The following is a 56701-nucleotide window of genomic DNA, read 5'->3' as shown; positions in this document are numbered from 1 at the left end:
CCCGGGGTGTGCACATGTCGGCGGGCCACCTCAGCCGGGAGTTCCGCCTCGCCTACGGCGAGTCGCCCTACGGCTACCTCATGACCCGCCGCATCGAACGCGCCATGGCGCTGCTGCGCCGCGGCGACCTCAGCGTCACCGAGGTGTGCTTCGCGGTCGGCTGCCAGTCGCTCGGCACCTTCAGCACCCGCTTCACCGAGCTCGTGGGTATGCCGCCGAGCGCCTATCGCCGTGAGGCCACCCAGGCGACCGCCGGACTGCCTGCCTGCGTCGCGAAGAAGGTGACGCGACCGGTCAGGAATCGAGAAGCGAAGCCGGTCCAGCCGCAGCTAGCGTGACGGCCATGGAACTCAGCATCCACTCCTCATTCCTCCCGCACACCGACCCGGACGCCTCGCTCGCCTTCTACCGCGACGCGCTCGGCTTCGAGGTCCGCGGCGACGTGGGCCGCGGCACCATGCGGTGGATCACCGTCGGGCCCGCCGGCCAACCGCAGACCTCGATCGTCCTGCACCCGCCGGGCGCCGACCCGGGCATCACCGAGGACGAGCGCCGCACCATCGCCGAGATGATGGCCAAGGGCACCTACGCCACCGTCATCCTGGCCACTCCCGACATCGACGCCACCTTCGACCGGATCCAGGCCACGGGTGCCGAGGTGGTGCAGGAGCCGACCGACCAGCCCTACGGCGTCCGCGACTGCGCCTTCCGCGACCCCGCCGGGAACCACGTCCGCATCAACGAGCGCCGGTGAGCCGGCGGCATACCCGCACCGCACCACAGCCCTGACGCAAGCCCCAGCACTGGACCAGGCTGAGCCTGGCCACCCGACGAGAGGGAGACCGCCCACCATGGCCACGACGACGAGGACGTCGCCGACAGCCCCGCACGTGGCCGACAGCCACGACCTCATCCGCGTGCACGGCGCCCGCGTCAACAACCTCAAGGACGTCGCGGTCGAGATCCCGAAACGCCGGCTGACCGTGTTCACGGGCGTCTCGGGGTCGGGCAAGAGCTCTCTGGTCTTCGGGACGATCGCCGCCGAGTCCCAGCGCCTCATCAACGAGACCTACAGCGCCTTCGTGCAGGGCTTCATGCCCTCCCTGGCCCGGCCCGACGTCGACCTGCTCGACGGGCTGACCACCGCGATCATCGTCGACCAGGAACGCATGGGGGCCAACCCCCGGTCCACCGTCGGCACCGCCACGGACGCCAACGCGATGCTGCGAATCCTGTTCAGCCGCTTGGGCAAGCCGCAAATCGGCTCCCCCAACGCCTACTCGTTCAACATGCCCTCGGTCAGTGCGAGCGGCGCGATCACGGTCGAGCGCGGCGCAGGCAGGACCCGCGCCGAGAAGGTCACCTTCACCCGGCTCGGCGGCATGTGCCCCCGGTGCGAGGGCAAGGGCAACGTGACCGACTTCGACCTCTCCGCGCTGTACGACGAGAACCTCTCGCTCAACGAGGGCGCCCTGACGGTCCCCGGCTACAGCATGGAGGGCTGGTACGGCCGGATCTACCGCGGCTGCGGCTTCTTCGACCCCGACAAGCCGATCCGCAAGTTCACCAAGCGCGAGCTGCACGACCTGCTCTGGAAGGCGCCCACCAAGATCAAGGTCGACGGCATCAACCTCACCTACGAGGGCCTGATCCCCAAGATCCAGAAGTCGTTCCTCTCCAAGGACGTCGACGCGATGCAGCCGCACATCCGCGCCTTCGTGGAGCGGGCCGTCACTTTCACCACCTGTCCCGAGTGCGGCGGCACCCGCCTCACCCAGGAGGCCCTGTCGTCGAAGATCAAGGGCAAGAACATCGCCGACCTCTGCTCCATGCAGATCAGCGACCTCGCCGACTGGGTCCGCGACCTCGAGGAGCCTTCGGTGGCACCGCTGCTCGCCGGTCTGCAGCACCTGCTCGACTCCTTCGCGCAGGTCGGCCTCGGCTACCTGTCACTCGACCGGCCGGCCGGCACCCTCTCCGGCGGCGAGGCGCAGCGCACGAAGATGATCCGCCACCTCGGGTCGTCGCTGACCGACGTGACCTATGTCTTCGACGAACCCACCATCGGGCTGCACCCGCACGACATCGCGCGGATGAACGACCTGCTGCTGCAGCTGCGCGACAAGGGCAACACCGTGCTCGTGGTCGAGCACAAGCCGGAGGCGATCGCGATCGCCGACCACGTCATCGACCTCGGCCCCGGCGCCGGCGGCAACGGCGGCACCGTCTGTTTCGAGGGCAGCGTCGAGGAGCTCCGCGGCAGCGCCACCACGACCGGGCGGCACCTCGACGACCGGGCGCGGCTCAAGCCGTCGGTGCGCGAGGCGACGGGCACCCTGGAGGTCCGCGGCGCTGCGACGAACAACCTGCGCGACGTCGACGTCGACATCCCGCTCGGGGTGCTGTGCGTGCTCACCGGCGTCGCGGGCTCGGGCAAGAGCTCCCTCGTCCAGGGATCGGTCGCCGGCCGTGACGGCGTCGTGGTCATCGACCAGGCCGGGATCCGTGGTTCGCGCCGGAGCAACCCGGCCACCTACACCGGCCTGCTCGACCCCATCCGCAAGGCGTTCGCGAAAGCCAACGACGTCAAGCCGGCGCTCTTCAGCGCCAACTCCGAAGGGGCCTGCCCCACCTGCAACGGCGCAGGCGTCATCTACACCGACCTCGGCGTCATGGCCACCGTCGAGTCCACCTGCGAGGAGTGCGACGGCAAGCGGTTCCAGGCGGCGGTCCTCGACTACACGCTGGCCGGGCGGAACATCGCCGAGGTGCTCGAGATGTCGGTGACGCAGGCCCTGTCGTTCTTCGGCGACGGCGAGGCCCGCATCCCGGCCGCCCACACGGTGCTCGACCGCCTGGCCGACGTCGGGCTGGGCTACCTCACCCTGGGCCAGCCGCTGACGACACTCTCGGGTGGAGAGCGCCAGCGGCTCAAGCTCGCCGCCCAGATGGCCGAGAAGGCGGCGGTCTACGTGCTCGACGAGCCGACGACCGGCCTGCACCTCGCCGACGTCGCGCAGCTGCTCGGCCTGCTCGACCGCCTCGTCGAGTCGGGCACGTCGGTCATCGTCATCGAGCACCACCAGGCGGTCATGGCACACGCCGACTGGGTCATCGACCTCGGCCCGGGCGCCGGCCACGACGGTGGCCGGGTGGTCTTCGAAGGACCTCCCGCCGACCTCGTCGCGGCCCGCTCCACCCTCACCGGCCAGCACCTCGCGGCCTACGTCGGCGCCTGACCTCGCGGACCACCTCGGCGAGCGACGGTTCGACCTCTCACGCCCGGCGGACGATGTGGCGGTCCCGCTCCCTCCCCATGCTGGTCGGGTAGGCCCGACGGCACCGGGAGGCGCTCGGCATGTCCGACTGGTACCAGCACTACCTGGTCGAGACCGGCAGGGCAGCCAGCCTGTGGCTGCTCGTCGGCTTCGTGACGACGTATGCCGTGACCCGCTGGATCACGCTGCGGATACGTTTCCGGAGCACGGCGGACGCGGGGGACGCGGGGGCGACGGGGACCACCGTGAAGGACCTCTACATCGGCGGTGTCCACATCCACCACCAGGTCTGGGGCATCCTGCTGGTGCTGGTGACCGGCCTCCTCGAGTTCCGGTTCACCCCGCCGAGTCCCTGGCAGGAGCTGCTGGCGGTCCTGTTCGGTGCCGGCGCGGCGCTGGCGCTCGACGAGTTCGCCCTGTGGCTGCACCTCCAGGACGTCTACTGGACCGAGGAGGGCCGCAAGTCGATCGACGCGGTCATGGTCGCGGGCGTCGTCGGTCTGGCGCTGCTGGCCAGTACCTCACCCTTCGGGGTGGACCCGAGCTCGGTGGCGGCCCAGGGTCTGGTCGCCACCTCTGTCGCGGTCGTGGTCCACATCGGCTACACGATCGTGTGCCTGCTGAAGGGCAAGATCGCCACCGGGCTGATCGGTCTGCCCATCCCGTTCGTCGCGCTCGTGGGGGCGATCCGCCTCGGCACCCCGACGTCGTTCTGGGCCCGACGCTTCTACTCCGACCAGAAGCTGCACAGGTCCGCCGAACGCTTCGGACCGGCATACCGGGCTCGTCGTGAACGGCTGCGAGACCTCGTCTCCGGCGGCCACCGGTGAAGCGGGGCCGCGTCAGCGGCGACAGCCCGGCCAGCGCCCGCACGGTGGCGAGCGCTGGACAGGCCACCCCTACCGGCGGTGAGACATCGGCGTGGTCGCGGTGGCGTAGAACTGCGTGAAGTCGGCCTGGTTGTTCACGGCCACCCACGCGCCGGTGGCACCGTCGAGCACCGTCTCGTGCACGAGGACGTGGCCGTTGCCCAGGGGGTCCGTCGTCAGGGTGGCGTCCACGGTGGAGCAGTCGGCGTCACCCGGCACCAGCTGGATCACCCTGACGGAGTATGTCGTGTTGGGTCGAGCCCCCTTGAGCACGACGTTCGCCACGACGTGGCGCTCGCCCGTCGCGATCATGTTGACGAACCCGAACCGGGCCTGCTGGGTCTGCCCGATCTGGGCGCCGTCGCACCCCCGGTTGGTCTGCGTCAGCGAGAGCTTGTGTGCCCCACCACCACCCGACGCGTTGGCGCTCGGCAGCCCACCCAGGCCCAGCACCAGCGCGCCCGCTGCTGCTGCAGGAACGACCCCCCGTCGCACCCATCGACTCACACCGATTCGACCCCTGTTTCCCATCGTGGCTCCCCCTGGTCTGGTTGGTTCCTTGCGACCCCAGTGAAACCATGGGCGCCGCCGACTGGCACCTCGTAGAGGGAGGTCGGTCCGTTCGGACCACCCTGGGGTCGCGGAGCACGCAGATAGGACTACGACGTCGGCGTGAGACCCGCTCAGCGCGGGCGCACCGTCAGCATCTGGGCCATCGTGCCGATGGGCCCGCCGACGTCGTGGATCACGCTGCTCGTCAGGCCCAGGCCCGCGGCGCCGAACGACACGGTGGTGTCGAAACCGATCCACTCCCCTTCCGGTGGGGAGAACAGGTGCGCCGTGAGGTCGACGTTGGGGAAGGCGACGTGTCGGGGGTCGGCCCGCACCGTCATGCCGTTGGCGATGTCGAAGAGTCCTGCGGCGCCTGCCAGGGCACTGACGGGCTCACCCTCCACCAGCGGCAGCGGGGTGCGCACCCAGAACGACGCGCGCCCCGGCTCGACCTCGGCACGCCGCACTTCGGCGGTCTCGATGAACCCGCCGGGCCACACCGTCGAGGGGTCCCAGGACGGCATGTCCTCCGGAGGAGCGATGCGCGGCAGAGAGGTCGCCCGCAGGTGACCGGTCTCCCCCGGCTTCATGAGCCAGGCCCGCAGGCACACCGCGTCGCGGCCGCCGTGCCCCATCCTCGCCTCGACCAGCTCGATGGTGCGTCCGGGCCTGAGCACCCGGACGGAGGTGCTCACCACGTCGACGGGAACGGTGCCCAGGATGTCCCACGAGAGCCGGCAGACCACGAGGCCGTCGTCCCGTCGGGCGTCACGGTCCAGCTCGACGACGTGGGCGAGCAGGCCGAGCGCGGGCGCGATGTGCTGCTCCTCGGTGTCCCACGCACCTCCGACGTGCTCGGTCGCCCGGAAGGCCGACTCCCCCACGCGCTCGAAGTACGCCATCGACCCCGCTCCTCTCGTCCGGTTGCGTGCCTACCGTCGCACGGCGCGCGGGAGGCGTCGCGACAGGGCTTGCCTCGACCGGGCTCCCCCGATGGCGTTCCCTTCGACGGGCCTCCGCTCGACCGGGCTCCCTCGACCGGGCTCCCCTCGACCTGAGGGCGCCCGGGCCCGCACCTCAGTCGCGGGCCTCCCTGGCGGGCAGGTCGACCGTGAAGCAGCTGCCGCGGGTGAGTGGCTGCACGACGACGCTGCCGCCGTGGTTGTCGACGACGTCGCGGACCAGCGCCAGGCCGAGCCCGAAGCCGCGACCGTCGTGGGCGCCGCGGTAGAACCGGTCGAAGAGGTGCTGGGCCTGCTCGGCGGGGATCCCGGGCCCGTCGTCCGAGACACGTACCCGCACCGTCTGCGAGCCCTCCGGTTCCACCACCACGGCCACCTCGTGCTCCGCGTGGCGCAGGGCGTTGTCGACGAGGGCCCCGACGGCGCGTCGCAACGCTCCCTCCACGCCCCAGACCGCCGGCACGGCGAGCGCCCGGAGGGTCAGTCGCACACCGCGGTCGGCCGCGCGGACCTGTTCCAGCTCGACCACCGCGCGCGCGACGTCGCCGATGTCCACCAGCTCCCCCACGTCCGGACGCGCGTCCAGGCTTGCTGCGTACAGGAGGTCGTCGACGAGGTCACCCATCACCGTCGCCTCGTCGCTCAGCAACCGCGCGTCGTCGACGAGGGCCTCCCTCGGGGTCCCGGCGCGCAAACCGTCACCAAGCAACCGGGCGCGAAGGGCCAGGCGGGACAACGGCGTCCGCAGCTCGTGGCTCGCGTCGGAGACGAACCGCTCCTGGCGGGCCAGCGCCTCGTCCCAGGAACCCACCGCCCGCCGCGCAAGCCTGGATCCGAGGAGGGCCGCGACGGCCCCGGCCAGCACCGTCGCGCCGAGGAACCCTGCAAGGAGGCGGTTCCGTTCGTCCTCCTGGGCCGACACGTCCACGCCCGCCACGACGAGCGTGCCGTCCCGGAGGACGGCCCGGGTCAGGTACTCGCGCTCACCGGCATACGCCTCGCCCGACCCGCCACCGGACCCCGCCCCGGTCGCCTTCGCCCGCTGGCGTGCCAGGTTCACGCTGGCCGGCACCTCGCCGGACGTCTCCCGGCGACCGTCCGGCCCCTCCACGACGACCCAGCTCCCCGGAGGCGCGCCCGAGGTGCTGCGCGTGGCGACCACGGTGGCGACCTGCCGACCGGCCTCCTGACGCTGTGCCCACAGGACGACCACCACGGTGGTGAGCCCGGCGACCACGACTCCACCCAGCACGCCGACCAGGGCCTGGACGGCGATCAGCCGTCGGGCGCGGAGCAGCTCCCCGCGCGACGACGGGACCGTCACCGAACCTCCCCGGCGCGGTAGCCGACGCCCCGGACCGTGCGCACGACGGGCCGGCCCAGCTTCTGGCGCACCGCGTAGACGTAGGTGTCGACGAGGGACTCGCTGTGCGTGTCCGGCGACAGCGCCGCGCGCAGCTCGTCCCTGCTGAACACCCGGTTGGGGCGCCGGGCCAGCAGCTCCAGGAGCGCCGCCTCGCCCTTCGAGAGCTCGACGCGGCTGCCGTCGGGCCTGACGACGCACACGCCGTCGACGTCGATCGCTCCCTCCCCCAGCGGCAGCCACGCGCTGTCCGCCTGCGGCCGCCGCATGACGGCGCGGAGCCGGGCCAGGAGCTCGTCGGGCTCGAAGGGCTTGACCAGGTAGTCGTCGGCGCCCTGGTCCAGGCCGGCCACCCGGTCGGCCACGGAACCCTGCGCCGTCAGCACCACCGTGGGCAGGACCACTCCCCTGGCGCGGAGCCGGCCCAGCACCTCCAGGCCGTCACCGTCGGGCAGCCGTCGGTCGAGCACCATCGCGTCGACGTCAGAGGTGAGCGCGATGTGCACGCAGGCGTGGACGCTGCCCGCGACCACGACGGAGTAGCCCGCGCCCGTCAGGAGCCGCTCGACCAGGGAGGCGAGAACCGTGTCGTCCTCGACGAGGAGGACGCACGGTCCCCTGTCCAGCGTGCCGGGCATGGGCCCAGCATCGCAGGTCAGTGGTCGTCGCCCTGCTTCTCCCCGCCCTGGCTCCCGGAGGCGACCTGCTTGCTCCAGACCGCCTTGGCCCCGCTGTGGCCGATGCGCACGACCTGGACCCCGGTCCCGAGACCCGCGACCACGGCCAGGACCGTCACCGCGACCGCCAGACCCCGGCTGGCACCCGAGCCTGCATCCGCGCGCCTGACGTCGGCGCCACGGGGGTCCCCCGTGGCCTGCGAACGCTCGCGCCGGTCCAGCCACACGAGGGCGAAGGCCAGGACCGCCATGCCGATGGCCCACGGCAGCAGTTGGTCGGCCAGCTCGGCATGGGCCTCGATGAGCGCGTTCCCGCCCACCCGGCCCTCGAGGTTCTCACCCGTGCTCGTCGAGAGCGGCACCAGCACCAGGGCGAGGGTGGCGACCGCCGGAGTCAGCCAACCCGCCCAGCGGCGCACGCGCCCGGACACAGCCGACGCCACGAGGAGGAGGGCGGCCAGCGGCACGATGACCACGGTGGCGTGCACCACCAGGGGGTGGAGCGGCAGACCGAAGATGGTGGCAGGCACGACGGATCTCCTCGAGGTAAGGGACGATTCGGGCCGAGCCTCGCAGCCCAATCTCAAGCGAGTCTCAAAACGGACACCATGGGACAGATCCCCTGCAGCAGGGGCGCTTGGGCCCTTGACGCCCTGACCGTCAGGGAGCGTGATGAAGACATGGACCTGAGGCGGTTTCCACGAGAGCACCGCGGCGCCACTGCGCTGGCGGCGGCCGTGGTGCCCCTGGTGGTCGCGTGGGTGCTGTCACTGTTCCGCAGCGACCTGACGGCAGCGACGGACGTGCTGGTCCTCGTCGCCTTCGTCGTGCTCTTCAGCGCGACCGGGATCCGCGCCGCAGGTCTCGTCGCGTCGTTGTCCGCGGCGGCGTCGTTCGACTTCTTCCTGACCGAGCCGTTCGGCTCGTTCGCCATCGACAAGCCGAACGACCTCGAGGCCGCCGTCCTGCTGCTCGTCATCGGCGGCGTGGTGACCGAGACGGCGCTGTGGGGGCTGCGGCAGGAGGCGGCGCTCAGCCGCCAGACCGGCTACGTCGACGGGGTGTTGGCGACCGCCGAGGCCGTGAGCACCCGCCGGCAGAGTCCCGAGCAGCTCACGACGGCCGTGGCCGGGCGGATCCGCGAGGTGCTCGGCCTCGACTCCTGCACGTTCATGGCAGGGGGCGCCCCTGACGCGTCAGCGGCCACCCTGCACCACGACGGGACGCTGACCTACGACGACACGACGGTCGACGCGCGGCGCGACGGCCTCCCCGTCGACTCCACCGTGGTCCTTCCCGTCACCATCGGTGGTGAGCTGCGCGGTCGCTTCCTCCTGACGGCGACGTCGCACGTGGCACGTCCGACACCCGAGCAGTGCCGGGTGGCGGTCCTGCTCGCCGACCAGGTGGCGGGGGCTCTGCCCGCGTCGGGCGCCGCCGCCCCGGAACAGCCGCCCCCGCGGTCACTCGACTGAGCCCCGGTTCCCTCGATTGAGCCCCCGCTCCCCTCGACTGATGGAGAGCGCGCTTGCCGGTTGAGCACAGCCGCCGGGTGGCTCGGGTGGGTGCTCGCTCACGCACGGCGCAGCCGCGACACCAGGCGTGACCGGTGGATCGAGACGCGCGACCACACCGCCTGCTGGAGGGCGAGTGTGGCCCAACCGGCCACCGCCATACCTGCCAGGTTCACCCCGAGCTGCAGCAGGCTGCCGCGCACCTCGCCCCAGGCGCCGAAGGCCATGGCAAGCCCGATGTTGCCGGCTGCTGGGACCGTCGTCACGGAGATGAACACCCCCGAGAGGCCACCCACGCGCGCCGAGGTCAAGGACAGCACTCCTGCGGCCGCAGCGACCACGGCCACGATGAACGACCACTTGTCGGGCGTGAAGACGAAGCCGGTCTGCGGGCGCGGTCCCGTGACGTCGTGCAGGGTCACCCAGCCGAGCGCACCGGCGGCGAGGCTGGCCAGGGTGGTCAGGAGGATGGCGATGACGAAGCCGAGCACGAGCGTGCGAGCGGCGAGGGCGAACAGCGACCCGCGTCTGCGCACGAGCGCGACGCCGAGGGCGGCGATGGCCCCGAACTCCGGACCCAGCACCATCGCCCCGATGATGAGCACCTGCGTGTCGAGCACGATGGCGATGGCGGCGATCACGGTCGCCAGCGTCATGAACGAGATGTAGGTCCAGTTCAGCTCGGAGTCCTCGTAGGCCTGCTGGGTGACGTCGGCCCACACCACCGAGTCGGCGCTGCTGCCTGGGGCCTTGAGGTCGGCGTCCAGGCCGCGCTGCGACAGCCAGGCCCGCACCGGCTCGATGTGGACACTCCCCTCGCGGTGGACCCCCAGCTCCCGCAACCGGTCGACGACGTGGTTGGCCGCCTCCCTGGCGATGTCGGCCACCACCACGTCGCCCGGGGGCTTCAGGGACGCCCCTCGCAGTGCGGACAGGCTGCTCACCGCAGGGTCCTCGGAGAGGACGGCGAGGACGTCGTCCGTGAGTGCGGCGGGTGCGGCGATGCGCAGCGTCAACATGCGCACAGTGTGCCGGTGACGCCCACCGCTGCCGTGAACGACGCGGGTATGCCGTCACTCGGCTCGACCGCCCACGGCACCCCATCGCCGCGCGGCCGGTACGCCTATCGGACTAGACGGAATGCGGGACGCCCCGCCACCCACCCCGCGGGCACCATGAGGACACGGTGGTCACCGTCTTCGGGAGCTCCGCTGCTCCCCGGTGCACGCCGACAACGTGACAGCAAGGTCGGTTCCGATGTCTGAACGTCCCCTCGAGTTCGACGCCGCGGATACGGCGACGAGCTACCAGCACGCGCTGCTCAGCCTGCACGCCCACGCCGGCACCTACGGTGACAAGAAGCCTGCGGACGTCCCGGGGTTCACTCCCCGCCCACCGCAGGACGAGCTCGCCCTGCTGGCCGGGGCCAGCACCGAGGAGGTGAGCGTCTCGTCTCGGCTGGACCTCCTCTACCGCCTGGCGGAGCAGGGTGCTGCCGACGACCCGGCCACGCGGCAGGGATACGAGCAGCTGGCGGCGTCGGTGCTCCCAGGGCGGGACCTGGAGCTGGGGCAGCTCCTGGCCGACCTGCGGACGTCCGCCCAGGAGAGGTCCTCGTTCGCCCAGACCCTGAGCGGCACGCACTTCAAGCACCACGAGACCGCCTTCATCGGCCAGCAGGTCTGCACCGTGCAGACCGTCCGCGTCAACGGCATACCGTCGACGTGGATCTACGCCGAGTTCGAGACGGACGCCGACTTCCGAGACCTGGCCAGCTGGGTGGACCCGCACAAGTGGTCGAGCTGGGGGCCGAGCTTCTTCAAGAAGATGGACTTCGTCGGGGAACCCGACCCCGCGGCCCTGGCGACCCCTCCCGGTGACGACCACTGGCACGGGGTGTTCCACGAGCAGGTGCAGCTGCTCCGCCGCCTCAACACCCTGCTGCGCTGCGCCTACTGGCGACAGGCCGACCGGGCGGTGGGCATGACCTACGACCTCGACCTCAGCCTCGACGGCGAGATCGACGTCGACCGCGGCTACCTCCTGGTGACGGCCCTCGACGGTCACATGAAGCGCGTCAAGGCGCTGAAGGTCGTGGGCTTCACCAGGCCGGAGTGGGACGCCCTGGCGCAGTTCGTCTGCCCTGTGTGGACCGACCTGGTGCGCCAGGCGGTGGCAGGGGCCACCACGAGCACGGTGACGTCGCCGACGCAGGCGCCTCCCTCCTCCTCACCGCTGGTCGACACGTTCGAGGCGTGGGTCGACTTCCTCGGCGCCTCCGCGAGCACCTACCTGAGGCTGTTCGAGGGGACGAGCGAGAAGGTGCGCGCCCGGGGCTACTCGAGCGCCGACCTCCTGGACGACGGACGGCGCTACTGGTCGCAGCTGGCCAAGGACTGGGCCAAGGCCTGGACCCACGGCATGGACACCGTGAACGAGGTCGCCGAGCACGGGGTGGACGCCGGGTTCACCCCGCCGGGGGTGCCGCACGAGGTGGGACGAGGTGCAGTCAGCGCGCTGACGAGCCCCACGACGGCCGAGCCGCCGCCGACCCCGCCCCCCGCGGCGGCGCCGGCCGGTGCCGCCGGAGCCATGGCAGGAGGCACTGCGGGAGCGCCTGCGGGGGCCGGCCCGACGGGCCCGTCCCCGGGCGCGGCCATGGGCCAGGAGCGGTCGTTCGTCCCTGTCCCGACGCTCACCCCGTCCGACGCACCCACTGTCTCGGACCTGGTGTCGATCGAGGCCGGGGGCGCCGTCCTCGCCGCCACCGAGGTCACCGTCACCGTGCACACCGAGGCTGGCGGCACACCGTCGGTGCGCCTCCGCACCACGAACACCACGGCGCCCCCGGGACTCTACGTGGGAAGCCTCCTGGGCCCAGCCGGGGTCGCGGGCATCTCGGTGCAGCTGTACGTCTCCCGCGCCACCGGGGCCTGACGCCGTGTCCGGGTCCGGGTCAGCCGAGACGACGCTCGCACGGCTGCTCGGTCGGTTGTTGACGGCGGCCGAGGCCTCGCTCGCCGCAGGCGACGTCGAGTCCGCGCGAGCCACCGCCGAGGAGGTGCGGGCGGTCGACCCGGACAACGAGCGGGCGGCGCTCATCCTGCGGCGGGTCGCGGGTCGCCGGCTGAGCCCGTTCGGCGAGCGGGCGCTGATGACCCTGCTGTTCTCCGACCTCGTCGGCTCGACGATGCTGTCCGAGCAGGTCGAGCCGGAACAGCTGCGCGACCTGTTCTCCTTCTACCGGGAAGCCGCGAAGGACGCCGTGGAGCGCTACAACGGCTACGTCATGCAGTACTCGGGGGACGGCATCCTCGCGGGGTTCGGCTACCCCGAGCCGCACGAGGACGACGCACGCCGCGCCGTGCTCGCCGGCCTCGACCTGGTCGTGGCGCTGGGCGACGCCCGGTCCGAGCTGGAACGCCGGGTCGGGGTTGCCGCGGAGGTGCGGGTCGGGATCCACACCGGGCGGGTCGTCGTGACCGACCTCAGCGACGACCGGTCGGTCCCGGAGCGCGACTCGATCGTGGGCGTCGTGCCCAACCTGGCCGCCCGGATCCAGCAGGCGGCCGAACCGGGGATGGTGGTGATCAGCGACGTCACCCAGCAGCTGGTCGACGCCGACTTCTACGTCCACTCCCTCGGGGAGCAGGTCCTGAAGGGCATCAGCCGGCCCGTGGAGGTGTATGCCGTCGAGCGGCCCCGCTACGCCGGGGCCCGGTTCGAGGCGGAGCGGTACCGCAAGGCGGGACTCGTCGGCCGGGACGAGCCACGCGACCGGCTGTTCTCGGCGTGGGACGAGGCCCGGGAAGGAACACGGACCGCGCAGGAACCAGCGTTCCTCGTGGTCGGCGAGGCGGGCATCGGCAAGTCCAGGCTGGTGGCGGAGGTCGTCGACCGGGTGGAGTCGAGCGGCGGACGCGTGCTCGGCGCCGGGTGCCTTCCCTACTACACCAACGTCTCCCTGTGGCCGATCGCCCGGCTGCTCGAGCGGACCCTCGACCTCGTCGGCAACGACCACGACCGGGTGGCCCGGCTCGTGGAGCACCTCGACTCACTCGCCCTCGACCCTGCCCCGTCGGTGCCCTTCCTGGCCTCCCTCCTGGGGGTCGCCGACGCAGACGGCTACCCCACGCCCGAGCTGGACCCGCGCGCCGTCCTGGAGGAGACCCTCGCCGTCGTCGTCGAGTGGCTGATCGCCCTGTCCGCACGGACGCCGCACCTGTTCGTGGTGGAGGACCTGCACTGGGCCGACCCCTCGACGCTGGAGCTGCTGGGGCGTGTGGTGCGAGCCCGGCCGCCCGCCCTGCTCACGCTCCTCACCACCCGCGAGGGCTCCGCCGTCGGCTGGCGGGACGAGGTCCGGACGGTCGAGCTGGGGCGCCTGGACCTGCCCGCCGCCAACCGGCTCGTCGACAACCTCGCGTTCGGCAGGGAGCTCCAGGCGGAGAAGCGCGACTCCATCGTCAGGCAGGCCGAGGGCATTCCGCTGTTCATCGAGGAACTGACGCGGTCCTGCCTCGACAACCACGGTGAGGAACCGCTGCCGCTGCGCCTCCAGGAGCTGTTCACCTGGCGGCTCAAGGCCCCGGCCGTCGACCTGCGCGTGGCCCAGGTCGCCGCCACGGTGGGGCCGACCTTCGACGTGGAGACCCTCGCGGCCGTGGTGGGCGACGGCGACACCGTGGGCGCGCAGCTGGTCGTGCTGACCGAGGAGGGAGTCATCGAACCCGGTGACCCCGCCGCCCAGACCTACCGCTTCCGTCACGCGCTGATGCGCGACGCCGCCTACGAGACCCAGGTGCTCGACGTCAGGAGACACACCCACGCACGGGTCGCAGAGGTCCTCTCCCAGCGTGGCGCCGAACCGGCCCTCGTGGCCGAGCACCTCGACCGCGCAGGGGAACCCGCGAAGGCGGCGACGCTCTACCTCGTTGCGGCACAGGCGGAACAGCGTCACGGCGCCCACACCGAGGCCACCCGGCTGCTCTCCCAGGCGCTGCACCTCCTGGGCACGCTTCCGGAGTCGGAGGAGCGCGACGTCGGCGAGCTGACCGCCACCATGCTCCGCGCCCTGAGCGTGAGCTCGATGCAGGGGTACGCGGCTCCCGAGGTGCAGGCCGACCACCGGCGGGCCGAGCTCCTGGCGACGCGGCTGGGCACGCGTCCCGAGGTCCTCCCGTCGCTCATCGCCATCTGGTCCTACTGGCTGGTGCACGGTGACCTCGGCACGGCGCGCGGCCTGATCGACCGCCTCAGCGCGATGGTCCGCGACCCCGCCTTCTCGTGGTTCGAGCCCGAGGTGGAGGCGTGCGCCGGCTGGCAGGAGCTGTATGCCGGCCACCTCGAGTCCGCGCGGGTCCTCATCGAGCGCGGGCTGGCCGGCTTCGCCGCGCGTCCCGCGGACCAGACGGTCTCCCCCTTCTGGCCGCTGCCCAACGACCCCGTCGCGGTGTCCCAGACCGCCATGGGGTGCATCAGCGCCCTGTGCGGTGACCTCTCCGAGGCGGAGCGGTGGGAGGGCGAGGCCGTCCGTCGCTCCGAGGCCATCGGCTTCCCCCAGGGTCCGTTCAGCCTCGCCTTCGTCAAGACGTTCGCCGCGTGGGTGCGGCGGTTCGCGGGTGACCAGGAGGCTGCCTGGCGGCTGGGATCGGAGGTCGTCGCCATCGGCCGGGAGCACGGGTACACGTTCTGGGCGACGATCGGCTCGGCCTACGCCGCCACCGACCCGCCCGGAGGAGAGGCGCACCGGGCCTTCCTCGAACAGGTCATCGCCACGTTGCGCCTCATGGGCCAGGAGTCGTTCGCCGCCGCGCACCTCGGCTACCTCGCGCAGCTGCACGCGGAGGCCGGTGACCCCGACCGGGCGGTTCAGCTGGTGGACGAGGCAATCGAGTCGGTGCACAAGACCGGCGAGTACCTCCACCTGCCGGAGCTGCTGCGCCAACGGGCCCGCTACAGCCTTGGCCGGGGCCGGCCCGACAGCCTCGACGCGGTGGCCGACCTGATGGAGGCGGAGGTGGTGGCCGCCCAGCAGGGTGCTGCGGTCGCCCGGCTGCGCGCTGCCGTCGACCTCGCCGCGCTGCCGCCCTCGTCACGTCCGCAAGGTTGGAAGGCGGTGCTGACCGAGGCGAGAACCGCTGTGCCACCTGCGTTCTCGAGCGCCGACACCGCTGCGGCCGACGACCTGCTGGCCGGCAGCCGTGGCTAGACGCCGCGTCGCCATCCTCGGGGGCGGCATGGCGGGGCTGACCACGGCCTGGGAGCTCAGCTCGGGTGACTGCAGGGAGCAGCTCGACTCGATCACCGTCTACCAGCGGGGGTGGCGGCTGGGCGGCAAGGGCGCCAGCAGCCGGGGCCCGCACGGTCGGGTCGAGGAGCACGGCCTGCACGTGCTGCTGGGGTGCTACGACGCCACGTTCCGGGTGCTGCGCGAGGTCTACGCCGAGCTCGACCGGGCCGTGACCGACCCGGCCTGCCCGCTCCCCGGCTGGCGCGACGCCTTCGTCCCCGCCGGCGCCGTCGGCCTGGCGGACCGCCACGACGGCGCCTGGAGCCACTTCGTGACGCAGTTCTCCAGCAACGACGCCCTTCCCGGCGAGCCCGGGGCCGAGGACCGCCGCCTGACACCTGTGGACGTCGCGTCGCGGACCGTCGGCCTGCTGATGGACTTCCACCGCGCGGTGTCGGCCCCAGGGCCGCCCGCCGAGGTCTACCTCAGCGCCTCACCCACCCCACGCCCGGCGCGGTCCGACCTCGGCGCCCTGCTCCGGGGCACCGGCCTGACGGGCTTCGCCGTCGCGCTCCAGGGCCTCACCCGCGCGGAGCAGCTGGCCTCGGGCGCCGGGCCCGACGAGGAGGTCACCAGACGCTTGGCCGCCCTCCTCGGGGCCTGGCGCGACGGCATACGCGGCGTCGTGCTCGCCGACCCGGCGCTGCGGCGGACCTGGCAGCTGGTCGACCTCGTGGTGACGAGCCTGCAGGGCATGGTCGTCGACGGGCTGCTCACGGCGAACAGCTACGACGCGATCGACCACCTCGACTACGGGGAGTGGCTCGCCCGTCACGGTGCCGCGCCGGAGACCCTCGACTCCCCCATCGTCCGGGGGATGCACGACCTGACGTTCGCCTACGCAGGAGCCGACCGCACCCGACCCGGCTTCTCGGCAGGGCTGGGACTCCACCTGGCCGGGCGCATGCTCTTCGACTTCAAGGGCTCGATCTTCTGGCGGATGCAGGTCGGCATGGGGGAGGCCGTCTTCGCGCCGCTGTACGAGGCCTTGGTCCGACGCGGCGTCGACTTCCGGTTCTTCCGCCGCCTCGACCACCTGGGGCTGGCTCCCGGCGGGTCACTCGGAACGGTCGAGCTCACCCGTCAGGCAGACCTCGCCGCCGGTCGGGCGCGGTATGACCCGCTGGTGCGGCTCGACGACCTTCCGTGCTGGCCGCACCGTCCCCTCGTCGAGCAGCTCGCCGACGACCCGGGCGACCAGCTCGAGTCCCACTGGTGGCCCGGCGCGGGAACCGGCCGGGAGACCCTCGTCGCCGGCGAGGACTTCGACGTCGCCGTGCTGGCGGTCTCCGTGGGCATGGTCCCCCACGTGGCCTCGGAGCTGGTCCGGGCCAGCCCGCGCTGGCGCCGGATGGTGGAGCGGGTGGGCACGGTGGCGACGCAGTCCGCGCAGCTGTGGCTCGACGCCTCCGAGTCCGACCTCGGGTGGTCCGGCCCGCCGACGGTCACGCTCACCGGCTTCGGCGACACGTTCGAGACCTGGGCAGCCATGTCCCACCTGCTGCCCCGGGAGAGCTGGCCGACCTCCGGCGGACCGCGCAGCATCGCCTACCTGTGTGGCGCCATGCCCGACGTCGACCCCGGGTCGGCGGACGAGGTCGTCCGACACAGGCTCACGAGATTCCTCGAGACCGAGGTTGGCTCGCTCTGGCCGAAGGCTAACGGCCGCAACGGGTTTCGCTGGAACCTGCTGTGGGACGACGAGGGGCGATGCGGCCCCGACCGGCTCGCCGCGCAGTACCTTCGGGCCAACGTCGACCCCTCCGACCGGTACGTCCAGTCACTGCCGGGCACGGGACGGTTCCGGCTGGCTCCCGGCGACACCGGCTTCGACAACCTGGTCGTCGCCGGCGACTGGACGGCATGTGGGTTCGACGCGGGATGCCTCGAGGCGGCCACGCGCTCGGGCGTCCTGGCCGCCCGGGCCGTGATGGCGGCCGGTGCGGGAGCACGGCCCGAGGAGCAGTCGGCGTGACCACCGCCTTCGAGGCCGACCGCCAGGACCGGGAGCCACTCGACCGGCTCCCGCTGGTCGCCGACGTCCAGCGCTTCGGGCTGCTCTCGGCCGCCACGGTCGTGCGCCGGTATGCCGCGGTCGTGGACCGTGCCCTGGGCACCGGCGCCTCCCCCGCGGAGCCGACTCGCCGCGCCGACGCCGGCCTCGACTGGCTGGTCGAGCTCGGCCCACGAGTCGCAGAGACGGCGCTGCGGCTCCTCGACGAGGCGACCGCCCTGGCGGTGGACGCGACCACGACGGGCTCCCCCGGTGCGCCGGAGCACCTGCAGCTGCCCGCGGCCGTCCCCGGAGCGTCCTCGCAGGTGTCCGTGTGGCTCCACAACCCCACTGCCGCACCGGTCGCCGCGCGGGTGCACGTGACCTGTCTGGTGTCAGGAGACGGCGCCGTCCTGCCGTCCGAGTCGCTCACGTGCCAGCCCTCCGACGACGTGCAGCTCGCGCCGAGCGCGGCGTGCGAGGTCCTCCTGCGGGTGAGCGTGCCGGCGAGGCAACCGCCCGGGCGCTACCACGGCCTGGTGGTCGCCTCGGTGGCACCGGAGCCGATGCGGCTCGCGCTGGAGGTCATCGACGGCGGGTCAGACGCACCGGTCGACGGTGGCGGGTCGGAGGCGCTGGTCCTCGGTGGCGGGTCCGAGGCGCCATGACCACCACCGACGCCACCGAGCCCGTCGTCGAGGAGCTCGAGCGCTACGGCCGGCTGGCCCGTGAGGCGGCGCTCTCCTACCTCGAGGCCGACGGCCTGTCTCCCTACCTCGTCGCTCCGGCAGTGGACTACCTCGCCCGCGGGGGCAAGGCCCTGCGCCCCGCGCTGTGCCTGGCCGCCTGCGAGGCGTTCGGCGGCGACCCCGCGCGCGCACTGCCGTCCGCCGCGGCGATCGAGCTGCTGCACACCGCCTTCCTGGTCCATGACGACGTCGAGGACGACAGCGACCTGCGCCGCGGCGAGCCCACGCTGCACCGGCGCTACGGCCGCGCGGCCGCCATGAACGCCGGCGACGGCCTGGCCGTCATGGCGCTCGGCGCACTGCGCGGGAACGAGCGGCTGCTCGGCCCGGCGCTGGCGGCCCGGGTCTGGGCGGAGTTCGACTTCATGGCACGCCAGACGGTCGAGGGCCAGGCGCTCGAGCTGGGCTGGCAGCGTGACGGCCTCACCGACCTCGGCCCGGACGACTACCTCGAGCTGATCATGAAGAAGACCTGCTGGTACACCACGCTGCTGCCGCTGCGCGTCGGCGCCCTGGTGGCCTCGAGCGGTGCGTCAAAGCCGGCGAACCCCTTCCGGGGCTCGGCGAGCCCTACCCCGGACCCGGAGGCCCTCCTGCGGTTCGGCTTCTTCCTCGGCGCGGCGTTCCAGATCCGCGACGACCTGCTCAACCTCACCGGGGCCGAGGCGCTCTACGGCAAGGAACGGCTCGGCGACCTGCGCGAGGGCAAGCGCACCCTCATGCTCATCCACCTCCTCGCGGTCGCCGGCGATGAAGACCGACGCCGCCTGCGGCGCTGGCTGGAGCTGCCCCCGCAGGCGCGCACGAGCGGCATACGGGAGGAGGTGCTGGCGATGATGGAGGCGCACGGGAGCCTCGCGTTCGCCGACGAGTTCGCCCGCGGCATCGCCCGGTCGGCCGCGGTCGCCTTCGACGAGGCCTTCGCCGACGCACCCGACTCCCCCTCGCGCCGGTTCGTCGCCGATCTCGTCCCCTACATGGTCGACCGCGACCGCTGACGCCGTCGTGGCGGACGGCGGGGCAGCCAGCGCCGGGCGGCGACCAGGAAGCCGATCCCGATGCCGAGGGCCACGGTGGGCATCTGCAGCGCGAAGTCGACGAGGTTCTGCACACCGGTGATCGGCTGTCCGCTGATGAGGGCCGTCGCGCCGCGCAGCCCGAGTGACCCCACGGTCAGCACGAAGAAGCCGCCGAGCACGACGACCAGGCGGGGCGGCCGGCGCACGCTGCGCGAGACCCAGGTGGCGTAGGCGCCGAGCAGCACCCCGGCCACGAGCGTTCCCGTCACGTCGCCGACCACTTTCGTGACGGCCTGCTGGGCCAGGAAGGTCCCCAGCACCCCGGCCAGCACCCACCCGAGGTCGGACATGCGGGCCCGGAAGACCAGGCCCAGCCCCACCGTGAACGGGATCCAGGCGAGCAACACCACGAGGAACGGCAGCTGGGCGGGTACCTCCTGCTCGGTGAGCGCGGCGGCGCCGGCCCCGCTGACCTCCGCGGCCGCCACGATGCCCACGACCATCTGGGCGAGGATGAGGAAGGACCAGACCAGCCGGCCGGTCCCGGAGGTGATCCGGCCGGCGAGCAGCTCTCCGGCGCCCGCCGAGAGCGTGTCACCGGGCAGCACCACGAACAGGGCTGGGAGGACGACGAGCACCGGTCCGGCAAGGTCGACGATGCCCGGCCGGATGGCGAAGGCCACCCAGGTCAGCACCGCCGCCGACACCGCCGGAAGGAAGGCCTCGGCCGGCCGCCCGTCGACGGCCACCAGCATCAGGCCCATGATCAGACCGAGCACGACGGCGGTGACCACCTCCGAGGTCGTGGCCACGACGCTGGGCGCGAAGCCGGCAGCGAACAACATGACGCCGAGCACGCGCGTCCACCAGCCCAGGCGCGGCGGAGCCTGCGCCACCACCTCGAGCCGCTCGCGAGCCGCGGTCGCCGGCATACCGCGTTCGAGCGCGTCGACGATCTCCCGCGCGGCGCTGACCCGGTCGAGCCGGGCGATGCCCGGCACGGTGCGCACCACGACCATCCCGCCCGTGCCGTCGCCCGCGACGGGCGTCGGTGCCAGCACCAGCTGCTCGGGCAGCACGAGCAGCTCGACATCGGTACCCAGCGCTGCGGCGGCCCGGCGCAGCTCGCCCTCCGCCAGCCCGACCCCCTCGCCGCTGTTGGCGAGCAGCACCTGCGCGAGCAGCCGGAGGACGTCGAACCCGACGCCTCCGTCGGCCTCGAGGTCCCGGCCGGCCACGGTGGTGACTCAGCTCCTGGTCGCGGCGTACCGCTGCAGGAACAGGGCCTCGGCCAGCGCCATGGCGGAGATCTCGCGCGGGTCGACGCTCTCGTTGGGCGCGTGGATGAGGGCCTGCGGCTCCTCCGTGCCCATGAGGATGATCTCCGCGTCGGGGAAGGTGTCCGCGAAGACGTTGCACAGCGGGATGGAGCCGCCCTGTCCGAGGGTGGTCATGGGATCCCCATAGGCCTCCTCCATCGCCTCCGCGATGGCCCGGTATGCCGGTCCGTCGGTCCGGGCACGGAACGGTGCACCGGAGGCCTCGAGGGCGACGTCGACGTGGACGCCCCACGGGGCCGCGCTCAGCAGGTGGGCCCGCAGGGCGGCCTCCGCCTTGCCCGGCTCCATGCCCGGCGGGATGCGCAGGTTGAGGCGGGCTGCCGCCCGCGGGTTGATCGCCGACGCCGAGCCGACCACCGGTGGGCAGTCGATGCCGATGACGGTGACCGCGGGCCGGGCCCACAGCATGTCCGACACGCTGCCGTCGCCGAGCAGCTCCACGCCGTCGAGCGTCCCGGCGTCACCGGCGAACTGGGACGGGTCGTAGGGGGCCCCGGACCACGTCTGGCTCGCGTCGAGCCCCGCGATGGTGGTGTTGCCCTTGTCGTCGCGCAGCGAGGCCAGGATGGCGATGAGGGCGGCGAGGGCGTCGGGGGCGGCGCCGCCGAACATGCCGGAGTGCAGCTCGGAGCGCAGCGCCTCGACGGTCACCACCACGTTGACCATGCCGCGCAGGCTGACCGTCACGGCCGGGTGGCCCACCGATGCGTTCCCGGTGTCGCACACCAGGATCGCGTCGGCGGCGAACAGGTCGGGCTGCTGCGGCACCAGCCCCTCGAGCCCGCCCGTGCCCTGCTCCTCCGAGCCCTCGACGACGAGCTTGAGGTTGACCGGCACGTCACCGCCCAGGGCACGCAAGGCGGTGAGGTGCATGAGGATGTTCGCCTTGCAGTCGCAGGCGCCGCGTCCGTACCAGCGGCCGTCGACCTCAGTCAGCTCGAACGGTGCTGTGCGCCAAGCCTTCTCGTCCAACGGCGGCTGCACGTCGTAGTGCGCGTAGAGCAGGACCGTTGGTGCGCTGGGGTCGCCGCATGGCCGGGACCCCACCACGGCCTTGCTGCCGTCGGCGGTCTCGACCAGGCGTGCGTCGGTGAACCCCAGGGCCGCGAAACGTTCACGGACCCAGTTCGCCGCCCTCTCGCACTCCTCGGGCGGGTACTGCCGGGGGTCGGCGACCGACGGTATCGAGACCAGCTCGGCGAGCTCTTCCCGGGCCAACGGCATGAGGTCGCCGACCCGGTCCTGGAGGTGGTGCTGCACCGTCATGGCTCACCCACCCGAGTTCTCGAGCTTGAGGCCGTCGACGAACTTCTGGAACTCGGCGAGCTGGTCGGGGCAGTAGACCTTGATGACCAGCAGCTCGCCCTGCACCACCCGGCTGTTCGCGATGACCGGACGGCTGCCGGGGCCACTGGCGCCGTTGGCCAGCTGGGCGAGCAGGGTAGCCCGGCTCAGGGCGCCGTTGGGGTCGGCGCAGACGGCGCCGCCGTCACTGCCCAGCACCCGCACCACGGCCGTCTTGGAGGGAGTGGGTGCCCCGATCTTCTGCAGCTCGCTGATGAGCTGGTCAGCCTTCTGGTCGGCTTCCGCAGTGCGCTTCGCCGACCGGAAGGCGATGAGGCCGCCGACCATCAGCAGCACCACGACGAGGCCGATGACGAGGTAGAGCGTGCGCCGCTCCCGGCTGGTCTGCGTCTCCTGCACGGTGGTCATGACGGGCTCACCTCCGCCTGGGTCTCGTCGGGCTGCTTCCACGACGGCTTGCGCATCCGGTAGAAGAGGAACGGCACGAGGAGTCCGAGCCCGAGGGCGCCACCGCCGACGATGAGCACGTAGACGCCGGGGCTGCTCTCACCGAACTGCGACGGCGGGATGAAGCCGACGAGCAGGGCGGCCAGCGAGGCGGCGAAGCCGACGCCACACAGCGAGAGCAGGATGGGCGCACGGTACCCGCGCGGGTGGTCGGGGTGGTTGCGGCGCAGGCGGACGGCCGCGACGAACATCAGCAGGTACATGATCAGGTACACCTGCGTCGTGATCACCGAGAAGATCCAGTAGGCGCTCGAGACCGACGGGATCAGCGCGTAGCCGAGGGCGATGACGGTCGTGATGACGCCCTGGGTCACGAGGATGTTCTGCTGCACGCCGTTCTTGTTCAGCTTCTGCAGGAACGGAGGCAGGTAGCCCTCCTGCCGTGAGATCAGCAGCAGGCCCTTGGAGGGGCCGGCCAGCCAGGTGAGCATGCCCGAGAGCGAGGCGGTCACGAGCATGACGCCGATGATGGGCGTCAGCCACTGCCAGCCGAACTCGGCGAAGACGGCCTCGAACGCCTGCATGATGCCGGCGGTCAGCGAGAGCTCTTCGGACGGCACGAACCAGCTGATCGCCAGTGCCGGCAGGATGAAGATCGCCAGGACCAGCCCCATGGCCAGGAACATCGACCGGGGGAACTCCTTGCCCGGGTTCCGCAGCGACGACACGTGCACCGCGTTCATCTCCATGCCGGAGTACGACAGGAAGTTGTTGACGATCAGCACCAGGCTCGCCAGCCCGGCCCACTCCGGGAGGATGTGGCTGGCGTCCATGGGGGCGGCGGACGCGTTGCCCTGGCCGAGGAAGACGATGCCGAGGGTGACCAGGATGACGCCGGGGATCAGCGTCCCGATGATCAGGCCGCCACTGGCCAGGCCGGCAATGCCCTTGGTGCCGCGGGACGAGACCCAGACACCGGTCCAGTAGACGACCACGATGACCAGTGCCGTCCACACACCGCTGCTGGCAAGCTCAGGGTTGAAGACGTACGCCAGCGTGCTGGCCACGAAGCCCAAGAGGGTCGGGTAGTAGAAGATCGTCATCGCGAACTGGCACCAGACCGCGAGGAAGCCCATCGGCTTGGAGATGCCCTCCGACACCCACTTGTAGACGCCCCCGTCCCAGCCCGAGGCGAGCTCCGCGGAGACGAGCGAGGTCGGCAGGAGGAAGACGATCGCCGGCACGATGTACAGGAAGACTGCGGCCAGGCCGTAGACGGCCATGGTCGGCGCCGCGCGCAGGCTCGCCACGGAGCTCGTCGTCATCATCGCCAGGGCGGCCCACGAGATGTAGGCCGCGGCCGGGGCGCGGGTGCGTGCGGCGGGTGCGGCCGCGGACGGCGTCACGGGGACGTCGGCGGCGCTCATGGTCGATCGTCCCTCTCGGATGGAGTCCCGCAACGGACACCGCAGCTAGTCGTCATCGGCATCAACCCCTGTCACCCCAAGTGGACCTAACTGCCTTCCCACGCTAGGGAGGACGGCACCGCGCCAGATCACCCGGCAGGGATGAGAACCGGCAGGTCAGGGGTCTGCCACGGGATCGCTGGCGACGGGGTGGCTCAGGAGACGACGGCCAGCCCGTGGTCGGTGCTGTTGAGGCGGCGGCCGCCGTCATCGGTCACGACGACGATGTCCTCGATCCGTACGCCGAACCGGCCGGAGAGGTAGATGCCCGGCTCGATCGAGAAGCACATGCCCGGCACCAGCGGCTGGGTCTCCCCCTCCACCATGTACGGCGGCTCGTGGGTGGTGACCCCGATGCCGTGGCCGGTGCGGTGGATGAAGTCCGGTCCGTGGCCCATGTCGGTGATGACCCGACGGGCCACCCGGTCGATCTCCTGGCAGGTCACACCCGGGCGCACCGCCTCGAAGGCGGCCTGCTGCGCCTGTTGCACCACCTGGTGCACCGCGAGCACCTCGGCCGACGGCTCTCCCACCGAAACGGTGCGGGTGGTGTCGGACCCGTAGCCGTGCAGGAGCCCGCCGAAGTCGAGCACGACGGCGTCGCCGGTGCGGATGACCCGGTCCCCGGCCTCGTGGTGCGGGTTGGCGCCGTTGGGGCCCGACCCCACCACCGTGAAGTCGACCTGCTCGTGCCCGAACCTGCGCAGCAGTGCTGCCAGGTCGGCGGCGACCTCGGTCTCCCGTCGGCCCGCGAACGGCAGCCGCAGCACCTGCTCGTAGGCCGCGTCGGCGGCCGCCCCTGCCGCGGCGAGCCGGGCCACCTCCGCGTCGTCCTTGACCGCCCGCATCATCGGCATCGCGTCGGTGAGGGCCCGGTATGCCGTGTGCGGCAGCTCTCGTTGCAGCCCCAGCAGGTGCAGGGCCCAGGCGGAGTCGGAGACGCCCCAGGTGCCCGAACCGGCCAGCAGGTCGGCGGCGGCCCGGTAGGGGTCCGTGCCGTCGGCCCAGTCGCGGACCGCCACGGCGGCGGCACCCTCGGCCCTCTCGACGTCGGGTCGTTCCAGAACCGGCACCAGGAGAGCCGGATCGGCGTCCGGGCGCAGCACCAGCATGGTCAGCCGCTCCGTGATCGCGGTCGGCCGGTACCCTGTCAGCCACACGAGGTCGGGCCCCGGGGTCACGACGAGCCCGGCCAGGCCGGCCTCCCCTGCGTCACGCGCCACCCGTGCCATCCGCGCGCGGTAGTCGTCGGTGGTGAACGCCGGGAACGACGGTCGCTCGGTCGTGGTCATGGGTCCTCCCCCGCGGTCGTGCCTCGTTGTGACGAGGCTACGGAGGCCCGCTCCCGGGATCCATCACCCTCTCCGGGTGAGCGCGGCCGCGGGCCCAACGGCCCTGTCCCGCTCACCACCGCCTCCGGACGCTGAAGGCATGACGCAGCGCACCGACTCCGCCCTGCCCTCCGACCGTGCCGCGCACGACGACGAGCACGACGACGAGCACGACGACGAGCACGTGGCCTGGTTCGAGGAGCTCACGCGCGCGGACGTCGCCCGCGCGGGTGGCAAGGGGGCCAACCTCGGCGAGCTGACCCGGGCCGGGATGCCGGTGCCGCCGGGCTTCGTCATCACCGCACAGTCCTACCTCCACGCCATCGAGAGGGCCGGTGTGCGCGGCGCGATGCAGGCCGCTGCCGGCGAGCTCGACGTCGACTCGCCCGAGGCGCTGGCCGGTGTGGCCGCCCGGCTCCAGGAGCTGGTGCGGTCGGCCGGCCTGCCCGACCAGCTGCGCGGGGAGGTCCTCGCCGCCTACGACCGTCTCGGTGACGGCTGCCGGGTCGCCGTGCGCTCCTCGGCCACGGCCGAGGACACCGCCTCGACATCGTTCGCGGGCATGAACGAGACGTTCACCAACGTCACCGGCCACGACGAGCTGCTGAAGCGGGTCGTCGACTGCTGGGCCTCCCTGTTCGGTCCCCGGGTGGTCGCCTACCGGGCGACGCAGAGGCTCGCCGAGGAGCCGGCCATCGCGGTCGTCGTGCAGCGCATGGTCGACTCCGACGCCTCGGGCGTCATGTTCACCGCCGACCCCGCCACCGGGGACCGGGGCACGGTGGTGGTCGAGGCGGCATACGGGCTGGGCGAGGTGGTGGTGGGCGGCCAGGTCGCCCCCGACACCTACGTCGTCGCCAAGGACGGCCCCCGCCTACGCCAGGTGCACGTGGGCAGCAAGGCCGAGAAGGTCGTGCGCGGACCGGACGGGCACGACCTCCGGCTGGCCGTGCCACCGGCGGAGCAGGGCCGCCGGGTGCTCGACGACGACACCGTGCTCGACCTGGCGCGCCTCGCCATGGACATCGAGGAGCACTACGGCACACCGCAGGACGTCGAGTTCGCCCGCGAGGACGGCCGCACGTGGATCGTGCAGTCACGGCCGATCACCACGCTCGGAACGGAGTCCGGAGCGGAGGCACCGGGCACGGTGCTCGTCAGTGGCCTCGCCGCCGCACCGGGGCTCGGCACCGGGGCGGTGCGGATCCTGCACAGCACGGCCGACGGGCCGAGCCTGCAGGAGGGCGAGGTGCTCGTCGCGACCATGACCAACCCCGACTGGGTCCCCACGATGCGTCGGGCGGCGGCGCTGGTCACCGACGGTGGCGGCGTCACCTGTCACGCCGCGATTGTCGGACGCGAGCTGCACCTGCCCACCATCGTCGCCACCCGCAACGCGACCACCGTGCTGCGCGACGGCGAGCTGGTCACCGTCGACGGCGCCAAGGGTGTCGTGTATGCCGGCGCCGCACCATCCGTCGCTCCAGGCAGCGTCGCGGGCGCCCTTGTGGCACAGCCGGCTTCGGCCGCGCCAGCTCAGGCCGCCCCTTCCGTCGAGACGACGGGGACACTGCTCTACGTCAACCTCGCCATCGCCGACCACGCCGAGGAGGTCGCGGCGATGCCGGTCGACGGCGTGGGGCTGCTACGGGCCGAGTTCATGATCACCGACGCGCTCAAGGGCGAGCACCCGAAGCACCTCCTGGCGACCGGGCGACGTGACGAGTTCGTGGCGACCATGGCCGAGTCGGTGCTGCGCATCACGCGCGCGTTCGCTCCCCGCCCCGTGGTCTACCGCGCGGTCGACTTCCGCACCAACGAGTTCCGCGGCCTAACGGGCGGCGACGAGTTCGAGCCGGTCGAGGACAACCCGATGATCGGGTACCGCGGCTGCTACCGCTACATCCGCGACCCGGAGCTCTTCACACTCGACCTCGACGTCATCGCTCGGGTGCGCGAGCAGACGCCGAACCTGCACCTGATGATCCCGTTCGTGCGCACCCGCTGGGAGCTCGAGGCGTGCCTCGAGGCGGTCGAGGCCCACGAGCTGGGACGACAGCGCGGGCTGCACCGCTGGGTCATGGCCGAGGTGCCCTCGGTGGTCTTCCGGATCCCGGAGTACGCGTCCCTCGGCATCGACGGCGTCTCCATCGGCTCCAACGACCTCACCCAGCTGGTCCTGGGCGTCGATCGCGACTCCGAGATCTGCGCCGAGCTGTTCGACGAGTCCGACGCCGCCGTCGTCGACGCCATCCAGCGCATCATCGGCGCGTGCCGCGACGTCGGGATCACGTCGTCGCTGTGCGGTCAGGCTCCCTCGAACCGGCCGGAGTTCGCCGAGGTGCTGGTCCGCGCCGGCATCACGTCGATCTCGGTGAACCCCGACGCCGTCGAGCGGGCCCGCCGGGTGGTCGCGCGCGCCGAGCGGCGCATGCTGCTCGACCACGTCCACCCGACCTGACCGACGACGGTCGTTGTTGACGGTCGTTGTTGTTGACGGTCGTTGTCAGTGCGTCGCAAGCTCGGGCTGGCGTGCCGACGTGCCGATGTGGATGTCCATCACGTCGTGGAGCAGCTGCACCGCCTCGTCGTGCGGTCGCTGGAACGAGTTGCGGCCCATGATCGTGCCGGACCCGCCGCCGAGCGCCGTCTGCCGGTTCTCCTCGAGCACGGCGGCCGTCTCCTTGGCCGCGCCGCCGGAGAAGATGACGATGCGGTGGCCGTCGAAGGCCGACTGCACGACGTGGCGGACCCGGTCAGCCAGCGTGCCCAGCGGCACGCCCGCCTTGTCGAGCGCCTTGCGGGCCGCCGGGCTCTCGACCATCTCCGTCGGAGGCTTCACCTTGACGATGTGGGCGCCGAGCTGGCAGGCGAGGTGCGCGGCATACGCCACGACGTCCACTGCGGTGCGGCCCTGCTCCGACACCCCCGAGCCACGGGGGTAGGACCAGACCACCAGGGGAAGCCCGGCGTACGCGGCATCCGTCGCGAGGCTGCGCAGGTTCTCGTACATGCGGTTCCGGAACGCCGACCCCGGGTAGATGGTGAAGCCGACGGCGGCGCAGCCGAGCCGCACCGCGTCCTCCACACCCGCCGTCACGGCCGGCTCGGGGTCGGCGCCGACGTAGAGCGAGTCGGAGCTGTTGCACTTCAGGATCAGGGGCAGCTCCGAGGCGAACCCCGGCGCCACGAGCTGGGCGGCGCCGAGGGGCAGCGCGTGGGCGCTGCAGCCGGCGTCGAGCGCGAGCTGGGCGTGGTAGCGGGGGTCGTAGCCGGCCGGGTTCGCCGCGAAGCTGCGGGCCGGGCCGTGCTCGAAGCCCTGGTCGACGGGCAGCACCACCAGCTTCCCGGTCCCGCCCGTGCGCCCCTGCTCGAGGATCCGTCGCAGGTTGCCGAGCGTCTGGGCGTCGTCACCCTCGTACCAGGACAGGATCTCGTCGACTCGTCGTGACATGGCTGCCTCTTCTCTCACCTGTTCGCCGACCCGTTTGTCCACCGGGGACCGTGGACACAACCCGGCGACGCCGGTTCCGACGCCTCCACCGTGCGCCCGCCCCCACCCCGCCCATAGGTCCGTTGGTCCCGACTCTGCCTCGCGGGCCTCCCCGCGGTCCTACGCTGCGACCACCACGGCCCGACCGGGAGGACGCAGGAGGACGCATGGCCACGGACGCGACCACACGACGACGCCCCCGGCTGCTGGTGGTGGTCGCCCACCCCGACGACGAGACCTTCGGCTGCGGTTCGGTGCTCCTGTATGCCGCCGCGGCGGGTGCCGTGACCGGCGTCGTGTGTGCCACGCGTGGCGAGGAGGGGTCCCCGGCGCCGGGCGTCGACGTGCCGGCGGAGGGCCTCGGCGCGCTCCGGGAGAGGGAGCTGCACGACGCGGCGGCCCTGCTCGGTGTCTCCGAGGTCGTGCTGCTCGGCTACCGCGACTCCGGAATGGACGGCGCGGCGCCGCCGGGCTCGCTGGTGGCCGCGCCCCCGGACGACGTCGTGGGGGCCGTGCGGAAGGCGGTCACCGCCTTCGACGCCGACGTCGTGGTCACCCTCGACGCCAGCGACGGCCACCGTGACCACGCGCGTATGCGGGAGGCCACGGTGGCGGCGGTGGAGGGGCTGCCGGTCCGCGTCTACCTGCACTGCCTGCCCCGCTCGCTCATGCGCCGGTGGCTGGCCCACCACGCGGGCGGCGACGCGGCCGCCAGCTACGAGCAGTTCCCCGACCTCGGCACCCCGGATGAGCTGCTGACGACGGTGCTCGACACCTCCGAGCACCTGCCCCGGCGGGAGGAGGCCATCGCGGCCCACCGGTCGCAGACCTCGCCTTTCGAGGGCCTGCCCGACGACCTGCGCCAGGCCTTCCTCGGCCGTGACCACCTCATCCGGGCTGTCCCCGCCTGGGACGGTGGCGCCCAGGAGCAGTCACTCTTCGCGGAGGAGATCTCGTTGAGGGAGCGGTCCTGATGAACGGTCAGCGCTGTCCGCGGAGGTCGCGCAGCCGGCGTCGGGCCGCGCCGAGCGCCCGTCGGTGCAGCGGCCGCGCTGTGCCCGCCGTCGCAGGGGCGGCCGCCGTGGTGCTCGTCCTGGACGCGCTCTCCTCCGCGGGGCGGGCGGACGGCTGGGTCCGCACGCGCAGGGCCAGCCGGCCGTTCTTCGTCTCGTAGGGCTGGGCCCGCATCCCGGCGACCTCGAAGGGCGCCGGCAGCTCGACCCCTCCGGTGCGGACCGTCGGTCGCGAGTCGTAGCCCAGCGCCGCGACCCGGAGCCGCAGGTCCCAGACACCCGCGTTCAGGGGCGACCCCATCAGGGCGGTGGCCGGGTCGAGGGTCGCCTGCGCCTCGACCGCGAGGGCGCACGCGTCGTCGTGCGGAACCAGCGCCGTCGTCGCCGTCGTGGGCAGGAACCACTCGGCGTTGGTCGCCCGCTCGGTGAGCACGACGTCGACCCGCGCGCTGCCCAGGTCACCCGACACCTCGAGCAGGGCAGCCACCTCCGGCGGCACCGGAGCCGAGGGCTGCTGGCGCACGGTGGCGCCGTCGGGCTCGAACCGCACCGGACCGTCGGGACCCTCGAGCAGGGTGCGCACCGTCAGCAGGAGCGCACCCTCCACCACCGCAGCGGACTCGAGCGTGGGGCGGGTCGTCACCGCGGCCTCGGCGGTGGAGTAGCGCACCAGGCCCTCGAGGTCGCCGGCGCGCAGCAGCGCCGCGCGCACACGGTGCGCGGGCGGCATACCGTCGTCCAACCCCTCGTCGAAGCGGTCGCGGGTGACGCGGCGGGCCTCCTCCAGGAAGGCGGGCCGGGAGTCCTCCGGCCAGGTGCGGAAGCCTCCGGGGCCGAACCGGTCGAGCACGGTGGCCTTGAACCAGAACTCGTGGGCTCTCCGCTTCTCCTCCTCGGGGAGCGCCCACCCGTCGACGACGTCGAGCACCGCGTCGAGCGCCCCGTAGTAGTCGTACGGGTCGGGCACGCCGACCGAGTTGTTACCGCCGTGGATGATCCACCGGTAGCAGGGCTGGTCGGCCACGACACTGAGCCTCGGCCGGTGCCCGTGACAGGCGGCCAGGAAGTGGTGGTCCTCCAGCCGGCGCAGGTGCTCCGGGAAGCGGATGTCGTGCTCGTCGAGGAACGCACGGCGGAACATCTTGTGCGGTGTCGAGATGTCCATGACGTGGTCACGGAAGAAGTCGGCCTCACCGCTGCTGCGACGGAAGGCTTCCGGCCCCATGGTGCGGCCCCCCGTGCGGACCTCCTTGCCGGCCACGACGTCGGACGCGTTCTCGCGCGCCGAGTCGAGCATGTGCTCGAGACCGGCCGGGTACAGCTCGTCGTCCTGGTCGAGGAAGAGCACGTACTCCCCCGTCGCCATCCCGAGCCCGACGTTGCGCGGTCGGCTGGGCCAGCCGGAGTTCTCGATCCGGGTCGTGCGCACCCACGGCTCGGCGGCGGCGAGGTCGAGCAGGCGCTCCCTCGTGCCGTCGGTCGACCCGTCGTCGACGAGCACCAGCTCGAGCGCGTCGGTGCCGATGGTCTGGGTGCGCACCGACTCGACCGCGGCGTCGAGGAGCTCGCCGGGGTTGTAGACGGCGACAACGACACTCACCTGCACAGCCACGGGGAAGAGCCTCTCAGACAGTCGGGCGCGGGCGCGTGAGTGGCCGGGGGATCAGCGGCCGCCGGTGAGGTTGCGGTGGCGCTGCTCGACGCCCGGCGTGCCGTAGGGGTAGTCGTCGACTCGCGGGGCGCTCACCTCGGTCAGGCGGGTCAGGGCGTCGTCGCCGAGGTCGAGGTCGGCCGCACCCAGGTTGTCGACCAGCTGCTCCACCGACCGGGCGCCCAGGATCACCGACGTCACGGCGGGCTGGGCGGCGAGCCAGGCGAGGGCCACCTGCGAGGCGGTCGCACCGGCCGAGTCGGCGACCTCGCGCACCGCGTCGACGACCTGCCAGGTGCGCTCGTCGGCGTTACGGGCCTCCCACGCCTCCATCCCGCGCTGCGGGTTCTCCCCGAGGCGGGAGGCGCCCTGGGGTGCGACGTCCCGCTGGTACTTGCCGGTGAGCCACCCGCCGCCGAGGGGCGACCACGGCAGCAGGCCGATGCCCGCGTCGAGCGCGGCCGGCACCACCTCGTGCTCGATGTCGCGCACCAGCAGGTTGTACTGCGGCTGCAGGGTCACTGGTGCCGCCCAGCCGTGCGCCCGAGCCACGTGCACGGCCTTGGTCAGCTGCCAGCCGAGGTAGTTGGAGAAGCCGTAGTAGCCGATCTTGCCGGCCGCCACCGCGTCGTCGAGGAAGCGCAGGGTCTCCTCGAGCGGGGTCACGGCGTCCCAGGCGTGCATCTGGTAGAGGTCGATGTGCTCGACGCCCAGGCGGCGCAGCGAGTCGTCGAGGGCGGTGCGCAGGTGGCGGCGCGACAGCCCGAGGTCGTTGGGGCCGTCGCCCATCGGGAAGCGCCCCTTGGTGGCGAGCACGACCTGCTTCGCCTCGGTCGGGTGCTTGGCCAGCCAGCGGCCGATGATCTCCTCCGAGACGCCGGTGCTGTAGACGTCGGCGGTGTCGACGAGGGTGCCGCCGTGCTCGACGAAGGCGTCCATGAGGTCGAACGAGGTGGCCTCGTCGGCCTCTGCGCCGAAGGTCATCGTGCCCAGGGCCTGGGTCGAGACGACGGCTCCGCTGCAGCCGAGGGTGCGGTAGCGCATGGGTCCTCCAAGGGTCCGACGAGCTGGTTCAGGGGTAGTTCGGACGGGTCGTCCGCGGGGTCGTCCGCGGGCCGACCTGACCACCGTAACGGCGTCCCGGCGGAGTTGCTTTTCGGCGACGATCACGGGGCGTGCTGTCCGTGGTGGGCCCGCTACGAGTAGGTTTGCCTGCCATGACGGAGCCTCTCGTCGTCCTCAAGGGCGTCAACAAGCACTTCGGCGACCTGCACGTGCTGAAGGACATCGACCTCACCATCGGCAAGGGTGAGGTCGTCGTGGTGATCGGTCCCTCGGGGTCTGGCAAGTCGACCCTGTGCCGCACCATCAACCGCCTCGAGACCTTCGAGAGCGGCAGCATCGAGATCGACGGCAAGCCGCTGCCCGAGGAGGGCAAGGCCCTCGCGGCCCTGCGCGCCGACGTGGGCATGGTGTTCCAGTCGTTCAACCTCTTCGCCCACAAGACCATCCTCGAGAACGTGACGCTCGGCCCGATCAAGGCCCGCGGGGTCAAGAAGGCCGACGCCGAGAAGCGGGCCATGGAGCTGCTCGAGCGCGTGGGAGTCGCCCACCAGGCGCAGAAGTACCCCGCCCAGCTCTCCGGCGGCCAGCAGCAGCGCGTCGCCATCGCCCGCAGCCTCGCCATGGACCCCAAGGTGATGCTCTTCGACGAGCCCACCTCGGCCCTCGACCCCGAGATGATCAACGAGGTGCTCGACGTCATGACCTCGCTGGCCAAGTCGGGCATGACCATGGTCGTCGTCACCCACGAGATGGGCTTCGCCCGCCGGGCGGCCAACCGCGTCGTCTTCATGGCCGACGGCCAGATCGTCGAGGAGGCCGCGCCCGAGACCTTCTTCACCAACCCGACCTCGGATCGCGCCAAGGACTTCCTCGGCAAGATCCTGACGCACTGACGGCCGGACAGGTCGTCCGTCTTGTATGACCGGGCCCGCAGACCGCGGTCCCGGCCAACCCAACAGGAGGAAACACCATGACACTTCGTCGTTTCGGGGCCGCGGCGGCTGTTGCCGTCGTCGCGCTCGGCCTCGCGGCCTGCGGCGACAGCGGAGGGGGCTCTGGCTCTGGTGGCGGCAACTTCAAGATCGGCATCAAGTTCGACCAGCCGGGTCTGGGCCTGAAGGAGGGCTCGGACTACAAGGGCCTCGACGTCGACGTGGCGAAGTACATCGCCAAGGAGCTCGGCCACAAGGAGGGCGACATCCAGTGGGTGCAGTCCCCCAGCGCCCAGCGTGAGACGCTCATCGAGACCGGCCAGGTCAACATGGTCGTCGCCACCTACTCCATCACCGACGCCCGCAAGGAGAAGGTCTCCTTCGCCGGTCCGTACTTCATCGCCGGCCAGGACCTGCTGGTGCGCGCCGACGACAACAGCATCACCGGTCCCGACTCGCTGACCGGGAAGAAGCTGTGCTCGGTCAAGGGCTCGACCTCGGCTCAAAAGGTCAAGGACAAGTACCCCGGCGTCCAGCTCCAGGAGTTCGGCACCTACTCCGAGTGCGTGGCGGCGCTGGTCTCCAAGGGCGTCGACGCCCTGACCACCGACAACACGATCCTCGCCGGCTACGCCGCGCAGCCGCAGTACAAGGGCAAGCTCAAGGTCGTCGGCAAGACCTTCTCGGAGGAGCGCTACGGCGTCGGCATCAAGAAGGGCGACAAGGCCCTCTGCGAGAAGATCAACACCGCCATCAAGAAGATGGTCGACGACGGCTCGTGGCAGAAGGCCGTCGACGCCAACCTGGGCCCGGCCGGGTTCAAGGTCGACTCGGCGGTCAACCCGCCGAAGCAGGACGCCTGCTCCTGACCCGAGCAGCAGACGCACGGTATGCCGCCCCGCTGAGCCAGCGGGGCGGCATACCGTCCGCACCGTTCCCCACCCACAGAAGGGCTTTCCATGGGTGACTTGAGTTTCGCCGCCGTCCTGAGCGCGTTCTGGCTGACCATCCAGCTGGCGCTGTTCTCCGCCGTCGGGGCGCTGGTCCTCGGGACGATCATCGCCGTCATGCGCGTCTCCCCCGTGCGCGTCCTGCAGATGCTCGGCACGTGGTACGTCAACACGTTCCGCAACACGCCGCTGACGCTGCTCATGGTGTTCGGCATCCTCGGCGCCACGTACACCCTCGGGATCAACCTCGCGCCGAGCTCGATCAACGACAACAACTTCCGCTGGGCCGTGGTGATGCTCTCCGTCTACCACGCGGCGTTCGTCTGCGAGGCGCTGCGCAGCGGTGTGAACACCGTGCCGGCCGGCCAGGCCGAGGCGGCCCGCGCGATGGGGCTGACCTTCGGCCAGACGATGAGCCAGGTGATCCTGCCCCAGGCGTTCCGGGGGGCCATCGCGCCGCTCGGCTCCACGCTGATCGCGCTGATCAAGAACACCACCGTCGCCGCCGTCATCGGCAACCAGGAGGCCGCCGGGCTGATGAGCGAGACGGTCGAGAACCAGGGCAGCTCCATCGGCATCTTCCTGATCTTCGCCCTCGGATTCGTGATCCTGACCCTGCCCCTGGGCCTGCTGTTCACCAGCATGTCGCGACGACTGGTGGTGAAGCGATGAGCACCTCCGTCCTGTTCGACGCCCCGGGGCCCAGGGCCCGGCGTCGGCACGCCCTGCTGGCCCTGCTGGGCCTCGTGATCGCGGTCGGGGTGCTCTTCCTGGTGCTGCGCAAGATGTCCGCCGCGGGCCAGCTCCAGAAGGACCTGTGGACGCCCTTCTTCACTGCTGAGGCGTGGACGCAGTACCTGCTGCCCGGCATCTGGGGCACCTTCAAGGCCGCCCTGATCTCGATGGTGCTCGCCGGCATCTTCGGCATCGTCTTCGGCATGGGGCGCCTGTCGCACGTCACTGCGGTCCGCTGGGTCTCCGGCGTCGTGGTGGAGTTCTTCCGGGCCGTCCCGGTGCTGATCATGATGATCTTCTTCTTCGGGGTCTACGCGCAGAACAACGTGTTCAACAGCGAGCTCAACCCGCTGGCCGCGGTCGTCACCGGCCTCACGCTCTACAACGGGTCCGTCGTGGCCGAGCTGGTCCGCTCCGGCGTCTACTCGCTCCCGCGCGGCCAGTCGGAGGCGGGCGTGTCGATCGGCCTGACACCGAGCCAGGTGCTCCGCAGCATCGAGCTCCCGCAGGCCCTCACCGCGATGCTCCCGGCCCTCATCGGCCAGATGGTCGTCGTCCTGAAGGACTCGGCTCTGGGGTACGCCATCACCTACCTCGAGCTGCTCACCTGGTCGAAGACGCTCGGTTCGGCCTACGCCAACACCGTGCCGGCGTACATCGTGGCGGCTGTCCTGTTCATCACCATGAACTACCTGATGACCGTGCTGGCCCGGCAGGCGGAGCAGCGGCTCAGCCGGCGCGGCCGCACGACCCTCCCCGGTGTCGCGACGGCACCCACCGGCGGTGACGTCGAGCCGGTCCCGACGGGCGGCATCGGCGGCTGGAGCGGCTGACGGTTCTGCGCCCACCGGTGAGCGAGAAGGCCCGGATCCCTGTGCGGGATCCGGGCCTTTCGTCGTGGCTCCCCCGGTTGGACTCGAACCAACAACCTGCCGGTTAACAGCCGGCTGCTCTGCCAATTGAGCTACAGGGGAATGGTCATCAGGTGCGACCGTTTCCGGCCCGCCGCGATGGCGCTGCGCAACCATAGCAAAGGTTGTGCCCGCGTCAGAAAACGGGCTGGTCCCCCCGTGTCGACGCGCTGGCAGACCGCCCTCGGGGGTCACGCGAAGGGCCGATTCCCCCGTGTCGACGGCGCGTCGCCACCCGGGTCGGCCCCGAAGGGAGTCCCCTCAGGCCAGGCCGACCTGCTCCTTGAGGTCGACCAGCGCTGTCCCGGTCGCCTCCTCGACGCCGGGGTCGCCGGGGCGCACGCCGCGGCCGAGCACCACCTGCTCGACGAGCTCACCGGAGGCGAGGTCCTGGCGGATCACGACCCGGGCACTGCGCCGCTCCCCCAGGTCGACCTTCTGCGCGATGACCACCGAGGCCTGCACCCGCTCCCGCAGCGTCTCCGGCAGCAGGGTGGCCTCCTTGAGCACCCACTGGGCCGGCCGCTGCCGGTCGACCCAGGTGACGGTGAGGAGGAAGGCGTCGTGCGACCACGACCCGGCGTCGACGAGGTGCCACGGGCGGTCGAGCACGACCTCGCCGGCCGGGCTCACGGCATACAGGCGGTGGTTGCTCGCGACCACCACCGCGCCGGTGGTGTCGTCACGGGCCCAGGTGAGCAGGCGCTCGCCGCGGCCGAGCGAGAGCGCGTCGCGGGCCTCCTTCGGCACCTTGTCGGCGCGTTCCCGCCGCAGCGACCACGCCATCAGGAGACCCGCTCGCGCAGACCGGCCAGCTCGCGCTGGAGGGTCTGCAGCTCGCCGCTCAGCGCGCGCGACTGCGCGGGGTCGCTGTGCGGGTCGGCGGCCATCCGCCGCATGGCCGACATGGCGTCGGCGATCCTGCGGGTCAGGGAGATCTCCTGGACGCGGACGAGCAGGGCCGTGGTGTAGCGGCGCTCGGGCAGGCCGGTCGCCTTGTCGAACCGGGTGGGCAGCGGCGCCACGGCGAGCTCGGAGACCAGCGGGCGGACCGCCAGCGGCGCGGCCTCGGTCACCTTGGCGGCCCAGGTGGCCTCGGACAGCCCCGGCTGGATCCCGCCGGCGGCGCGGATGCCGTCGAAGACGGCTCGGTGGGCCGGCGCCCCGAACGAGTCGGGCTCGATCGCGTCGACGTCCTGCGGCTGGAAGCACCCGGGGAACTGGAGCAGGCACTGCAGCAGCTGGCGCTCGGCGAAGATGACCGGGTCACGAAGGTCGGGGGTGGGCATGAAGGCCCGCGCCTCCTCGACCGACGGCTCGGGCACTGCCTCGGTGTCGACGCGGTGCTGCTGCGCGGCGGACTCGGCCTTGGCGTCACGCGCGGCCATCCGGCCGGCGCGGGCGACCTCGGCCTGCATCTGCTCGACCTCGACGCCGATCCAGCCGGCCACCGTGCGGGTGTACTCCGGGCGCATGGAGGTGTCGCGGATGTTGGCCACGATCGGGGCGGCCGCGCGCATGCCCTGCACGCGTCCCTCCGCGTTGGCCAGGTCGAACCGCCTCAGGGTCGTGCGCACCGCGAACTCGAACATCGGCATGGCGTCGTCGACGAGGTTGCGCACCGCGGCGTCGCCCTTGGCCAGGCGCAGGTCGCACGGGTCCATGCCGTCGGCTGCGACGGCGACGAACGACTGCGACGCCCACCGCTGGTCCTCGGCGAAGGCGCGCATGGCCGCCTTCTGGCCGGCAGCGTCGCCGTCGAAGGTGAAGACCACCCGCGCCGGGGCGAGGTCCGCCTCGTCGCGCATGATCCGCCGCAGCACCTTGATGTGGTCGACCCCGAACGCGGTGCCACAGGTGGCCACCGCGCCCTCGACGCCGGCGAGGTGGCACGCCATGACGTCGGTGTAGCCCTCGACGACCACCGCCTTGCGCTCGGACGCGATGGCCTTCTTGGCGGCGTCGAGGCCGTAGAGCACGGTCGACTTCTTGTAGATCGGCGTCTCGGAGGTGTTGAGGTACTTCGCGGCGATCCGGTCGTCGTCGAACAGCCGCCGCGCACCGAAGCCGACCGTGTCGCCGGTGATGTCGCGGATCGGCCAGACGAGCCGCCCGCGGAAGCGGTCGTAGAGGCCGCGGCTGCCCCGCCCGGAGAGCCCACTGAGGGTCAACTCCTCCTCGGTGAACCCCTTGGAGCGCAGGTGGCGCGTCAGCTCCTCGCCGCCCCGCGGCGCGAACCCGACCCCGAAACGCTGCGCGGCACCGCTGTCGAAGCCCCGGGCGCGCAGGAAGTCGCGACCGGCGCGGGCCTCGGGCAGGTTGAGCAGGGCGTGCGCGTAGAACTCCTGCGCCACCCGGTGCGCCTCGATGAGGCGCGAGCGGCGCCCGAGGGACTCTCCGTCGCGGGGCCGGCCGCCGTCCTCGTAGGTCAGCTCCATGCCGAGCTTCTGCGCGAGCCGTTCGACCGCCTCGGCGAAGGTCAGGTGCTCCACCTTCTGGACGAAGGAGATGACGTCGCCACCCTCGCCGCAGCCGAAGCAGTGCCAGGCGCCCACCACCGGGCGGATGTTGAAGGACGGCGTCTTCTCGTCGTGGAACGGGCACAGCCCCTTCATCGACCCCGGGCCGGCCGGGCGCAGGGTGACGTGCTCGCGCACCACGTCCTCGATCGACGAGCGCTCTTTCACGAGCGCGATGTCGTCGGCCTTGATCCGACCCGCCACGTGTCCTCCTTGTCGGGCTCGAGTCTAGGTGGTGACGTCCGACAGCCGCGCGAGGCTCCACCCGAGCCGGTATGCCGCGTGGCGGCAGCCGCCCGTTGGGACGGCCCGGTGCGGTCGTCCACAGGGCAGCGTGCGGGGTCACACCGCCCACTGGCCGTGGTCTTCGGCTTGTGGTTTCGTTCTGTGTATGCCGTGAACTCGGCTGTGCTGCAACGCTTTCCGTTGACTGGCGCCAGAGTTGGGCTGTCGGTGGTCACCCCTACGGTGGTGGTCATGGAGGGGAACCCGGCACAGGGGCTGAGCCTGGCGGAGCACCGCGAGCGGCTCGCGGCTGCCCGCTCGTCGCTGGCTGTGCTCGGGTCCGTCCTGTGGCAGACCCCGTCCGGCGGCGGCCCGGAGGGCCTGTCCGGTCTCATGAGGGAGGTCGACGCGCTCGGCATGGCGTGTGACGCCGGCCGGGTGGCGGTGCTGCGGGAGGCGATGAACCGCGGCGAGGACTCCGGCGGGTCGGCGGCGATGACGACCGCCCAGTGGGTCCGCTGCCATGCCCCGTCGACCATCGCCGGTGGCGCGGCGGCGATCGTGTCGGTGGCCACCGCGTTCGGCAAGCGCGTCAACGCACCCGTCAGGGAAGCGGTCGAGTCCGGCCGCCTGCCGGTGCGGTCCGCGGCGGTGGTGGTGTCCGAGGCCGACAAGCTGCGCCCCCTCCTGGCGGACGGCGCCGAGCCCCACGTGCTCGAGGGGCTGATCGGGATGGCCGAGCAGCACGGCCCGTCCGGGTGCCGGCTGCTGCGCGACGGGCTGATCGCCAAGTACGGGCGCCAGGACGTGCTCCAGGACCAGCAGAACATGGGCAAGTCCTTCATCCGGCTCTCCCAGCCGACCGACACCGGCGCCAGCACCTTCGAGTACCGGCTCACCCTCGACGTCGAAGGCAAGGCGGCCCTCGAAGCGGCCCTTGGGCCGCTGTCCGCGCCGAAGCCGGTCGACGGGGAACGCGACCTCCGGTCCAGCGACCGACGCCGTGGTGATGCCCTCATCTCCCTGGTGCGTCGGGCGGTGGCGGCCGGTGACGAGGTCGGCAAGACCAACAAGACCACCCTGCTGCTGACCATGAGCTACGAGGACTTGCGTGACCGGCTCGGGGCGGCCACGACCCTGGGCGGCCTGGACGCGGGCACCCACCTGGCCCCCGAGACGGTGCGGCGGCTGTGCTGCGACGGCTCGGTCATCCCGATCGTCCTCGGCTCCGACGGCGAGGTCATGGACTGGGGCGTCGAGAAACGCTTCTTCACCGACGCCCAGACCAAGCGCCTCTGGCTGCGCGACGGCGGCTGCACGTACCCCGGGTGCGGGGCACCCCCGCAGTGGACCGACGCGCACCACCTCGTGCACTGGGCAGACCTCGGGCCGTCGGACTTGGACAACGGGGCGCTGCTCTGCGAGCGGCACCACACCATCGTCCACACCCGCCGCCTGGCCGGCCGGGTCGTGAAGGGACCCTTCGGGGAACGAGTCGAGTGGGACCTCACCCGCGGCTCCTACGACGACCTTCTCGCCCGCCGGGCGGCCAGCAACACCGCAACCGAGCCAGCGTGACCCCGCCCCACACCCCGCCGACCACCGGCGGGGCCTGCGGCATGTCGTCTGGGCGCCGGCCTGGGCAGTGTCGAACCATGGCGCTGAAAATTCTCGGGACTCCACGGCATCGCGTCCTACGATCGGGGCCGTGGCACACGTGGACCCGCCCGCACCGACCGCCCCGGCCTCGACACCGGTGACCCCGGTGCAGATGCTCCTCCTGGCCGTCGTCTTCGTCGCCGAGGTGCTCGGCCTGGTCGCCGTCGCCTGGTGGTCGGTCAGTCTGGGCGGTGTGCTGGGGGTTGTCGTGGCCGTCGTGGCGGTGTCCGTCATGGCAGCGCTGTGGGGGCGTTTCGCCGCCCCGAGAGCCGCGAGCCGCCTCCAGGGAACGCCCTTGGCCGCCTTCATGCTGGCGTGGTTCGCGGTGGGGGGCGTCTGCCTGGCGGCCGTCGGCCACCCCTGGTGGGGCGTGGCCCTCGTCGGGGGGTTCGCCGCGACCAAGCTCGTCCTCAGGGCCACCGGCTACCGGGGTGCTGCTCCCCCGGCCTCAGCACCAACGCCGGTGCAGGGAGAGGGCCCGCACGTCGGTCAGTGAGGCCACCTGGTCGACGATCACCCGCAGGGCCGCGGCCTCGGAGTCCACGGCCTTCCAGTCGGCGAGCAGGTCGAGGTCGAGCCGCTCGGCCGGCGCCTCCCGGTAGGCCGCCACGACGTCCCTGACCACGGCTCGCTGGCCGGACATCACCTCGACGCGCTCCTCGGCGTACATGACGAAGTGCGCCGCGACGGCCTTGAGCACCGCCACCTCGGCGCGGGTCTCGTCGGGCACGACGAGGTCCGCGGCATACCGCGTGAGGTCCCCGTCACCGTGACGCTCCCGGGTGGCCACCTCGACGGCGAGCACGAACCGTCCGATGAGCCGCGACGTCATGTCCTTGAGCGCAGCCAGGTCGCGCCGCGAGCCGTCGTAGGACGTGGGCACGGCGCCGGTGGCGAGCACCCGCTCGAGCGCCGCACCGAGCGCGTCGACGCCGAGGTCGGCGGCATACAGGCCCCCTGCCATCGCCAGCACCTGCTCGACGTCGGAGAAGTCGCGCAGCCTGCGGAGGTCGAGCCGACCGGAGGCCACGGCGTCCTCGACGTCGTGCACCGAGTACGCGACGTCGTCGGACCAGTCCATGACCTCGGCCTCCAGGCACCGCCGACCGGTCGGGACTCCGTCGCGAAACCACTCGAAGACCTCCAGGTCCTCCGCGTAGACCCCGAACTTCCGTGTGCCGTCGGGGCCCTCGCCGCGCTGCCAGGGGTACTTGGTGGCGGCGTCCAGACTGGCGCGGGTCAGGTTCAGCCCTGCGGGGCGCCCGTCGGGGTGCACCCGCTTGGCCTCGAGCCGGGTCAACAGCCGCAGCGTCTGGGCGTTGCCCTCGAATCCCCCTATGGCAGAGGCGATCTCGTCGAGTACCTGTTCGCCGTTGTGACCGAAGGGCGGGTGGCCGAGGTCGTGCGCCAGGCAGGCGGTGTCGACCACGTCACCGCTGCAGCCGAGCGCGGCGCCGAACTCCCGGCCGATCTGCGCCACCTCGAGGGAGTGGGTGAGCCGGTTGCGCACGAAGTCGTCGTCGCCGGGCTGCACGACCTGGGTCTTGGACGACAGGCGGCGCAGGCTCGCCGAGTGCACCAGCCGAGCCCGGTCACGCGCGAAGTCGTCGCGGTCGGCGCGCTTGTGCACCGGGTCCTCGCGCACCCAGCGTTCCCGGTCGGTCTCCGTGTAGCCCACGGTGCTGACTCTAGGCGGCAGCAAGGTGAACCCGACCACGTCGCCCCAACCAGGCGGAGGCGAGGACGCCAGGGCTAGGTGGCCTCGCGAGCGGCCTGGGCGGCGCGCTCGACCCACTTCGGCGTGGTGCCGTAGCGCTGGGGCGCGACCAGCCGGCCGTTCGCACTGTCGTCGACCAGCTGGGCCAGCCGCTTCTCGCGGGTCGCCTCCTGCTTCCCGTCGAGGACCCACGACGTGACGACCCTCCGGTACGACGGCGTCGCGGCGTCCCAGAACGCGGCGGCGGCCGGGTGGGCGCGCAGACGCTGCTCGTAGTCGTCCGGCAGGGTGACCTCGCCGCGCTCGAACGAGTAGATGCCGGAACGCTCCTCGCTCCGCCGCTCGAAGGCGGCGAGGCCGGCCGGGCGCATCCGCCCCTCGGCGGTCAGCCGTTCGACGTGGGCGATGTTCACCCGGCTCCACACGCTGCCCGGCTTGCGCGGGGTCCAGCGCTGGCGCACGGTGTCGTCGTCGATCCGCTGTGACACCGAGTCGATCCACCCGAAGCAGAGGGCTTCGTCGAGCGCCTCCCCGTAGGTCAGGCCGAGGTGCGCGACGTGCTTCTTGTAGAGGCCGACCCAGACCCCGCTGTGTGTCTCGTGGTTCTCCTCCAGCCAGGCTCGGAACTCCTCCGGGCCGTCGAAGAACAGGGCGGGACGCTCCGCCGATCCCCCGGGCGTTCCGACCATGGCCCGAGCATGCCAGTCAGACCGGCTGTTCGGGTGGCAGCGGCACGGGCACCGCGCGCGCGGAGCGGGCCGGTGCTGGTTCTCGCGCATCGCGGCGCCCGCGCCAGCCCTGGTAGGCCAGTGCCGCAGCACCGACACCGACCGCCCAGAGGGCGTGCAGCCCGATGAAGACGAGGAGGACGAGCACCGAGGCCAGGGCGACCACGGCGCCCCGCCACGCCCAGCTGTGCCGTGGCAGCAGGCGCACCGCTGCCGCGGTGCCCACGACGTAGACGAGGGTGAAGCACCCGGACGCGAGCAGCATGAGGGGCCCCAGGCCGACGCCCGTCGCCGCCGCCGCGGCCAGCGACACCCCTGACAACACAGAGACCAGGGCCAGGCTGCGACGCGGCACCCCTCCGAGCTCGTGGCCCGATGCGAGGTAAGCCGGCAGGGCACCGTCGCGGGCCAGCGCCGCTCCCAGCCGGGATACGCCCGCCAGGTAGGCGTTCATCGTGCCGAGGGTGAGGAGCACGGCCACCAGCGCCGTGACGGCCCGGATCGGTCCGCCGAACGACACCGCCAACAGGTCCGACAGGGGGGCCGTGCTGGAACCCGCCGCCGGTCCCAGGACCAGCAGGGTGACCGCGGCCAGGGCCACGTAGAGGGTTCCCACCACGGTGACGGCCACAGCCGTCACCCGGGGCACCGCCCTGGCGGGGTCACGGTACTCGCCCGCCAAGGACGCCACCGCCTCCCAGCCCGCGAAGGCCCACACCAGGACTGCCGCCGACCCGGCGACGGCGGTCCAGCCGTGCGGTGCGAAGGGCCGAAGGCTCGCCAGCCTGGCCTCCGGCAGCGCCGCGACCACCGTTGCGGCGAGGAGCACCGCCAAGGTCGCCGTGAGGCAGAGCTGCACCCGTCCCGAGATCCGCAGCCCCCGCGCGTTCGTCGCGGTGACGGTGGCCAGCAGCACGACCGCGACGGTGACGGTCGTTCCACGCCCGCCTCCCACCGCGTCCGCGACGTAGCCGCCGGCCATCATGGCTGCGGGTGGCGCCCCGACAGGCACGGCGAAGAAGAACCACCAGCCGACGACGGCCCCGGCGCGGTGTCCGAAGGCTGCGCGCACGTACGTCGAGACCCCGCCGCCGTCCGGGAAGCGGGCGCCCAGCGCCCCGAACGTCCCGGCCAGGGGCACGGACAGCGCGACGAGTCCCACCCACGCGAGGATCGAGGCGGGTCCGGCGATCTGCGCGGCCACCGCGGGCAGCGTGATCACCCCGGTGCCGAGCACCGCCCCGGTCGTCAGCGCCGCCCCCTGGGGGACGGTGAGGCCCGCGGAGCGGTGGGCCGTGCGCGTCGAACGGGAGTGCATGTCAGCCAGCGTGGCGACGTAGTGGCCCATCGGTAAGAGCCGATTCAACCCTTTTGGATTGGACCACTCTAGGCTGGTCACGTGGACCTCCACGTGAGCCTCGACGACCGGGGAGACCGCTCCGCGCGGATCTACGCGGCCATCCGAGCCGCCGCGCTCGACGGCCGCCTGGCACCCGGGGAGCGCCTCCCTCCCTCGCGTGTGCTCGCCGAGCGACTCCTCGTGTCGAGGGGGACGGTCACCTCCGCCTACGAGCGACTCGTCTCCGAAGGCTTCCTCGAGAGCCGCCGCGGCTCCGGCACCTTCGTCAGCCACGCCGTGGCGGCGGGGGCACCGGGAGCGCGGGCCGCCCGCGGGGGCACGGTCAGGCCCCGGGCGCTCTGGCGGCCGGAGGGCCTGGAGGCCCCGGACCACGTCGCAAGCTCCGCGCCTCCCGCCGGGCCGGTGGGCGGCTCCAGCGACCGCCCGGCATACGACCTGTCCGTGGGGGTGCCGGACCCGGCCCTGTTCCCCCTCGCCACCTGGCGCCGCCTGGTGTCGGCCGAGCTCCGGCCCGAGGGCCTCCGCACCGCCACGTATGACGGGCCAGGCCACCGACGGCTGGAGGAGATCGTGGCCCGCCACGTCGGCATGTCGCGCTCGGTCCTGGCCTCCGGCACCGACGTCCTGCTCACGACGGGAGCGCAGCAGGCCCTCGACCTGGTCGCCCGCGTCCTGGTCGAGCCGGGTGACGTCGTGGCGGTGGAGGACCCGGGCTACACGGCCGCACACCGCTTGTTCGCGTCGCACGGGGCCCGCGTGAGCGGCGTCCCCGTCGACGACGAGGGCCTCGTGGTCGAGGCGCTCCCCGCGGGGGCTCGCCTGGTCTACGTCACCCCGTCGCACCAGTTCCCCACCGGCGTCGTGATGTCGCTCGGGCGGCGAACAGCGTTGTTGGAGTGGGCTGCCCGCAACGACGCGGTCATCGTCGAGGACGACTACGACAGCGAGTTCCGGTTCGACGAACGACCGCTCGAGCCCTTGCAGAGCCTCGACCCCGACGGACGAGTGGTCTACATCGGCACGTTCTCCAAGACGCTGCTGCCGCTCCTGCGGGTTGGCTACGCGATCGCCCCCACCTCACTGCAGCCCGCCCTGCGTGAGGCGAAGCGGGTGACCGACTGGGCGGGCGACGCGGTCACCCAAGGTGCGCTGGCACGGCTGATGGCCGAGGGCCTGCTGGGGCCGCACCTGCGACGGGCCGCACGGGTCTACGGCGAGCGGCGGCAGGTCCTGCTCCAGGCGCTGACGACACGGCTGGCAGACGACCTGGAGCTCATCCCCTCCGTCGCCGGCCTGCACGTCTGCGCACGGTTCAGGAGCCCCGACGTCGACGACGTCGCCGTGGTCCAGGAGGCCGCTCGCGAGGGAGTGCTGGTGGAGGCACTCTCGCCACGGTTCCTCACCCAACCACCGCTTCCCGGCCTCGTCATGGGCTTCGGAACGACCACGGCTGAACGGATTCCGGAGGCGGTGAACCGCCTCGCGCAGGCCGTCGGCTCAGTTTGCGGTTCCCACGGACCCGTCGCAGGGTGAGGACATGAGTCATCTGAGTGGAAAGACCATCGCCTTTCTCGTCGCCTCCGAGGGCATCGAGCGTGTCGAGCTGACCGACCCCTGGAAGGCGGTCAGCGACGCAGGTGCCACCCCGGTGCTGCTCAGCCCGAAGGAGGGCGAGGTGCAGACCTTCAACCACCTCGACAAGGCGGAGAAGCGCCCGGTCGACAAGACCGTCTCCAGCGCATCCGTCGACGACTACGACGCCCTCGTGCTGCCCGGCGGCGTGGCGAACCCCGACGCCCTGCGCATGGACCAGGACGCCGTCGCGTTCGTCCGTGACTTCGTGCAGTCGGGCAAGGTCGTCGCCGCCATCTGCCACGCCCCGTGGACCCTCGTCGAGGCCGACGTGGTGCGCGGGAAGCAGCTGACCTCCTGGCCAAGCCTGCAGACCGACATCCGCAACGCCGGCGGCGAGTGGGTCGACAAGGAGGTCGTCGTCGACGGCAACCTGATCACCAGCCGCAACCCCGACGACCTGCCGGCCTTCAACAGCCAGCTCCTCGAGGCCGTCGCGCACGGAGTCGCCGCGCAGTAGCCCCCAAGGCGCACTCGTGGGCGGGTTCCCCCGCGATGCGTCCACCAGAGCAGCTGCTGCTCGGCCATCCCACCGGTGGCCGGGCAGCAGCGTTCTGTCAGGGCGAGTGACGCAGGTCAGCCGCCCGAGACCGACAGCTCCGCCTGCGCCACGGCCTCCCGTGCAGCCTCGTTGAGCTCCTGCGACTCGAGCCACCCCTCGGGCAGCGCCACCTTCCGCGGCGACCCGGCGCGACCGCGCTGCCCCTCGGCCGCATCGCCCGGCCACGGTGCGTCGGCGTCCATGGTGGCGATGAGCGCGTCGAGGGCCTCCAGCGAGTCGACCAGGGCCAGCCGGTTGCGCACCGTCGACCCGGCCGGGAAGCCCTTGAGGTACCACGCGATGTGCTTGCGGATGTCGCGGCAGGCCTTGAACTCGTCGCCGTAGAAGTCCACGAGGTACTCGGTGTGCCGGCGCAGCGTCGCCGTCACCTCACCCAGCGTGGGCTCCACCCGCGCCGAGGTCCCGGCGAAGGCGGCCGCGAGGTCGGTGAACAGCCACGGCCGGCCCAGGCAGCCACGGCCGACCACGACGCCGTCGCAGCCGGTCTCCTCCACCATCCGCACGGCGTCCTCGGCCGACCAGATGTCGCCGTTGCCGAGCACCGGGATGCTGCGCACCGTCTCCTTGAGCCGGGCGATCGCGGTCCAGTCGGCCTGCCCGGAGTAGGCCTGCGAGGCGGTGCGGCCGTGCAGGGCGACGGCCGCGACTCCGGCACGCTCGGCGATCAGGCCGGCCTCGAGGTAGGTCAGGTGGTCGTCATCGATGCCCTTGCGCATCTTGACGGTGACGGGGATGCCACGCGGCGAGGCCTCGCGGACCGCGGCCGTCACGATCGACTCGAACAGGTCGCGCTTCCACGGCAGCGCCGCTCCCCCGCCCTTGCGGGTCACCTTGGGCACCGGGCAGCCGAAGTTGAGGTCGATGTGGTCGGCCCGGTCCTCGGTGACGAGCATCCGGACGGCCGCGGCCACGGTCGCCGGGTCGACACCGTAGAGCTGGATCGAGCGCGGGTCCTCCTCCGGGTCGTGCTCGATGAGCCGCATCGACTCCGGGGTCCGCTCCACCAGCGCCCGTGAGGTGATCATCTCGCTGACATAGAGCGACGTCGCACCGCTCGCTCCACCGCGCTCGAGCCCCTCCTGGCCGTACTCGCGGCACAGCTTCCGGAACGCCCGGTTGGTGATCCCGGCCATCGGGGCGAGCACCACGGGCGACTCGACGGTGTGGGGCCCGATCTGCAACGGCGGCAGCACGGGGGTGGCGGAGGGGACCGCTGCCGGCGTCGGCTCGCGCGGTGCGGTGGTGGCGGCGGGTGTGACGGTGGGGGTGGCGGTGCTGGTCATGGCGCCCGCATTGTCTCAGGTGGTGGCACTGTGCCCCGAATCCGCGCCGCCGCCGACCTCGAGGGCGAAGTCCCGCAGCAGCGTAGCGACGACCCGTGGGTGGCTCAGCGGCAGCAGGTGGGTCGCCCGCGGCACGACCACGACCCGCGCGTCACGGCACTGCGCCGCGAACCGCCGCGCATGCACCCGTAGCTGGTCCCACTGGCCGCTCACGAGCAGCACCGGGCAGGTGACGTCGCGCAGCAGCCGGGGGTCACCGTCGGCCATCACCGCCGCCCACGCGTCGGCGGTGGCGGCATACGACTCGCCGTCGTCGAGCACCGCCCGCGCGGTCTCGACGTCGGTGAGCCGGACCATCGCCCGGTTCGACAGGCGCGCCAGCCGCTGCGCACCGAGGCGCGGGATGAGGGAGGCAAAGGCCCGGTATGCCGCGGCGCCGGGTCCGCGGGGCACCGCGGACGCCCCGATGAGCACCAGGCCGGCGAGCCGCGTGGGGTGCCGCGCGGCATACGCCATGGCCATGTAGCCGCCGAGCGAGTGCCCCACGAGCACCACGGGGTCGGACGGGTCTCCACCGTCCACGGCCTCGGCGATGACCGCGACGGCCGCGTCGGTCGTGAACCGCTCCTCCAGCCGCGCCCCGTGCCCGGGCAGGTCGGGCGTGACGACGTCGAAGCCGGCGAGCACCTCCAGGTAGGCGGGCAGTCGCCACGCGGCACCGCTCACCCGGGTGCCGTGCACGAGCACCAGGCGGGTCGTCATGGCCCGACGCTACGCGGCCACCTGGCGCTGCGGTTGGATGTCACCATGAGCGCCCTCATCAGCCCCGAGGACCTGCGTGGCCGGCTCGGGGACGTCGTCGTCATCGACGTGCAGTACCAGCTCGGGGCGATCGGGAAGGGGCGCGACGACTACGATCAGGCGCACCTTCCCGGCGCCCACTACGTCGACCTCGACGCCGAGCTGGCCGGGCCACCCGGACCTCGCGGACGCCACCCGATGCCGACCGCGCACTCGGTGCAGGCGGCGCTGCGCCGCTGCGGCGTCGACGCCGACAGCCGCGTGGTGGTCTACGACGGCGGGGCGTGCAGCGCCGCGGCCCGCGCCTGGTGGGTGTTCCGGTACTTCGGGCTGCGGTCCGTCCGGGTGGTCGACGGCGGTCTGGCCGCCTGGACCGCGTCAGGTGGTCCGGTGACCACCGAGGTGCCGGAACCGGGCGACGGCAGCTTCGAGGCCAGGGCCGGCGGCCTGCCCCTGCTCGACGCCGACGGTGCGGCGAGGGTCGCCCGGCTCGGGGTGCTGCTCGACGCCCGTTCCACCGAGCGCTGGGCCGGCGAGACCGAACCCATCGACGCCGTGGCCGGGCACATCCCCGGTGCGGTGTCGGCGCCCACGGTCGAGAACATGGGGCCGGACGGCCACTTCCGGCCGCACCACGAGCTGCGCGAGCGGTTCAGGGCCCTCGGGGTCGAGCCCGGCGTTGCCGTGGGCACCTACTGCGGCTCGGGAGTGACCGCGGCCCACCAGGCGCTGGCCCTGCACGAGGTCGGCGTGGAGGCCCCGGTCTACGTCGGCTCCTGGAGCGAGTGGATCAGGGACCCGCGCCGCCCGGTGGCCACCGGCCGCACGCCGTGATGGAACGGCCGGAGAGCCCCAGCCCTCCGGAGCGGGTCGGCACCGCCTAGAGCCAGCCGCTCTCCTCTGCGATGCGCACGGCGTCGGCACGGTTGCGCGCCAACGTCTTTCCGATCGCCGACGACAGGTGGTTGCGCACCGTGCCCTCCGACAGCACGACCTCCTTGGCGATGTCGGCGACCGAGCCACCCCGTCGCGCCGCTCGCAGCACCTCCGTCTCGCGTGGCGTCAGGGGTGACTCGCCACCCGCGAGCGAGTCGGCGGCGAGGTCGGGGTCGACGACCCGCAGCCCGGCGTGGATGCGACGCACCATCTCGGCCAGCTGCCGGGCCGGGGTGTCCTTGACGACGAAGCCGCTGGCACCTGCCTCCAGCGCCCGGCGCAGGTATCCCGGTCGCCCGAACGTCGTGACGATCATGACCTTCACGCCCGGCGCCGCCCGGCGAAGGGCTGCGGTGGCGGCGATGCCGTCGAGCCCGGGCATCTCGACGTCGAGCAGCGCGACATCCGGTGTGTGCCGGAGCGCGGCATCGACGACCTCGTCGCCGCGGCCCACCTCGGCCACCACCTCCATGTCGGCCTCGAGGTCGAGCAGGCTGGCCAGCGCCCCACGCACGAGCGCCTGGTCGTCGGCCAGCAGCAGGCGGATCGTCATGGGCGCACCTCGCCCGGCTCCGCGCCGGTTGCGCTGACCTGGAGCGAGAACCCTCGCGGGCCTGCGGCACCCGCCACCACCCGGGCGCCGACCGCTGCGGCACGTTCGCGGATCCCGCGCAGCCCGTTGCCACCCGACACGGTGTCGGTGCCCGGGCCGACGCCGTTGTCGCGCACTGTGACCGACAGGGGCGCGACAGTGACGCTGCACTCCGTGGCCCGGCTGTGCCGCACGACGTTGGTGACGCCCTCGCGGACCACCCAGGCGAACAGCTCGCGCAGGTGCGACGGCGGCGCCTCCGCCGAGCTCGACACGCTGGCCGTGATCCCGGCCGTCTGCAACGCGGCCCGGGCCCGGGCCAACTCGCCGGGCAGCGTGATCTCGCGGTAGCCCACCACGGTGCGCCGCACGTCGGCCAGCGCATCACGTGCTAGCCGTTCGAGCTCGGCCACCTCGGCCCGGGCGCGGGCCGGGTCCACCTCGATGAGGCGCCCCGCCAGCTCTGCCTTCACCGTGATCACCGTGAGCGAGTGACCGAGGATGTCGTGCAGGTCGCGGGCGAACCGCACCCGCTCGGTCTCCACGGCCAGCTCGGCCTCCGCCTCGTGGGTGCGGACCAGCTCGAGGTTGCGCTGCATCATCAGGATGACGCCCCACATGATGAAACCGGCTCCGAGCACCGAGTAGCCGATGCCGTCGAGGTGCTGCCAGCCGGTCGTCAGGCGGGCCAGCCCCTCGACGACCGCCGCGAGGGCGATCACCCAGAGCGGGCCCCAACGGCGGAACACGACGACCCCGGTGACCGCGAGGTAGGGGGCGGTCGACAGCGCGTCCGCCCCCAGCAGCAGCACGGCGCAGACGGACAGGGCCACCAGGACGACCAGCATGGTCGCGCCGAACCGCTGGGAGCCGGGCGTCCGCGCGCGGAAGAACCGCCGCATGACCGTGATCGCCAGCAGGTAGGCCACCGAGAAGGCGACCAGGACGGCGATGCCGAGCCAGTCCCGCACCGTGCCCCGCCGCGCCGCGCTGACGACCACCGGCACGAGGAAGACCAGCCACACGCCGGCGAAGAACAGGCCCCAGTAGCGGGTGCGGTCGCCCCGCAGGAACCGGGGCACGGCCACCGACGAGTTCACAACCGCCACGCTACAAGCCCGTCACACGCGGGCGGTGTCGCGACGCATCCGCCAGGCCGCGCCGACCGTGAAGACGACCGCCCAGGCCACGACGTTGAGCACCCACGTCCACTGGACGCTGTCGCCCGTCAGCGGGGCGTGCGCCAGCTTGGCGATGCCGTACATCGGGGTGAACTCGGCGATCGTGGCGAGGGTGCTGCCCTCCTCGAGCGGCATGAACAGGCCACCACCGAAGGCGAGCACGGCCAGAACCGGCCCGAGCACCTGCATGACGTTCTCGCTGGGCAGCAGGTAGCCCATGAAGAGCCCGAAGGCGGCGAAGACCACCGCACCGGCCCAGGCGACGAGCGCTGTGGAGACCCAGAGGCCGATGCCGTCCATGTCGGCGCTGGTCAGCGCCCCGAGCACGTAGACGACCACGACGGAGACCGCACCGAGCACCATGGCGGTCGCGATCTTCACCGCGACGTATGCCGCGGGGCGTAGGGGCGTCAGCCGCAGCTGTCGGCTCCAGCCGAGGGCGCGTTCGGTGGCCACCGCGGCACCGGAGCTCGTGGTCGCGATCATGGCCCCGTAGGCCGCCATGCTGATCATGATGAAGGCCGAGACGTTGCCGCGTCCGGCGTCCTTCCCGGCGTACTCGGCACCGACGCCGAAGATCAGGAAGAACACCGCGGGCATCGCGAGGGTGAAGACCAGCGTCCGCCGGTTGCGCAGCACCCGCCGCAGCTCGATGGCGAGCAGCGTGGTGTTGAGACCTCCGAGTGCCGGAGTCGCCCTGCGGTGCCCAGCCTCGGATCCGGGGGTGCCCTTGTCCGTCGTGGTGGTCGCTGTCGTGGTGGTCGCTGTCGTTGTGGTCGAGGCGGTCACTGGTCGTCTCCATCGTGGTCGGCGGTGAGGGCCAGGAAGGCGTCCTCGATGCCCCTGGCCTCGATCTCGAGGTCGCGCGCGGGGGTGGCGGTCAGCAGGTGCCGGGCCACGGCGTCGCTGTCGCTCGAGTGGAGCAGCACGGTGTCGCCGCGCACCTCGCACCCGTCGACACCGGGGATGCGCGCCAGCTCCTCCGCACTGGCACCCGGGAAGGTCGCGCGCACGGTGCGACCGGCGGCCAGGGCCTTGACCTCCGCAGCCGTGCCGTCGGCCACCACCTCGCCCTTGCGCACCAGCACCACCCGGTCGGCGTAGGCGTCGGCCTCCTCGAGGTAGTGGGTGGCGAAGAGGATGGTCCGGCCGCGCTCGGCGTCCTCCCGGATGGCGGCCCAGAACTCACGCCGGGCGGTGACGTCCATGCCCGTGGTGGGCTCGTCGAGGATGAGCAGGTCGGGGTCCGGCAGCAGGGCCATGGCGAAGCGGAGCCGCTGCTGCTGGCCGCCGGAACAGGCACCGACGCGGCGGTCGGCGACCTCCAGGAGGCCCGCGCGGCGCATCACCTCCGCCGGCTCCGTCGCGGAGGCGAACAGGGAAGCCGTCAGCCGCAGGGTCTCCTCGACGGTCAGGTCCTTGAGCAGGCCGCCGGTCTGCATGACCGCGGAGACCAGCCCCTGCTCCACCGCCGTGCGCGGGGCGGTGCCGAACAGCTCCACGCTGCCGGAGCTCGGGCGGGAGAGGCCGAGCAGGAGGTCGATGGTGGTGGTCTTGCCTGCGCCGTTGGGGCCGAGGAAGGCGATGATCTCGCCCTGCTGCACCTCGAGGTCGATGCCGCGCACCGCCTCCACCGAGCCGAAGGACTTGGCCACGCCGCGCAGGCTGATCGCGGGAGCGCGGTGGCGCATCCGCGACGGCGCGGTGGTGTCGAGTGTTGTCGTCATGGCACCCAGCGTCGTCGCAACCGGTGCCGTGCCCCTCACACAGCCGTCACGGCATACCCATGACGTTTGTCAAGGAGTCGGTGACAGGGGGCGTGCGCGCACGCCCCCTGTCACTCAGCAGCCGACGAGGCGGGCCGCGAGGTAGGACTCGATCTGGTCGAGCGAGACCCGCTCCTGGCTCATTGTGTCGCGCTCGCGGATCGTGACCGCGTGGTCGTCGAGGGTGTCGAAGTCGACGGTGATGCAGAAGGGCGTGCCGATCTCGTCCTGGCGACGGTAGCGGCGACCGATGGCGCCGGCGTCGTCGAACTCGACGTTCCAGTGCTTGCGCAGCGTGGCCGCGAGGTCCTTGGCCTTCGGCGTCAGGTCGGCGTTGCGCGACAGCGGGAGCACCGCGGCCTTGACCGGGGCGAGCCGCTTGTCGAGACGCAGCACGACGCGCTTGTCGACCCCGCCCTTGGTGTTGGGCGCCTCGTCCTCGGAGTAGGCGTCGACGAGGAAGGTCATGAGCGATCGCGACAGGCCGGCTGCGGGCTCGATGACGTACGGCGTGTACTTCTCGCCGCTCGCCTGGTCGAAGTAGACGAGGTCGGTGCCGGAGTGCTTGGTGTGCGTGCCGAGGTCGAAGTCGGTGCGGTTCGCGACGCCCTCGAGCTCACCCCACTCCGAGCCGGCGAAGTTGAACCGGTACTCGATGTCGACGGTGCGCTTGGAGTAGTGCGACAGCTTCTCCTGCGGGTGCTCGTAGTGCCGCAGGTTGTCGGGCTTGATGCCGAGGTCGGTGTACCAGCGGGTGCGCTCGTCGATCCAGTACTGGTGCCACTCCTCGTCCTCACCCGGCTTGACGAAGAACTCCATCTCCATCTGCTCGAACTCGCGGGTGCGGAAGATGAAGTTGCCCGGCGTGATCTCGTTGCGGAAGCTCTTGCCGGTCTGCGCGATGCCGAACGGCGGCTTCTTGCGCGAGGCGTTCATGACGTTGAGGAAGTTGATGAAGATGCCCTGGGCGGTCTCCGGGCGCAGGTAGTGCAGGCCCGACTCGTCCTCGATGACGCCGAGGTAGGTCTTGAGCATCATGTTGAACTCGCGCGGCTCGGTCCACGCGCCGCGGGTGCCGCAGTTCGGGCAGGCGATGTCGCTCAGGGGGATGCTGTCGGGGTCGACCTGCTTGCCCTTCTTCGCCTCCTTCTCGGCGATGGCCTCCTGCATGTGGTCGAGGCGGAAGCGCTTGTGGCAGGACTGGCACTCGGTCAGCGGGTCGGTGAACTCGCCCACGTGGCCCGAGGCAACCCAGGTCTGGCGCGGCAGGATGATCGAGGAGTCGAGGCCGACGACGTCCTCACGGCCGGTCACCATCGCCTTCCACCACTGGCGCTTGATGTTCTCCTTGAGCTCCACGCCGAGGGGCCCGTAGTCCCAGGCCGACCGGGTACCGCCGTAGATCTCACCGCACGGGAAGACGAAGCCCCTGCGCTTGCAGAGGGAGACGACGGTGTCCACGGTGGAGGTCGGTGCAGCCATGCGGAGAAGGTTACCGACCGTCTCCCCGGCGCTCACGGCGGTATGCCGCCCGCTCCCCCGCCGCGGCCCACGGCGCCCGATCGGGGCGCCACCTCCGCTGCCGTAGGGTTCGGGGCGTGTCATCGAGCTTTCGCGCCTCCGTCGAGCGGGCCAGCCTCCCGGTGCTGTGCCGACTGAACACCCTGCCCCGCATCGTCCCCTTCCTCGCGGTGCTCGCCCTGCTGGTGGGCGGCATCCTCATCCCGGGCTGGGGCTGGGTGCTGACGGCCCTCGTCGCCCTGTTCCTGGCGTGGATGCTCTTCCTCGGCTGGCCCCGCCTGACCGCCGTGGAGCGCCTCATGCGGGCCGCGGTGGTGCTGCTGGCAGTCGCCATCACCGTCACCCAGGCCCTCCCCCGCTCCTGACGGCTGGCGGTGGCGGGCCGCGCGCCACTTCGGACCCGACGTCGCACCCGACGTCGCACCCGACTTCGTACCCACGGAGCCGCTCAACCACCGTGTCCGGCGCGCCTTGAGCGGATCGCCGTAGACGAAGTGGGCGGAGGCCCGGACGGGTTTTGACAATCGTTCTCAGTTCAAGTGAGAATGATTGTCATGTTGAGGCGACGGCTCCTGGCGACCACGGCCGCTCTCGGGCTGGTGGCCCTGGGGGCCAGCGCGTGCAGTGGAGCCGCCGCGGTCGGCGGAAACCAGGACCACCGCGTCCAGGTCGCCGCGGGCTTCTACGCCCTCGAGTACGCCACCTCCCGCATCGGCGGTGACCGGGTCGACGTCACGGCCCTGACCAAGCCCGGCGTCGAGCCGCACGACGTGGAGCTCTCCGCGCGCAAGGTCGCCTCGGTCGCCCTGGCCGACGTGGTCGTCTACGAGCGGGGGTTCCAGTCCGCGGTCGACGAGGCGGTGGACCACCAGGCCCGAGGCCAGGTGCTCGACGTCTCGCACGCGGCACGGCTGGTGCCCGGTCTGGAGCACGACCACGCAGGTGAGGCGGCCGGCTCGCACGGCGACGACCACTCGGCCGACGCGACCTCCGGCGGGCACGGCGCCCACGCCGGCCAGGTACCCGACCCCCACTTCTGGCTCGACCCCCAGCGCTACGCCGACGTCGCCCGGGCGATCGGAGCGGCGCTGGAGAAGGCCGACCCCGCCCACGCCGGCGAGTACCGCCAGCGGACGACGGCCTTCACCGGCGAGCTGACCGCGCTGGACCACGAGTTCGCCGCAGGGCTCAAGTCCTGCCGCAACCGCGACCTGGTGACCGGCCACGCCGCCTTCGGGTACCTCGCGGCGCTCTACGACTTCCACCAGGTGGGCATCACCGGACTCTCCCCCGAGGCCGAGCCCAGCCCGGCGGAACTCGCCCGCATCGCCCACTTCGTGAAGGACGGGGGCGTCAGGACCATCTACGCCGAGACCCTGGTCAGCCCGGCAGTCGCCGAGACGCTGGCCCGCGAGACCGGCGCCACCGTCAAGGTGCTCGACCCGCTCGAGGGGCTCACCGACGAGTCCGCGGGCCACAACTACTTCGACGTGATGCGCGCCAACCTGGCGACGTTGCGCGCCGGACAGGAGTGCACATGAACCGCCCAGCCACACCGGTGGTCGAGGTCGACCACGCCTCCTTCGGCTACGCCGACGCACCCGTGGTGCGCGACGTCAGCCTCACCATCGCCCCCGGCGAGGTCGTCGCCCTGCTCGGGGCCAACGGCTCGGGCAAGTCGACGCTGGTGCGCGGCGTCCTCGGCCTCAACGAGCAGCTCGGTGGCGACGTGCGGCTGTTCGGTGTGCCGCGCGAGGACTTCCACGACTTCCCCCGCCTGGGCTACGTGCCCCAGCGCCACACCCTCTCGGCCTCGGTGCGGGCCACCGTCGAGGAGATCGTCGCCGTGGGCCTGCTGAGCCAGCGCCGCTGGTGGCAGCCGCGACTCGGCCGTGCTGGTTCCACCGACACGATTCACCGCTGCCTCGAGGTGGTCGGCCTCGCCGACCGGGCCGACACCGACGTCAGCACCCTCTCCGGGGGCCAGCAGCGGCGCGTCCTGATCGCCCGCGCCATGGCCTCCCACCCCGACATCCTCGTGATGGACGAACCGACCGCGGGCGTCGACGCCGCCAACCAGGACGTCCTCGCCGGAGTGCTCGCACGCCTGGCCGGCGAGGGCACGACGATGCTCATCGTCACCCACGAGCTCGAAGCCCTGTCGGGCATCGTGACCCGCATCGTCGCGATGTCCTCCGGGCGGATCGTGTTCGACGGCACGCCCGCGGAGTTCGAGTACCACCACTCACGACTGGCGGTCGTCGGGCACGCCCACCACTCCGGCGACGAGGCCGACCACACCGAGTCGCGGC

50 protein-coding genes and 1 tRNA gene (2 of these 51 cut by a window edge) are annotated in these 56701 nt (G+C 72.2%); 24 read left to right on the top strand and 27 right to left on the bottom strand.

Going from position 1 to position 56701, the window contains the following annotated elements; translation table 11 throughout:
* From BMW78_RS08150 to BMW78_RS08135, 4 genes are all read left to right on the top strand, one after another.
* Positions 1 to 338, top strand: the 3' portion of a protein-coding gene (locus BMW78_RS08150) for a helix-turn-helix transcriptional regulator (protein WP_091758308.1). 112 nt of this gene lie to the left of the window's left edge; only the last 338 of its 450 coding nucleotides appear in the window; the start codon falls outside the window, past its left edge; it ends in the stop codon at positions 336 to 338.
* Between the two features lie 5 nt (positions 339 to 343).
* Complete coding sequence (locus BMW78_RS08145; RefSeq protein ID WP_174238397.1) at positions 344 to 754, top strand: VOC family protein; 411 nt, start codon at positions 344 to 346, stop codon at positions 752 to 754.
* Positions 755 to 851: 97 nt separating this feature from the next.
* Positions 852 to 3239, top strand: coding sequence for an ATP-binding cassette domain-containing protein (locus BMW78_RS08140; RefSeq protein WP_091758118.1), 2388 nt, complete (start codon positions 852 to 854; stop codon positions 3237 to 3239).
* A 119-nt stretch (positions 3240 to 3358) separates the two neighbouring features.
* Positions 3359 to 4108 carry a hypothetical protein gene (locus BMW78_RS08135; protein ID WP_091758116.1) on the top strand — a complete coding sequence of 250 codons (750 nt, stop codon included), beginning with the start codon at positions 3359 to 3361 and terminating at the stop codon, positions 4106 to 4108.
* 69 nt (positions 4109 to 4177) lie between these two features.
* Here BMW78_RS08135 and BMW78_RS08130 read toward each other — a convergent pair whose 3' ends face one another.
* The 5 genes from BMW78_RS08130 to BMW78_RS08110 form a co-directional block, all read right to left on the bottom strand.
* The gene (locus BMW78_RS08130) at positions 4178 to 4642 is read right to left on the bottom strand and encodes a hypothetical protein (protein ID WP_143056184.1); all 465 of its coding nucleotides are present in this window, start codon (positions 4640 to 4642) and stop codon (positions 4178 to 4180) included.
* A gap of 188 nt (positions 4643 to 4830) precedes the next feature.
* Positions 4831 to 5601, bottom strand: coding sequence for a thioesterase family protein (locus BMW78_RS08125; protein ID WP_091758113.1), 771 nt, complete (start codon positions 5599 to 5601; stop codon positions 4831 to 4833).
* Positions 5602 to 5776: 175 nt separating this feature from the next.
* Positions 5777 to 6985 carry a sensor histidine kinase gene (locus tag BMW78_RS08120; RefSeq protein WP_091758111.1) on the bottom strand — a complete coding sequence of 403 codons (1209 nt, stop codon included), beginning with the start codon at positions 6983 to 6985 and terminating at the stop codon, positions 5777 to 5779.
* Positions 6982 to 7662 (bottom strand): response regulator transcription factor, encoded by a 681-nt coding sequence (locus BMW78_RS08115; protein WP_091758110.1) that lies wholly within the window; start codon positions 7660 to 7662, stop codon positions 6982 to 6984. Before BMW78_RS08115 ends, BMW78_RS08120 begins: the two co-directional genes overlap by 4 nt.
* Before the next feature lie 17 nt (positions 7663 to 7679).
* Complete coding sequence (locus BMW78_RS08110) at positions 7680 to 8231, bottom strand: DUF2231 domain-containing protein (RefSeq protein WP_091758108.1); 552 nt, start codon at positions 8229 to 8231, stop codon at positions 7680 to 7682.
* Positions 8232 to 8381: 150 nt separating this feature from the next.
* On the opposite strand from BMW78_RS08110, the gene BMW78_RS08105 reads away from it, so the two are divergent.
* On the top strand, positions 8382 to 9176 hold the full coding sequence (locus BMW78_RS08105) for a DUF4118 domain-containing protein (RefSeq protein WP_177180307.1): 795 nt from the start codon (positions 8382 to 8384) through the stop codon (positions 9174 to 9176).
* A 98-nt stretch (positions 9177 to 9274) separates the two neighbouring features.
* Here BMW78_RS08105 and BMW78_RS08100 read toward each other — a convergent pair whose 3' ends face one another.
* Entirely contained in the window at positions 9275 to 10234 is a 960-nt protein-coding gene (locus tag BMW78_RS08100; protein ID WP_091758104.1) for a DUF389 domain-containing protein, read from the bottom strand.
* Between the two features lie 238 nt (positions 10235 to 10472).
* On the opposite strand from BMW78_RS08100, the gene BMW78_RS08095 reads away from it, so the two are divergent.
* The 5 genes from BMW78_RS08095 to BMW78_RS08075 are packed head-to-tail and all read left to right on the top strand — an operon-like array spanning position 10473 to position 19247.
* On the top strand, positions 10473 to 12152 hold the full coding sequence (locus BMW78_RS08095; protein ID WP_091758102.1) for a hypothetical protein: 1680 nt from the start codon (positions 10473 to 10475) through the stop codon (positions 12150 to 12152).
* A gap of 4 nt (positions 12153 to 12156) precedes the next feature.
* Positions 12157 to 15426, top strand: a complete 3270-nt coding sequence (locus tag BMW78_RS08090) for an ATP-binding protein (protein WP_091758100.1) — start codon at positions 12157 to 12159, stop codon at positions 15424 to 15426.
* Positions 15419 to 17482 carry an NAD(P)-binding protein gene (locus BMW78_RS08085; RefSeq protein ID WP_143056183.1) on the top strand — a complete coding sequence of 688 codons (2064 nt, stop codon included), beginning with the start codon at positions 15419 to 15421 and terminating at the stop codon, positions 17480 to 17482. The genes BMW78_RS08090 and BMW78_RS08085 overlap by 8 nt, the downstream gene beginning before the upstream one ends.
* Positions 17479 to 18168 (top strand): hypothetical protein, encoded by a 690-nt coding sequence (locus BMW78_RS08080; RefSeq protein ID WP_091758097.1) that lies wholly within the window; start codon positions 17479 to 17481, stop codon positions 18166 to 18168. Before BMW78_RS08085 ends, BMW78_RS08080 begins: the two co-directional genes overlap by 4 nt.
* Positions 18165 to 19247, top strand: coding sequence for a polyprenyl synthetase family protein (locus tag BMW78_RS08075; RefSeq protein ID WP_091758095.1), 1083 nt, complete (start codon positions 18165 to 18167; stop codon positions 19245 to 19247). Before BMW78_RS08080 ends, BMW78_RS08075 begins: the two co-directional genes overlap by 4 nt.
* Here BMW78_RS08075 and BMW78_RS08070 read toward each other — a convergent pair.
* From BMW78_RS08070 to BMW78_RS08050, 5 genes are all read right to left on the bottom strand, one after another.
* Positions 19223 to 20506: a threonine/serine exporter family protein gene (locus BMW78_RS08070; protein WP_091758093.1), complete on the bottom strand. Its 1284-nt coding sequence runs from the start codon at positions 20504 to 20506 to the stop codon at positions 19223 to 19225. The genes BMW78_RS08075 and BMW78_RS08070 overlap by 25 nt on opposite strands.
* 9 nt (positions 20507 to 20515) lie before the next feature.
* Positions 20516 to 21874, bottom strand: a complete 1359-nt coding sequence (locus BMW78_RS08065) for a dipeptidase (protein ID WP_091758091.1) — start codon at positions 21872 to 21874, stop codon at positions 20516 to 20518.
* A 3-nt stretch (positions 21875 to 21877) separates the two neighbouring features.
* On the bottom strand, positions 21878 to 22321 hold the full coding sequence (locus BMW78_RS08060; RefSeq protein WP_091758089.1) for a hypothetical protein: 444 nt from the start codon (positions 22319 to 22321) through the stop codon (positions 21878 to 21880).
* Positions 22318 to 23787 (bottom strand): glutamate/gamma-aminobutyrate antiporter GadC, encoded by a 1470-nt coding sequence (gene gadC, locus BMW78_RS08055; protein WP_091758087.1) that lies wholly within the window; start codon positions 23785 to 23787, stop codon positions 22318 to 22320. The genes BMW78_RS08060 and gadC overlap by 4 nt, the downstream gene beginning before the upstream one ends.
* A gap of 194 nt (positions 23788 to 23981) precedes the next feature.
* Positions 23982 to 25118 (bottom strand): aminopeptidase P family protein, encoded by a 1137-nt coding sequence (locus BMW78_RS08050; RefSeq protein ID WP_091758085.1) that lies wholly within the window; start codon positions 25116 to 25118, stop codon positions 23982 to 23984.
* Between the two features lie 139 nt (positions 25119 to 25257).
* Between BMW78_RS08050 and ppsA the strand changes: the two genes are divergently transcribed.
* Complete coding sequence (ppsA, locus tag BMW78_RS08045; RefSeq protein ID WP_091758082.1) at positions 25258 to 27618, top strand: phosphoenolpyruvate synthase; 2361 nt, start codon at positions 25258 to 25260, stop codon at positions 27616 to 27618.
* A gap of 45 nt (positions 27619 to 27663) precedes the next feature.
* Here the strand turns inward: ppsA and BMW78_RS08040 are convergent, their stop codons facing one another.
* Positions 27664 to 28611: a class I fructose-bisphosphate aldolase gene (locus BMW78_RS08040; protein ID WP_091758080.1), complete on the bottom strand. Its 948-nt coding sequence runs from the start codon at positions 28609 to 28611 to the stop codon at positions 27664 to 27666.
* A 206-nt stretch (positions 28612 to 28817) separates the two neighbouring features.
* On the opposite strand from BMW78_RS08040, the gene BMW78_RS08035 reads away from it, so the two are divergent.
* Positions 28818 to 29624, top strand: coding sequence for a PIG-L deacetylase family protein (locus BMW78_RS08035; protein WP_091758078.1), 807 nt, complete (start codon positions 28818 to 28820; stop codon positions 29622 to 29624).
* A gap of 7 nt (positions 29625 to 29631) precedes the next feature.
* Here BMW78_RS08035 and BMW78_RS08030 read toward each other — a convergent pair whose 3' ends face one another.
* A complete protein-coding gene (locus tag BMW78_RS08030; RefSeq protein WP_177180306.1) occupies positions 29632 to 31275 on the bottom strand; it encodes a glycosyltransferase family 2 protein in 1644 nt (547 codons plus the stop codon).
* Positions 31276 to 31326: 51 nt separating this feature from the next.
* On the bottom strand, positions 31327 to 32358 hold the full coding sequence (locus tag BMW78_RS08025; protein WP_091758074.1) for an aldo/keto reductase: 1032 nt from the start codon (positions 32356 to 32358) through the stop codon (positions 31327 to 31329).
* A gap of 173 nt (positions 32359 to 32531) precedes the next feature.
* Between BMW78_RS08025 and BMW78_RS08020 the strand changes: the two genes are divergently transcribed.
* The 4 genes from BMW78_RS08020 (at position 32532) to BMW78_RS08005 (ending at position 35829) form a co-directional block, all read left to right on the top strand.
* Positions 32532 to 33272 (top strand): amino acid ABC transporter ATP-binding protein, encoded by a 741-nt coding sequence (locus BMW78_RS08020; protein ID WP_091758072.1) that lies wholly within the window; start codon positions 32532 to 32534, stop codon positions 33270 to 33272.
* Between the two features lie 77 nt (positions 33273 to 33349).
* Positions 33350 to 34180, top strand: coding sequence for a glutamate ABC transporter substrate-binding protein (locus BMW78_RS08015; protein ID WP_091758070.1), 831 nt, complete (start codon positions 33350 to 33352; stop codon positions 34178 to 34180).
* Between the two features lie 90 nt (positions 34181 to 34270).
* The gene (locus BMW78_RS08010) at positions 34271 to 34933 is read left to right on the top strand and encodes an amino acid ABC transporter permease (RefSeq protein ID WP_091758068.1); all 663 of its coding nucleotides are present in this window, start codon (positions 34271 to 34273) and stop codon (positions 34931 to 34933) included.
* Positions 34930 to 35829, top strand: coding sequence for an amino acid ABC transporter permease (locus BMW78_RS08005; RefSeq protein WP_091758066.1), 900 nt, complete (start codon positions 34930 to 34932; stop codon positions 35827 to 35829). The genes BMW78_RS08010 and BMW78_RS08005 overlap by 4 nt, the downstream gene beginning before the upstream one ends.
* Before the next feature lie 65 nt (positions 35830 to 35894).
* Here the strand turns inward: BMW78_RS08005 and BMW78_RS08000 are convergent.
* From BMW78_RS08000 to dnaG, 3 genes are all read right to left on the bottom strand, one after another.
* Positions 35895 to 35970: transfer RNA gene (locus tag BMW78_RS08000), tRNA-Asn, on the bottom strand.
* A 198-nt stretch (positions 35971 to 36168) separates the two neighbouring features.
* The gene (locus BMW78_RS07995) at positions 36169 to 36693 is read right to left on the bottom strand and encodes a hypothetical protein (RefSeq protein ID WP_091758064.1); all 525 of its coding nucleotides are present in this window, start codon (positions 36691 to 36693) and stop codon (positions 36169 to 36171) included.
* A complete protein-coding gene (gene dnaG, locus BMW78_RS07990) occupies positions 36693 to 38630 on the bottom strand; it encodes a DNA primase (protein WP_091758062.1) in 1938 nt (645 codons plus the stop codon). The genes BMW78_RS07995 and dnaG overlap by 1 nt, the downstream gene beginning before the upstream one ends.
* Before the next feature lie 273 nt (positions 38631 to 38903).
* Between dnaG and BMW78_RS07985 the strand changes: the two genes are divergently transcribed.
* Positions 38904 to 40229, top strand: coding sequence for an HNH endonuclease signature motif containing protein (locus BMW78_RS07985; RefSeq protein ID WP_091758060.1), 1326 nt, complete (start codon positions 38904 to 38906; stop codon positions 40227 to 40229).
* A gap of 130 nt (positions 40230 to 40359) precedes the next feature.
* A complete protein-coding gene (locus BMW78_RS07980; protein WP_091758059.1) occupies positions 40360 to 40806 on the top strand; it encodes a DUF2568 domain-containing protein in 447 nt (148 codons plus the stop codon).
* Here the strand turns inward: BMW78_RS07980 and BMW78_RS07975 are convergent.
* From BMW78_RS07975 to BMW78_RS07965, 3 genes are all read right to left on the bottom strand, one after another.
* Positions 40759 to 41988 carry a deoxyguanosinetriphosphate triphosphohydrolase gene (locus tag BMW78_RS07975; RefSeq protein WP_091758057.1) on the bottom strand — a complete coding sequence of 410 codons (1230 nt, stop codon included), beginning with the start codon at positions 41986 to 41988 and terminating at the stop codon, positions 40759 to 40761. The two genes, BMW78_RS07980 and BMW78_RS07975, sit on opposite strands and share 48 nt — an antisense overlap.
* Before the next feature lie 74 nt (positions 41989 to 42062).
* Complete coding sequence (locus tag BMW78_RS07970) at positions 42063 to 42716, bottom strand: YdeI/OmpD-associated family protein (protein ID WP_091758055.1); 654 nt, start codon at positions 42714 to 42716, stop codon at positions 42063 to 42065.
* A gap of 16 nt (positions 42717 to 42732) precedes the next feature.
* Positions 42733 to 44103 carry an APC family permease gene (locus BMW78_RS07965; protein WP_245735730.1) on the bottom strand — a complete coding sequence of 457 codons (1371 nt, stop codon included), beginning with the start codon at positions 44101 to 44103 and terminating at the stop codon, positions 42733 to 42735.
* 51 nt (positions 44104 to 44154) lie between these two features.
* On the opposite strand from BMW78_RS07965, the gene pdxR reads away from it, so the two are divergent.
* Entirely contained in the window at positions 44155 to 45648 is a 1494-nt protein-coding gene (pdxR, locus tag BMW78_RS07960) for a MocR-like pyridoxine biosynthesis transcription factor PdxR (RefSeq protein WP_091758053.1), read from the top strand.
* Between the two features lie 4 nt (positions 45649 to 45652).
* Positions 45653 to 46207: a type 1 glutamine amidotransferase domain-containing protein gene (locus BMW78_RS07955; protein ID WP_091758051.1), complete on the top strand. Its 555-nt coding sequence runs from the start codon at positions 45653 to 45655 to the stop codon at positions 46205 to 46207.
* A gap of 116 nt (positions 46208 to 46323) precedes the next feature.
* Here the strand turns inward: BMW78_RS07955 and dusB are convergent, their stop codons facing one another.
* Positions 46324 to 47592 carry a tRNA dihydrouridine synthase DusB gene (dusB, locus tag BMW78_RS07950; protein ID WP_091758049.1) on the bottom strand — a complete coding sequence of 423 codons (1269 nt, stop codon included), beginning with the start codon at positions 47590 to 47592 and terminating at the stop codon, positions 46324 to 46326.
* A 15-nt stretch (positions 47593 to 47607) separates the two neighbouring features.
* Positions 47608 to 48354, bottom strand: a complete 747-nt coding sequence (locus BMW78_RS07945) for an alpha/beta fold hydrolase (protein WP_091758047.1) — start codon at positions 48352 to 48354, stop codon at positions 47608 to 47610.
* Positions 48355 to 48399: 45 nt separating this feature from the next.
* Between BMW78_RS07945 and BMW78_RS07940 the strand changes: the two genes are divergently transcribed.
* Complete coding sequence (locus tag BMW78_RS07940) at positions 48400 to 49227, top strand: sulfurtransferase (RefSeq protein ID WP_091758045.1); 828 nt, start codon at positions 48400 to 48402, stop codon at positions 49225 to 49227.
* Between the two features lie 46 nt (positions 49228 to 49273).
* On the opposite strand, the gene BMW78_RS07935 is transcribed toward BMW78_RS07940, so the two are convergent.
* From BMW78_RS07935 to BMW78_RS07915, 5 genes are all read right to left on the bottom strand, one after another.
* Complete coding sequence (locus BMW78_RS07935) at positions 49274 to 49882, bottom strand: response regulator transcription factor (protein WP_091758043.1); 609 nt, start codon at positions 49880 to 49882, stop codon at positions 49274 to 49276.
* The gene (locus tag BMW78_RS07930) at positions 49879 to 51021 is read right to left on the bottom strand and encodes a sensor histidine kinase (RefSeq protein WP_245735729.1); all 1143 of its coding nucleotides are present in this window, start codon (positions 51019 to 51021) and stop codon (positions 49879 to 49881) included. Before BMW78_RS07930 ends, BMW78_RS07935 begins: the two co-directional genes overlap by 4 nt.
* Positions 51022 to 51042: 21 nt before the next feature.
* Positions 51043 to 51891 (bottom strand): ABC transporter permease, encoded by an 849-nt coding sequence (locus BMW78_RS07925; protein ID WP_091758041.1) that lies wholly within the window; start codon positions 51889 to 51891, stop codon positions 51043 to 51045.
* Entirely contained in the window at positions 51888 to 52829 is a 942-nt protein-coding gene (locus BMW78_RS07920; RefSeq protein WP_091758039.1) for an ABC transporter ATP-binding protein, read from the bottom strand. The genes BMW78_RS07925 and BMW78_RS07920 overlap by 4 nt, the downstream gene beginning before the upstream one ends.
* Before the next feature lie 114 nt (positions 52830 to 52943).
* Complete coding sequence (locus BMW78_RS07915; RefSeq protein WP_091758037.1) at positions 52944 to 54350, bottom strand: glycine--tRNA ligase; 1407 nt, start codon at positions 54348 to 54350, stop codon at positions 52944 to 52946.
* A 116-nt stretch (positions 54351 to 54466) separates the two neighbouring features.
* On the opposite strand from BMW78_RS07915, the gene BMW78_RS07910 reads away from it, so the two are divergent.
* The 3 genes from BMW78_RS07910 to BMW78_RS07900 all read left to right on the top strand — a co-directional run.
* The gene (locus BMW78_RS07910; RefSeq protein WP_091758035.1) at positions 54467 to 54754 is read left to right on the top strand and encodes a DUF6703 family protein; all 288 of its coding nucleotides are present in this window, start codon (positions 54467 to 54469) and stop codon (positions 54752 to 54754) included.
* A 189-nt stretch (positions 54755 to 54943) separates the two neighbouring features.
* Positions 54944 to 55930 carry a metal ABC transporter substrate-binding protein gene (locus BMW78_RS07905; RefSeq protein ID WP_245735728.1) on the top strand — a complete coding sequence of 329 codons (987 nt, stop codon included), beginning with the start codon at positions 54944 to 54946 and terminating at the stop codon, positions 55928 to 55930.
* Positions 55927 to 56701, top strand: the 5' portion of a protein-coding gene (locus BMW78_RS07900; RefSeq protein ID WP_091758031.1) for a metal ABC transporter ATP-binding protein. The gene runs 59 nt beyond the window's last position; 775 of the gene's 834 nt are visible here — the first part of the coding sequence; the start codon lies at positions 55927 to 55929; the stop codon falls past the right edge of the window. Before BMW78_RS07905 ends, BMW78_RS07900 begins: the two co-directional genes overlap by 4 nt.

The organism is Pedococcus cremeus (genome assembly GCF_900111375.1).
Lineage (GTDB): Bacteria > Actinomycetota > Actinomycetes > Actinomycetales > Dermatophilaceae > Pedococcus_A > Pedococcus_A cremeus.
The sequence above is the reverse complement of the archived record's forward strand: the minus strand, read 5'-3'. Positions and strand labels throughout refer to the sequence as shown.

What these genes read in the sequence shown, in the direction of transcription:
- BMW78_RS08115 (WP_091758110.1), bottom strand. Translation starts at nt 7,662, where the DNA reads ATGCCCGGCACGCTGGACAGGGGACCGTGCGTCCTCCTCGTCGAGGAC.
- BMW78_RS08035 (WP_091758078.1), top strand. Translation starts at nt 28,818, where the DNA reads ATGGCCACGGACGCGACCACACGACGACGCCCCCGGCTGCTGGTGGTG.
- BMW78_RS08100 (WP_091758104.1), bottom strand. Translation starts at nt 10,234, where the DNA reads ATGTTGACGCTGCGCATCGCCGCACCCGCCGCACTCACGGACGACGTC.
- BMW78_RS08050 (WP_091758085.1), bottom strand. Translation starts at nt 25,118, where the DNA reads ATGACCACGACCGAGCGACCGTCGTTCCCGGCGTTCACCACCGACGAC.
- BMW78_RS07995 (WP_091758064.1), bottom strand. Translation starts at nt 36,693, where the DNA reads ATGGCGTGGTCGCTGCGGCGGGAACGCGCCGACAAGGTGCCGAAGGAG.
- BMW78_RS07955 (WP_091758051.1), top strand. Translation starts at nt 45,653, where the DNA reads ATGAGTCATCTGAGTGGAAAGACCATCGCCTTTCTCGTCGCCTCCGAG.
- BMW78_RS07970 (WP_091758055.1), bottom strand. Translation starts at nt 42,716, where the DNA reads ATGGTCGGAACGCCCGGGGGATCGGCGGAGCGTCCCGCCCTGTTCTTC.
- BMW78_RS08125 (WP_091758113.1), bottom strand. Translation starts at nt 5,601, where the DNA reads ATGGCGTACTTCGAGCGCGTGGGGGAGTCGGCCTTCCGGGCGACCGAG.
- BMW78_RS07965 (WP_245735730.1), bottom strand. Translation starts at nt 44,103, where the DNA reads ATGGGCCACTACGTCGCCACGCTGGCTGACATGCACTCCCGTTCGACG.
- BMW78_RS08105 (WP_177180307.1), top strand. Translation starts at nt 8,382, where the DNA reads ATGGACCTGAGGCGGTTTCCACGAGAGCACCGCGGCGCCACTGCGCTG.
- BMW78_RS07920 (WP_091758039.1), bottom strand. Translation starts at nt 52,829, where the DNA reads ATGACGACAACACTCGACACCACCGCGCCGTCGCGGATGCGCCACCGC.
- BMW78_RS07915 (WP_091758037.1), bottom strand. Translation starts at nt 54,350, where the DNA reads ATGGCTGCACCGACCTCCACCGTGGACACCGTCGTCTCCCTCTGCAAG.
- BMW78_RS08135 (WP_091758116.1), top strand. Translation starts at nt 3,359, where the DNA reads ATGTCCGACTGGTACCAGCACTACCTGGTCGAGACCGGCAGGGCAGCC.
- BMW78_RS08060 (WP_091758089.1), bottom strand. Translation starts at nt 22,321, where the DNA reads ATGACCACCGTGCAGGAGACGCAGACCAGCCGGGAGCGGCGCACGCTC.
- BMW78_RS08065 (WP_091758091.1), bottom strand. Translation starts at nt 21,874, where the DNA reads ATGACGGTGCAGCACCACCTCCAGGACCGGGTCGGCGACCTCATGCCG.
- gadC (WP_091758087.1), bottom strand. Translation starts at nt 23,787, where the DNA reads ATGAGCGCCGCCGACGTCCCCGTGACGCCGTCCGCGGCCGCACCCGCC.
- BMW78_RS08020 (WP_091758072.1), top strand. Translation starts at nt 32,532, where the DNA reads ATGACGGAGCCTCTCGTCGTCCTCAAGGGCGTCAACAAGCACTTCGGC.
- BMW78_RS07905 (WP_245735728.1), top strand. Translation starts at nt 54,944, where the DNA reads ATGTTGAGGCGACGGCTCCTGGCGACCACGGCCGCTCTCGGGCTGGTG.
- BMW78_RS07945 (WP_091758047.1), bottom strand. Translation starts at nt 48,354, where the DNA reads ATGACGACCCGCCTGGTGCTCGTGCACGGCACCCGGGTGAGCGGTGCC.
- BMW78_RS08015 (WP_091758070.1), top strand. Translation starts at nt 33,350, where the DNA reads ATGACACTTCGTCGTTTCGGGGCCGCGGCGGCTGTTGCCGTCGTCGCG.
- BMW78_RS08140 (WP_091758118.1), top strand. Translation starts at nt 852, where the DNA reads ATGGCCACGACGACGAGGACGTCGCCGACAGCCCCGCACGTGGCCGAC.
- BMW78_RS08145 (WP_174238397.1), top strand. Translation starts at nt 344, where the DNA reads ATGGAACTCAGCATCCACTCCTCATTCCTCCCGCACACCGACCCGGAC.
- BMW78_RS08075 (WP_091758095.1), top strand. Translation starts at nt 18,165, where the DNA reads ATGACCACCACCGACGCCACCGAGCCCGTCGTCGAGGAGCTCGAGCGC.
- BMW78_RS08005 (WP_091758066.1), top strand. Translation starts at nt 34,930, where the DNA reads ATGAGCACCTCCGTCCTGTTCGACGCCCCGGGGCCCAGGGCCCGGCGT.
- dusB (WP_091758049.1), bottom strand. Translation starts at nt 47,592, where the DNA reads ATGACCAGCACCGCCACCCCCACCGTCACACCCGCCGCCACCACCGCA.
- BMW78_RS07935 (WP_091758043.1), bottom strand. Translation starts at nt 49,882, where the DNA reads ATGACGATCCGCCTGCTGCTGGCCGACGACCAGGCGCTCGTGCGTGGG.
- BMW78_RS07940 (WP_091758045.1), top strand. Translation starts at nt 48,400, where the DNA reads ATGAGCGCCCTCATCAGCCCCGAGGACCTGCGTGGCCGGCTCGGGGAC.
- BMW78_RS07985 (WP_091758060.1), top strand. Translation starts at nt 38,904, where the DNA reads ATGGAGGGGAACCCGGCACAGGGGCTGAGCCTGGCGGAGCACCGCGAG.
- BMW78_RS08040 (WP_091758080.1), bottom strand. Translation starts at nt 28,611, where the DNA reads ATGTCACGACGAGTCGACGAGATCCTGTCCTGGTACGAGGGTGACGAC.
- ppsA (WP_091758082.1), top strand. Translation starts at nt 25,258, where the DNA reads ATGACGCAGCGCACCGACTCCGCCCTGCCCTCCGACCGTGCCGCGCAC.
- BMW78_RS08010 (WP_091758068.1), top strand. Translation starts at nt 34,271, where the DNA reads ATGGGTGACTTGAGTTTCGCCGCCGTCCTGAGCGCGTTCTGGCTGACC.
- BMW78_RS08025 (WP_091758074.1), bottom strand. Translation starts at nt 32,358, where the DNA reads ATGCGCTACCGCACCCTCGGCTGCAGCGGAGCCGTCGTCTCGACCCAG.
- BMW78_RS08095 (WP_091758102.1), top strand. Translation starts at nt 10,473, where the DNA reads ATGTCTGAACGTCCCCTCGAGTTCGACGCCGCGGATACGGCGACGAGC.